Annotated in this window: 51 protein-coding genes and 1 pseudogene (1 of these 52 running past the window's edge); 28 read left to right on the forward strand and 24 right to left on the reverse strand. The window is 39.5% G+C overall.

The window, feature by feature from the left end:
* The 8 genes and pseudogenes from QMA12_RS17605 to QMA12_RS17640 form a co-directional block, all read right to left on the reverse strand.
* Positions 1 to 113 (reverse strand): annotated as a pseudogene (locus tag QMA12_RS17605) (ISAs1 family transposase); the annotation flags it as partial.
* A 52-nt stretch (positions 114 to 165) separates the two neighbouring features.
* The gene (locus tag QMA12_RS17610) at positions 166 to 786 is read right to left on the reverse strand and encodes a DsbA family protein (RefSeq protein WP_290210896.1); all 621 of its coding nucleotides are present in this window, start codon (positions 784 to 786) and stop codon (positions 166 to 168) included.
* Positions 770 to 1,876 carry a GGDEF domain-containing protein gene (locus tag QMA12_RS17615; RefSeq protein WP_290210897.1) on the reverse strand — a complete coding sequence of 369 codons (1,107 nt, stop codon included), beginning with the start codon at positions 1,874 to 1,876 and terminating at the stop codon, positions 770 to 772. The genes QMA12_RS17610 and QMA12_RS17615 overlap by 17 nt, the downstream gene beginning before the upstream one ends.
* A gap of 28 nt (positions 1,877 to 1,904) precedes the next feature.
* On the reverse strand, positions 1,905 to 3,794 hold the full coding sequence (locus QMA12_RS17620) for a methyl-accepting chemotaxis protein (RefSeq protein ID WP_290210898.1): 1,890 nt from the start codon (positions 3,792 to 3,794) through the stop codon (positions 1,905 to 1,907).
* 452 nt (positions 3,795 to 4,246) lie between these two features.
* Complete coding sequence (locus QMA12_RS17625) at positions 4,247 to 5,518, reverse strand: sugar MFS transporter (RefSeq protein WP_290210899.1); 1,272 nt, start codon at positions 5,516 to 5,518, stop codon at positions 4,247 to 4,249.
* A 274-nt stretch (positions 5,519 to 5,792) separates the two neighbouring features.
* The gene (locus QMA12_RS17630) at positions 5,793 to 6,305 is read right to left on the reverse strand and encodes an RNA methyltransferase (protein ID WP_290210900.1); all 513 of its coding nucleotides are present in this window, start codon (positions 6,303 to 6,305) and stop codon (positions 5,793 to 5,795) included.
* Positions 6,305 to 6,802 carry a YcgN family cysteine cluster protein gene (locus QMA12_RS17635; protein WP_290210901.1) on the reverse strand — a complete coding sequence of 166 codons (498 nt, stop codon included), beginning with the start codon at positions 6,800 to 6,802 and terminating at the stop codon, positions 6,305 to 6,307. Before QMA12_RS17635 ends, QMA12_RS17630 begins: the two co-directional genes overlap by 1 nt.
* Before the next feature lie 106 nt (positions 6,803 to 6,908).
* The gene (locus QMA12_RS17640) at positions 6,909 to 8,729 is read right to left on the reverse strand and encodes a DUF885 domain-containing protein (RefSeq protein WP_290210902.1); all 1,821 of its coding nucleotides are present in this window, start codon (positions 8,727 to 8,729) and stop codon (positions 6,909 to 6,911) included.
* 146 nt (positions 8,730 to 8,875) lie between these two features.
* Here QMA12_RS17640 and QMA12_RS17645 point away from each other — a divergent pair, with 146 nt between their 5' ends.
* On the forward strand, positions 8,876 to 10,141 hold the full coding sequence (locus QMA12_RS17645; protein WP_290210903.1) for an amidohydrolase family protein: 1,266 nt from the start codon (positions 8,876 to 8,878) through the stop codon (positions 10,139 to 10,141).
* 207 nt (positions 10,142 to 10,348) lie between these two features.
* Positions 10,349 to 12,760 (forward strand): TonB-dependent receptor, encoded by a 2,412-nt coding sequence (locus QMA12_RS17650; protein WP_290210904.1) that lies wholly within the window; start codon positions 10,349 to 10,351, stop codon positions 12,758 to 12,760.
* A gap of 54 nt (positions 12,761 to 12,814) precedes the next feature.
* On the opposite strand, the gene adhP is transcribed toward QMA12_RS17650, so the two are convergent.
* A complete protein-coding gene (adhP, locus tag QMA12_RS17655; protein ID WP_290210905.1) occupies positions 12,815 to 13,825 on the reverse strand; it encodes an alcohol dehydrogenase AdhP in 1,011 nt (336 codons plus the stop codon).
* 194 nt (positions 13,826 to 14,019) lie between these two features.
* On the opposite strand from adhP, the gene QMA12_RS17660 reads away from it, so the two are divergent.
* From QMA12_RS17660 to QMA12_RS17675, 4 genes are all read left to right on the forward strand, one after another.
* Positions 14,020 to 14,562, forward strand: coding sequence for a MarR family transcriptional regulator (locus QMA12_RS17660; RefSeq protein ID WP_290210906.1), 543 nt, complete (start codon positions 14,020 to 14,022; stop codon positions 14,560 to 14,562).
* A gap of 600 nt (positions 14,563 to 15,162) precedes the next feature.
* Positions 15,163 to 15,513, forward strand: coding sequence for a hypothetical protein (locus tag QMA12_RS17665; protein ID WP_149592397.1), 351 nt, complete (start codon positions 15,163 to 15,165; stop codon positions 15,511 to 15,513).
* A 155-nt stretch (positions 15,514 to 15,668) separates the two neighbouring features.
* Positions 15,669 to 15,878, forward strand: a complete 210-nt coding sequence (locus QMA12_RS17670; RefSeq protein WP_290210907.1) for a hypothetical protein — start codon at positions 15,669 to 15,671, stop codon at positions 15,876 to 15,878.
* Between the two features lie 388 nt (positions 15,879 to 16,266).
* Positions 16,267 to 16,809, forward strand: coding sequence for a PIN domain-containing protein (locus tag QMA12_RS17675; RefSeq protein ID WP_087531472.1), 543 nt, complete (start codon positions 16,267 to 16,269; stop codon positions 16,807 to 16,809).
* Positions 16,810 to 17,313: 504 nt separating this feature from the next.
* Here QMA12_RS17675 and QMA12_RS17680 read toward each other — a convergent pair.
* Entirely contained in the window at positions 17,314 to 18,330 is a 1,017-nt protein-coding gene (locus QMA12_RS17680; RefSeq protein ID WP_290210935.1) for a lytic murein transglycosylase, read from the reverse strand.
* A 4-nt stretch (positions 18,331 to 18,334) separates the two neighbouring features.
* On the reverse strand, positions 18,335 to 18,616 hold the full coding sequence (locus QMA12_RS17685; RefSeq protein WP_087531474.1) for a YcgL domain-containing protein: 282 nt from the start codon (positions 18,614 to 18,616) through the stop codon (positions 18,335 to 18,337).
* A gap of 169 nt (positions 18,617 to 18,785) precedes the next feature.
* Between QMA12_RS17685 and minC the strand changes: the two genes are divergently transcribed.
* The 3 genes from minC to minE are packed head-to-tail and all read left to right on the forward strand — an operon-like array spanning position 18,786 to position 20,570.
* Complete coding sequence (minC, locus tag QMA12_RS17690; RefSeq protein ID WP_087531475.1) at positions 18,786 to 19,490, forward strand: septum site-determining protein MinC; 705 nt, start codon at positions 18,786 to 18,788, stop codon at positions 19,488 to 19,490.
* Positions 19,491 to 19,495: 5 nt separating this feature from the next.
* A complete protein-coding gene (minD, locus tag QMA12_RS17695; protein ID WP_087531476.1) occupies positions 19,496 to 20,305 on the forward strand; it encodes a septum site-determining protein MinD in 810 nt (269 codons plus the stop codon).
* 1 nt (position 20,306) lies between these two features.
* Complete coding sequence (gene minE, locus QMA12_RS17700; protein ID WP_087531477.1) at positions 20,307 to 20,570, forward strand: cell division topological specificity factor MinE; 264 nt, start codon at positions 20,307 to 20,309, stop codon at positions 20,568 to 20,570.
* A 97-nt stretch (positions 20,571 to 20,667) separates the two neighbouring features.
* Here minE and QMA12_RS17705 read toward each other — a convergent pair whose 3' ends face one another.
* Together QMA12_RS17705 and zigA are read right to left on the reverse strand one after the other, a co-directional pair.
* Positions 20,668 to 21,336, reverse strand: a complete 669-nt coding sequence (locus QMA12_RS17705) for a DUF1826 domain-containing protein (protein WP_290210908.1) — start codon at positions 21,334 to 21,336, stop codon at positions 20,668 to 20,670.
* Complete coding sequence (zigA, locus tag QMA12_RS17710) at positions 21,333 to 22,535, reverse strand: zinc metallochaperone GTPase ZigA (RefSeq protein WP_087531479.1); 1,203 nt, start codon at positions 22,533 to 22,535, stop codon at positions 21,333 to 21,335. The genes QMA12_RS17705 and zigA overlap by 4 nt, the downstream gene beginning before the upstream one ends.
* A gap of 215 nt (positions 22,536 to 22,750) precedes the next feature.
* Between zigA and QMA12_RS17715 the strand changes: the two genes are divergently transcribed.
* Positions 22,751 to 23,410: an NAD(P)H-dependent oxidoreductase gene (locus tag QMA12_RS17715; RefSeq protein ID WP_290210909.1), complete on the forward strand. Its 660-nt coding sequence runs from the start codon at positions 22,751 to 22,753 to the stop codon at positions 23,408 to 23,410.
* A 74-nt stretch (positions 23,411 to 23,484) separates the two neighbouring features.
* Here the strand turns inward: QMA12_RS17715 and QMA12_RS17720 are convergent, their stop codons facing one another.
* The 3 genes from QMA12_RS17720 to QMA12_RS17730 all read right to left on the reverse strand — a co-directional run bounded on the left by QMA12_RS17720 (position 23,485) and on the right by QMA12_RS17730 (position 30,512).
* Positions 23,485 to 24,483 carry a N(4)-(beta-N-acetylglucosaminyl)-L-asparaginase gene (locus tag QMA12_RS17720; protein WP_290210910.1) on the reverse strand — a complete coding sequence of 333 codons (999 nt, stop codon included), beginning with the start codon at positions 24,481 to 24,483 and terminating at the stop codon, positions 23,485 to 23,487.
* A gap of 65 nt (positions 24,484 to 24,548) precedes the next feature.
* Positions 24,549 to 27,398 (reverse strand): discoidin domain-containing protein, encoded by a 2,850-nt coding sequence (locus tag QMA12_RS17725; RefSeq protein WP_087531482.1) that lies wholly within the window; start codon positions 27,396 to 27,398, stop codon positions 24,549 to 24,551.
* 126 nt (positions 27,399 to 27,524) lie between these two features.
* Positions 27,525 to 30,512 carry a TonB-dependent receptor gene (locus QMA12_RS17730; protein WP_290210911.1) on the reverse strand — a complete coding sequence of 996 codons (2,988 nt, stop codon included), beginning with the start codon at positions 30,510 to 30,512 and terminating at the stop codon, positions 27,525 to 27,527.
* A 387-nt stretch (positions 30,513 to 30,899) separates the two neighbouring features.
* Between QMA12_RS17730 and QMA12_RS17735 the strand changes: the two genes are divergently transcribed.
* Entirely contained in the window at positions 30,900 to 31,643 is a 744-nt protein-coding gene (locus QMA12_RS17735) for a copper homeostasis protein CutC (protein ID WP_290295290.1), read from the forward strand.
* Positions 31,636 to 32,511 carry a BadF/BadG/BcrA/BcrD ATPase family protein gene (locus QMA12_RS17740; protein ID WP_290210913.1) on the forward strand — a complete coding sequence of 292 codons (876 nt, stop codon included), beginning with the start codon at positions 31,636 to 31,638 and terminating at the stop codon, positions 32,509 to 32,511. Before QMA12_RS17735 ends, QMA12_RS17740 begins: the two co-directional genes overlap by 8 nt.
* Here the strand turns inward: QMA12_RS17740 and QMA12_RS17745 are convergent.
* The gene (locus QMA12_RS17745) at positions 32,508 to 33,233 is read right to left on the reverse strand and encodes an AraC family transcriptional regulator (RefSeq protein WP_087531608.1); all 726 of its coding nucleotides are present in this window, start codon (positions 33,231 to 33,233) and stop codon (positions 32,508 to 32,510) included. The two genes, QMA12_RS17740 and QMA12_RS17745, sit on opposite strands and share 4 nt — an antisense overlap.
* Positions 33,234 to 33,394: 161 nt before the next feature.
* On the opposite strand from QMA12_RS17745, the gene QMA12_RS17750 reads away from it, so the two are divergent.
* Genes QMA12_RS17750 through QMA12_RS17780 form a run of 7 tightly spaced genes read left to right on the forward strand, consistent with a single transcriptional unit; the run spans position 33,395 to position 40,941 of the window.
* The gene (locus tag QMA12_RS17750; protein ID WP_290210914.1) at positions 33,395 to 34,555 is read left to right on the forward strand and encodes a Gfo/Idh/MocA family oxidoreductase; all 1,161 of its coding nucleotides are present in this window, start codon (positions 33,395 to 33,397) and stop codon (positions 34,553 to 34,555) included.
* A gap of 6 nt (positions 34,556 to 34,561) precedes the next feature.
* Complete coding sequence (locus tag QMA12_RS17755) at positions 34,562 to 35,617, forward strand: sugar phosphate isomerase/epimerase (protein ID WP_290210915.1); 1,056 nt, start codon at positions 34,562 to 34,564, stop codon at positions 35,615 to 35,617.
* Between the two features lie 15 nt (positions 35,618 to 35,632).
* Positions 35,633 to 36,850, forward strand: coding sequence for an MFS transporter (locus QMA12_RS17760; protein WP_290210916.1), 1,218 nt, complete (start codon positions 35,633 to 35,635; stop codon positions 36,848 to 36,850).
* A 38-nt stretch (positions 36,851 to 36,888) separates the two neighbouring features.
* Positions 36,889 to 37,581 (forward strand): DUF1080 domain-containing protein, encoded by a 693-nt coding sequence (locus QMA12_RS17765; protein WP_087531609.1) that lies wholly within the window; start codon positions 36,889 to 36,891, stop codon positions 37,579 to 37,581.
* Between the two features lie 2 nt (positions 37,582 to 37,583).
* On the forward strand, positions 37,584 to 39,263 hold the full coding sequence (locus tag QMA12_RS17770) for a GMC family oxidoreductase (RefSeq protein ID WP_290210917.1): 1,680 nt from the start codon (positions 37,584 to 37,586) through the stop codon (positions 39,261 to 39,263).
* Between the two features lies 1 nt (position 39,264).
* A complete protein-coding gene (locus tag QMA12_RS17775) occupies positions 39,265 to 40,014 on the forward strand; it encodes a gluconate 2-dehydrogenase subunit 3 family protein (protein ID WP_290210918.1) in 750 nt (249 codons plus the stop codon).
* Positions 40,015 to 40,074: 60 nt separating this feature from the next.
* Positions 40,075 to 40,941 (forward strand): sugar phosphate isomerase/epimerase, encoded by an 867-nt coding sequence (locus QMA12_RS17780; protein WP_290210919.1) that lies wholly within the window; start codon positions 40,075 to 40,077, stop codon positions 40,939 to 40,941.
* A 60-nt stretch (positions 40,942 to 41,001) separates the two neighbouring features.
* Here the strand turns inward: QMA12_RS17780 and rnd are convergent, their stop codons facing one another.
* From rnd to QMA12_RS17795, 3 genes are all read right to left on the reverse strand, one after another.
* The gene (gene rnd, locus QMA12_RS17785) at positions 41,002 to 42,132 is read right to left on the reverse strand and encodes a ribonuclease D (RefSeq protein ID WP_290210921.1); all 1,131 of its coding nucleotides are present in this window, start codon (positions 42,130 to 42,132) and stop codon (positions 41,002 to 41,004) included.
* A gap of 50 nt (positions 42,133 to 42,182) precedes the next feature.
* On the reverse strand, positions 42,183 to 43,835 hold the full coding sequence (fadD, locus tag QMA12_RS17790) for a long-chain-fatty-acid--CoA ligase FadD (protein WP_290210922.1): 1,653 nt from the start codon (positions 43,833 to 43,835) through the stop codon (positions 42,183 to 42,185).
* A gap of 120 nt (positions 43,836 to 43,955) precedes the next feature.
* Positions 43,956 to 44,807, reverse strand: coding sequence for an alpha/beta hydrolase (locus QMA12_RS17795; RefSeq protein WP_290210923.1), 852 nt, complete (start codon positions 44,805 to 44,807; stop codon positions 43,956 to 43,958).
* Between the two features lie 100 nt (positions 44,808 to 44,907).
* On the opposite strand from QMA12_RS17795, the gene QMA12_RS17800 reads away from it, so the two are divergent.
* The gene (locus tag QMA12_RS17800) at positions 44,908 to 46,194 is read left to right on the forward strand and encodes an alkaline phosphatase (RefSeq protein ID WP_290210924.1); all 1,287 of its coding nucleotides are present in this window, start codon (positions 44,908 to 44,910) and stop codon (positions 46,192 to 46,194) included.
* Between the two features lie 188 nt (positions 46,195 to 46,382).
* Here the strand turns inward: QMA12_RS17800 and QMA12_RS17805 are convergent, their stop codons facing one another.
* From QMA12_RS17805 to QMA12_RS17815, 3 genes are all read right to left on the reverse strand, one after another.
* A complete protein-coding gene (locus QMA12_RS17805) occupies positions 46,383 to 46,715 on the reverse strand; it encodes a hypothetical protein (RefSeq protein WP_087531496.1) in 333 nt (110 codons plus the stop codon).
* A 72-nt stretch (positions 46,716 to 46,787) separates the two neighbouring features.
* A complete protein-coding gene (gene tsaB, locus QMA12_RS17810; protein WP_087531497.1) occupies positions 46,788 to 47,498 on the reverse strand; it encodes a tRNA (adenosine(37)-N6)-threonylcarbamoyltransferase complex dimerization subunit type 1 TsaB in 711 nt (236 codons plus the stop codon).
* 11 nt (positions 47,499 to 47,509) lie between these two features.
* Positions 47,510 to 49,426, reverse strand: a complete 1,917-nt coding sequence (locus QMA12_RS17815; protein WP_087531498.1) for an ATP-dependent DNA helicase — start codon at positions 49,424 to 49,426, stop codon at positions 47,510 to 47,512.
* Positions 49,427 to 49,728: 302 nt separating this feature from the next.
* On the opposite strand from QMA12_RS17815, the gene QMA12_RS17820 reads away from it, so the two are divergent.
* Entirely contained in the window at positions 49,729 to 51,009 is a 1,281-nt protein-coding gene (locus tag QMA12_RS17820) for a sodium:proton antiporter (protein ID WP_087531499.1), read from the forward strand.
* Between the two features lie 89 nt (positions 51,010 to 51,098).
* Here QMA12_RS17820 and QMA12_RS17825 read toward each other — a convergent pair whose 3' ends face one another.
* A complete protein-coding gene (locus QMA12_RS17825; RefSeq protein ID WP_087531500.1) occupies positions 51,099 to 51,332 on the reverse strand; it encodes a hypothetical protein in 234 nt (77 codons plus the stop codon).
* A gap of 357 nt (positions 51,333 to 51,689) precedes the next feature.
* On the opposite strand from QMA12_RS17825, the gene hisG reads away from it, so the two are divergent.
* The 7 genes in view from hisG to hisF are tightly spaced (at most 34 nt apart) and all read left to right on the forward strand, a layout consistent with a single transcriptional unit that may run on beyond the window.
* Positions 51,690 to 52,589, forward strand: coding sequence for an ATP phosphoribosyltransferase (gene hisG, locus QMA12_RS17830; protein ID WP_087531501.1), 900 nt, complete (start codon positions 51,690 to 51,692; stop codon positions 52,587 to 52,589).
* 4 nt (positions 52,590 to 52,593) lie between these two features.
* Positions 52,594 to 53,901 carry a histidinol dehydrogenase gene (gene hisD / locus QMA12_RS17835; RefSeq protein ID WP_087531502.1) on the forward strand — a complete coding sequence of 436 codons (1,308 nt, stop codon included), beginning with the start codon at positions 52,594 to 52,596 and terminating at the stop codon, positions 53,899 to 53,901.
* Entirely contained in the window at positions 53,898 to 54,983 is a 1,086-nt protein-coding gene (hisC, locus tag QMA12_RS17840; protein WP_290210925.1) for a histidinol-phosphate transaminase, read from the forward strand. Before hisD ends, hisC begins: the two co-directional genes overlap by 4 nt.
* Positions 54,980 to 56,041 (forward strand): bifunctional histidinol-phosphatase/imidazoleglycerol-phosphate dehydratase HisB, encoded by a 1,062-nt coding sequence (hisB, locus tag QMA12_RS17845; protein ID WP_290210926.1) that lies wholly within the window; start codon positions 54,980 to 54,982, stop codon positions 56,039 to 56,041. Before hisC ends, hisB begins: the two co-directional genes overlap by 4 nt.
* A complete protein-coding gene (gene hisH / locus QMA12_RS17850) occupies positions 56,038 to 56,628 on the forward strand; it encodes an imidazole glycerol phosphate synthase subunit HisH (protein WP_058559339.1) in 591 nt (196 codons plus the stop codon). Before hisB ends, hisH begins: the two co-directional genes overlap by 4 nt.
* A 34-nt stretch (positions 56,629 to 56,662) precedes the next feature.
* The gene (locus QMA12_RS17855) at positions 56,663 to 57,397 is read left to right on the forward strand and encodes a 1-(5-phosphoribosyl)-5-[(5-phosphoribosylamino)methylideneamino] imidazole-4-carboxamide isomerase (RefSeq protein ID WP_087531505.1); all 735 of its coding nucleotides are present in this window, start codon (positions 56,663 to 56,665) and stop codon (positions 57,395 to 57,397) included.
* Positions 57,379 to 57,671: the beginning of an imidazole glycerol phosphate synthase subunit HisF gene (gene hisF / locus QMA12_RS17860; protein WP_087531506.1), read on the forward strand. 487 nt of this gene lie beyond the right edge of the window; the window shows 293 of its 780 coding nt (coding positions 1-293); the start codon lies at positions 57,379 to 57,381; its stop codon lies off the right edge, out of view. The genes QMA12_RS17855 and hisF overlap by 19 nt, the downstream gene beginning before the upstream one ends.

Genomic DNA, 57,671 nt, shown 5'->3' on the forward strand with positions numbered 1-57,671 from the left:
CATCCAGATGTTACAGCACTAATAATAAGGAAAAGTACATCGACAAGGTTATGATGCTGGTTGATAGTTGAGCGGTTATCTTTTACAAGTTCTAAATGGGAGAATAAGGACATAAGAAATATAAAGTAATGAAATTTATAGTATTAGATCATAAATTATGAATGTTTACAAAGTATGATCCTGCCCTGGTGAATAGGTGGTATCTGCATCTGTGTAATTTATAGCAATAGGGTGTAATCTGTTATTATATTTTAATACCAAAGAAGGAAACCCTTGAATAGGCAAGCTTCGGATATAGTCTAATTCGCTGAGCAATTTGTCATTAACTAATACACTGTTCAATTGTAGTTTAAACTCCTCAGCGGTACACAAGTCAACTTGCTGTGCTAATTGACAAAGCACATCTTCATCAGAGGGATTTTTTGCTTCTAAATAATAAGCCTGTTGAATTGCTGCAACCATTACACTTTCTTTATTGGCATCACGCGCAATAATAGCAGCTCTACACGATGGGTAAGTCGAGCGTTTGGGTTTACATAATCGCCAAAAATCAAAATTAAACTCAGTACCCAACTTACTTTCTATATTTCGCCAAGTATTTTGTAGCATGGTTTGCATTTGTAAGGGCATAGGGCTATCTGAATCAGGTGCTAAACCACCTACCTTGTATACAATGTTTACATCATCATTTAAAAGGCTCTTCAATTTAGACCAAGTTGGAGCATAACCCCAACACCAACTACACATAGGATCATGAACATAAATAAGTTCAGCTTTGTTGTTCATTACATTCCTTGCTCAGTGATGAAACCACACAATTTCTACCAGCACTTTTAGCATCATAAAGATGATCATCAGCCACTTTAACTGCTTCATTAAATTCATGAATTTGACTCACTTGGGCAACACCAATACTGCACGTTATATTAATTTGAAACTCTGTGAAAACAATGGGGTTTAGCTCAATATGATTACGCAATTTATCAGCGACTCTTTGCGCTGCAATCAAACCTATTTGAGGTAAAACTATCATAAACTCTTCACCACCATAACGAACTTTTATATCGGATGCGCGTAATTGATTTTCTAACATCTGACTAAACTCAATTAACACCTGATCACCCACACCATGGCCATACATATCATTAATTGCTTTGAAGTGGTCAAGATCAACAAGTAACACACTAAGGGGTAAATATTGTTCAGGTCTAGATTTCACCAAAGGTAAATAATGGTTCGTAATGAAACGACGATTTGCAAGTCCAGTAAGTTGATCTGTGTGTGCATCTTGTTTTTGCAGCAAGGTCATTTGTGCAATGGTTAAATGGCTTTTATTGCGAAAATATTCACCAATTAAGCTAAATAAAAAGACCAGACTAAAAGCAAGCGTAAATCTGATATCTTCGGCATATTTATAATCAACTTGACCAATATTAGGCCCAAATAAAAGCAAAACAGTGAATACTAGTAATATTGAAACAACAACCAAACCCAAGCGAAAACCTAATGTTGAAAAAGCAACAATAGGGTAAAACATTAACCAATAGAGCGCGGTATTGTCTTTTCCTCCGGTATAAGCAAGTGCTAGACAAAGCACACAAATAATACTCATAACTATGAGCGCTACACCGGTCAATTTTCCTGTTTTAATAAAATAAAATGCGCACAATAAAAGCGTTATATCTGATAACAGCATCATTATCGTTAAAACTAGATCGTAATACTGATAATTTAAAAAAACTAATACAGTTATAAGCACAACAGCCACTAGAATCATCGTAAAAAATGTAAATGCTCTTCGCTGTATTTCTGCACTATTTACATTTTCAATATTAATTAAATTTAACCAATCCGGCTGGTTTAAAGATTTAGTCATATAATTTGGGCCCTCTTCAAAGTGACTATTAAACTTTAAACCGCAATACCATTTTTTCAAGCTCATCAAACTGTAACTTCAAGCGAGTACATTCATTTAAGGTACTGTTAAGATTGAGTTGCCCTTGTTGGGACAATTCGCTAATGGTGTGAATATCATTATCCAGTGTTTGTATCACCTGATTTTGCTCTGTTGTTGCATTGGCTACACTATGATTTACTTCATCAATTGATTCTATGGCTTTGGTTACATCTGCCATTTTTTCACCAGCGCCATGTGCTTGTTGAACACTGTTAGCACTTTCAATCAAGCTCGATTTCATTACCGCAACAGCGCTTTCAGATCCTTGTTGTAGCTGAGTTACTGTGTTCTCAATTTCTTGTGTTGATTGTTGTGTACGCTGTGCCAACTGCCTTACTTCATCAGCGACGACGGCAAACCCGCGACCAGCTTCACCAGCACGAGCAGCCTCAATCGCAGCATTTAAAGCCAGCAAGTTAGTTTGCTCACTTACCCCTTTAATGACCTCAAGTACTTGCTCAATACTTGCAGAGTGCTTAGCAACAGCATTAATGGTTTGTTGTGCTTGCTCCATGTTATTTGACAAAGAATTTATCGCTGCAATATTGTCATTTAATGAATGTTGGCTTTGCACCGACTGAGCGTTAGCCTGTGTTGCAAGTGACGAAGCATGGCTTGCACTATTTGAAATTTCTACTGCACTTGATGATAATTGGTTTATTGCCGTTGCTACATTGTCAGTGCGTTTTGTTTGATCGCTATACATAGTAAGGGTTGATTCTGTTTGCTCAACTAAACTTTCGACCGAACGCTCTAACTCAACAGTGGTGGTTTTCACTTGATCTATAGACGTGTGAATCTTATCTATAAAAGCATTAAAGTAGCCTGATAGTTCACCAAATTCATCATCATTTTCTATTTCCAACCGTCTAGTTAAATCCCCTTCACCTTGCGCAATGTCTTTTATTGCATCATTAAGTCGGTGCATTGGGCGCATTAAGTAGCGCAAAACATATTGCATCATCAGCACTATCGCAGCAATGCCTAAAACCATATACACCGTAGCCATGTTACGAAAAGACGCTACCGATGAATATGCAATTTCTTTATCAATAACAACACCTAAATACCAATTAACATTTTTAATCCCTTTGATTGGAGTAAAAGACACTAAATGCTCACTATCATCGATACTTATTTCAACAAACTCAGGATTAAGTGGCAGCTTTTTGGAAAATAGTTTATCCATGCCCTGATCGTTTAATTTAGTATTAGGGTGACTGAGAATGCGACCATCACTGTCGAGTAAAAAGCCATAGCCGAAACCTAAAAAATCGATCTCATTTACTATATTAGTAATTGTTTGCATATCAATGTCTGCACCAGCAACGCCAATAAATTCACCAGCAATAGTGATAGGTGCTACAGCAGAGATTGTCAGCTCATTAGTGGTCACATCTATATAAGGGTTCGTGAATGCTGTTGTGGTTTTGTTTTCAACTAATTTATACCATGGTCGAGTGGTGGCATCATAATCAGCTAGTAATACAATAGATTGATCGTTTAAAACAAACCTGCCATCGGGCTTTCCAATATAGGTATTTTTAAAATCCCCTGCCATTTCAGCGGTATTTAACTGGCTTAGAGTAAGTGCTTTACTGTCATTCTGTTGATGAGTTCTAGCAATTGCAACAACAATCGACAGTTTATTATTTAGCCAGTTAGCAATATTTTGAGAAACTGATTGAGAGCTTTCTTGTAGCACTGAAGAAAGCTGCTGCTGTGTTTGCGAGCGCATTGAGATAAAATTGTTAATTGTAAACAAGCCAAGAACCAACACCAGCACAATTGATGCCGCAATGGTAACTTTAGTAGTAAATTTTAACGAACCAAGCATAGTAAGCCTATATTAATTATTTTTGTTATCACCTTAGTTTTAGCAAATAAAGCTGGATTTGTCTCATTTTATCGATAGTTCTTACTATGTTATGAATGATTCTGATATTAAATATACAATATCCTCTACGCAAGCCAACATCGATGAACATACGCTGGTTTAATCTATTTAATAAAAGTACGCATTGAAAATTGCTCACCTACAATATAACCAGACACAACTTTTGATTACTCTTTTGAAAAAGTACATAATAATGAATGTGTATTAATTATAACGAACACCAAATAGGATCGTTCCACTAATTTAATCCTTTTAACTCAGTGAATACGTATTCAAATGATATTATATTTGATAATTGTAACTATAAAGAAGGGCTTTAGAACTGGGAAAATGTAGATAAAAATGCACTTACCGAAAGTAAGTGCATTCAAAAACAAGAATTAAATAACAAATTAATTAACTCTTTGCTGCCACTTAGTTGATAGCCTAACAACATTTAGTCCATACCAAGCAATAAAGGCATAGCAGATAACAGGGACGAAAAAGCTGTCCTGAATATTTACTGTGTCAGCAATATAGCCTTGCAGTAACGGTACAAGAGCACCACCTACGATTGCCAAACATAACCAACCTGAGCCTTTACTTGTTAAAGAACCAAGCCCTTCTATCGCAACAGAAAATATAGTTGGGAACATAATTGAATTGAATAATCCGATAGCTAAAACACTATAAAGGGCAATATTGCCTTGGGTAAATATCGTTACTAACAACAGTACAATAACCGCACACGCATTGAATGCTAACGCTTTTGAAGGTGCTATTTTTTGTAATAGTACAGAACCAATAAAACGGCCAACCATGGCCCCACCCCAATAGTAGGCTATTAACGCAGACGCAGCATGCTCTTCAAGTCCAGCAATATGCTCTTCACCAAAAAAGTTTACTAAAAAACTACCAATTGCGACCTCACCACCAACGTAACAAAAAATAGCAACCACACCCATTATTAAATGTGGCGCTTGCGTTAAAGAGTGGTCCTTTGCTTTACAGTCCAGCTCTTCTTTGTGGGCAGTAATTTCAGGTAACTTTAAAAATGCAAACACGACTGCGATTGTAAGTAATGCTGCCGCTAACATTAAATAAGGGATTTTTACAGACTCTGCTGTAGCAGCACCAGCCGTTAACGACCCTGCAGCACCAAAGAATAATATTCCACCTACGTATGGGCCAACGGTAGTGCCTAATGCATTTAATGCCTGAGCTAAATTTAACCGAGATGAAGCCGTTTTCTCAGGGCCAAGTGCAGCTACATAAGGATTTGCAGAAACTTGTAATACCGTCACCCCCCCTGCCAATACAAATAATGCCGTTAAAAATAGCCAATATTCATGGACAACAACCGCAGGGTAGAATAATAAACACCCAATAGAAGCAACAATTAACCCTGTCAGTACACCATTTTTATAGCCAAACTTCTTTACTAGCAACCCTGCTGGTAAAGACACAATAAAGTAAGCACCAAAGAAACAAAACTGAACCAGCATTGCTTCGGTGTAACTTAAATCAAAAACCCCCTTTAAACGTGGGATCAAGACATCATTTAAAACAGTAATAAAACCCCAAAGAAAAAACAGGGTTGTCATTGCCGTTAATGCTGGCAGGTAGTTTTTATTCGACTGCGGATCATTAGTGGCATAGCTTTGGTTTGTATTTATTTCACTCACGTGATTTTCACTCCATTAACAAGTTAGGAACGATTCTACACATTGAGAAAATAAGATCACAAACTTTTAATAGGAACGTTCCATATAAAAGTGCTTTAAATGGGCAATTCTCAGCTAACCCAGTACTAAATTGGTATGCTGATTTTTGAGAAAAAGAAGAAATCAATTATTAACTATATTGTTGAATGGCTCTATTTGTTAGTAGAATGAAAGGCGAATACAAAACTATAGCTCATAGGTCAATCACTCGCACATCGTAAAAATTTTAATAATATTACGCTTTTGACCATTTCATTTTATTATTTGTATCACGGCTTTTGATAATGGTTTCATCGCAACTGCTAACACCACCAAGCTTTGCTAATCGATCGTATAAAACCACATTACAAGTTGCTGCTAAATTCATACACCCAACTGTTGGAATATAAACGACCTCATCGCACCAATTTAATACCTCTTTACTAATTGAGCCATCTTCTGGGCCAAATATATAAAAGGCATTTTCTGGGTGGATAAACTCAGGTAACGGTGTAGCACCTTCGATTAATTCAATCACAACCGCTTTGGCCCCTTCAGGCTTTGCATGCTTTAGATCATCAACTGACGTAAGCGGGATACGCTCAATAACGTTTTTGGTATCGGTATGAAACTTTTTCGCATTTAAATAACGAGTACCGGTAAAAAACACATGCTTGGCGTTATAACAACCTGCGGCACGTAAAACACCACCTACATTGGTAGGGCTTTTCGGGTTTATTAAGCCAATTGTCGCCACTAAATTTGTCATTAATCAGCATCCTGCGTTGGCCAGTAAGCCACATATAAGTCAAAGTCATCTAGTTCTACGTCGCAATCTTTAACCGTTTTATCTCGCACGGAAATATCGAGATCATGCATTAGCTCTTTGCTACCACCATTATTTAATGGGTGCCAAGAAGCAAGACCACGACCTTCATGCAAACGACGATAGCTGCAACTTTGTGGCATAAAGAAAATGCTTTCGAGGTTTTCTTTGGTGAGTTTTACACATGATGGTACTAATACTTGACGGTTTTCATACTCGCTGCAGCCACACGTTTCGTTATCAAGGTATTGGCATACAATATTGGTGAAAATAAGCTCTTCACCTTCACGCAGTTGGTCTGTTGCAGTAAATTCGTCTTCATCTTCACTGTCAATAAATGTGTTTAAGCAGCATTTACCACAGCCGTCACAAATAGCTTCCCATTCAGGTTGTGACATTTGTTCAAGTGACTTTTTAAGCCAAAATTGATTTTCTAACATGTTAAAACTCAGCGCCCCTAAGAGCGCGCATTCTACCGCAAACAGCCATAGTGCGCAAAACTACTCACTTCACGCACTTAGGTGTTAATAAACGAACTAGTTAGTACTATTTCTGTATCTCTACCCAACGTTTAATTTTTGCTTCTAGAATTGGCATAGGCAATGCGCCATCTATTAATATTTGCGTATGAAACTCTTTAATATTAAATTTATTGCCTAATGCTTTTTTACAGTAATCACGTAATTCTTGGATTTTAAACTGCCCTAACTTATAAGAAAGCGCCTGTCCTGGCCAAGCAATGTAACGCTCTACTTCTGCAGTAACATCACTTAGCGCCATTGAAGAATTAGCTAGCATATAGTCAATGCCTTGCTGACGAGTCCACCCTTTGGCATGAAAACCAGTATCAAGTACTAAACGCATAGCACGAAGCTGCTCATCAGCTAAACGACCGTACCACATATATGGGTCGGTAAATAAGCCGAGTTCTTTTCCTAAGCTTTCTGCATATAGTGCCCAACCTTCGGCGAACACGGTGTAGCCCCCAAATTTACGAAAATCAGGTAATGACTGCACTTCTTGCTGTAATGCAATTTGAAAATGGTGTCCCGGTGCCGCTTCATGGATAGACAAAGTCTCAAGTAAAAACTTAGGCTGGGCTTTTAGGTTAAATGTATTAATGTAAAAAATGCCTGGTCGTGAACCATCCGGTGCAGGCGATTGATACGACGCCCCTGCCGCAGACTCAGCTCGAAAATCTTCTACCGCCTTAACGACATAATCAGCTTTAGGAGCAATATTAAATAATTTAGGTACTTGCGCATCAATTTTTAACTTAACGGCTTCATAAGCTGCAATTAATTGCTCAGGAGTGTCAAAATAAAATTCATCAGAATCTCGTAAGTGAGTAAAAAAATCGGCTAGACTCCCTTTAAAGCCAACCGTTTCTTTTACTGCTTTCATTTCATTAAGAATACGTGAGACTTCTTTTAAACCAATTTCATGGATTTCATCAGCTGATAAACTTAAGGTTGTATTTTTCTTAATTTGATATTCATACCAGGCTTTACCATTTGGTAAATCACTGTAACCGACCGTCTCACGGCTATTTGGAATATACGTATCAGCTAAAAAGTTACTCATTTTTGTATAAGCCGGCACTAATTCATTCATTATCAGTGCGCTGTATTGAGCCGTGAGTTGTTGCTTTTGAGCTGTAGTAAAATGTTCTGGTAGTTGTTTAATCGGACTGTAAAATAATGACTGCTCTGCGCCAGAAACTATATGGGCTTGAAATTGTGGCAATAATTTTTCAGCTAATGGTTTTGGTAATACAACCCCGGCACTGATCCCCTGCTCCATCGCAGATTGTACACTGCTTAACCATGTTACAAAACCTTGTGCACGCGCAATAAAATTTTCATAATCTTGATAAGTAACAAATGGCTGCGCACTTTGCCCAGAGCCAAATCCTGCGAAGGTATTATGCGCACCAGACATTTGGTTTATTGGTAATAAATAACTTGGAAAATTAAAGCCCTCAATCGTTAACGCTAAATCCCGTGCTAATATTTCGTAGCTCAATAAAGCTTGGCCGGTTAACTGGCTATCATCAATTGTAGCTAAACGCTGCTGGAAATCTTTATAAAATGCCAGTTTTTTACCACGGCTTTGCTCAGTACTCGGTGCTGTAAATTGATTATTATATTGGCTATAACCGATGTAAGTAGCACTTAGTGGGCTAAATTGTAATGAGTCTACAAAATACTCTGCTACGAGTGTATTTAATTGTTGTTCGGCAATGTTGGCCGTACCTGTTGCTGATACAGGTTGCTTGTTTTGTAAATTATTATTCTCAATATTGGCGCACGCCGTTAAAGCACTAAGCACACTAGCTACAAGCAATGTTAACTTAAAATTTTTCATAATTATCCCTGAGTGTAAGTATTAACGACAATTATGCGTCGTATGTTTAACTAAATAAAGAAAATAAGATACTTAACGCGTTTTGTTTACAGCTTAAATACTGCTTGCTACATTACTATATAAAATAATCTAAAATTAGAAAATAAATGAATAAATTATCTCTTGCCATTTCACTGAGCTTGTTGTGTGTTAGCGTATTTAATACTCAAGCAACCACTTATATTAGTGCCAAAGCAATGCTTGATGTTAATAATGGTAAATTAATCAAAGCCCCATTGATCCAAATTGATGATGGGATCATTACAAAAATCACGACCAAACAAGCTCCTAAGCTACAACAGGGTGATGAGCATATTGAGCTGCCTGAATTAACAATTCTGCCAGGGTTGATGGATATGCACGTTCATTTAACCAGTGATCCAACCGTGCCAAGAAGTGAGCGTATTGGTCAATCAGTACCACGCCAAGCGATTAAAGCGGCCTACTTTGCTAAAAAAACATTAAAAGCAGGCTTCACCACGCTACGTAATGTTGGCGCAGGTGGCTACAGCGTTATTGCTGTAAGAGATGGCATTAATGCAGGGGATATAGCCGGCCCCCGTATTTGGGCGGCAGGCCCCTCACTGGGTGTGACAGGCGGACACTGTGATAACAACCGACTACCACCAGAAATGAAGTATACCGCTGAAGGAGTGGCTGATGGCCCATGGGCAGCAAGAACAAAAGTGCGCGAAAACATAAAGTACGGTGCCAACGTAATTAAATTTTGCGCCACAGGAGGCGTATTCTCTAAAGGCACTAAAGTGGGCATTCAGCAATATAGTCAAGATGAAATGAATGCCATTGTCGCTGAAGCCCATATGCGCGGTGTGACCGTTGCAGCTCACGCTCATGGGACTAGTGGTATTAAAGCCGCCATAGTTGCCGGTGTAGACAGTGTAGAACATGTGAGTTACGTTGATGATGAAGCAATAAAACTGGCAAAAAAACATGGCACTTGGTTTTCTATGGATATTTATAACACGGAATATACCCTAACCTATGGCGAGGAAAATGGTGTTGCTGAAGAAAACTTGGCAAAAGAGCGTCTGGTTTCAAAAAGACAGCGGGAAAGTTTTTCTCGTGCGGTAAAAGCCGGTGTCAAAATGGTGTTTGGTACTGATGCAGCCATTTACCCACATGGCGATAACGCTAAACAATTTTCACGTATGGTTGAATTTGGTATGACACCGTTACAAGCCATTCAGTCAGCTACAATTAATAGCGCAAAATTATTAAAGGTTGATACCCAACTTGGTCAGCTAAAGCCTGGGTTTGCAGCAGATATTATAGCAGTAAAAGGCAACCCTCTTAGTGATATCAGTAAGCTTGAAAATGTTAAATTTGTAATGAAAGCAGGTAAAGCATACTAGCAAATAAATAATGCGGGGCTAAATGTTAGCCCTGTGATCAATTTTTACCCACCACTGATTTTTTTCTTCCAAGCCTATGTTAACCCGATAAATAAACAAAGTTACAATTTTGTTTACACGCTAAATAATTACCGATTTCCATATATTAATACTTGTAATACAAATACAACACATTATCATTGCGTAAAATTTCAATGGTAGCTATTTATGACAACACATAAACTTTCTTTAATTACCCTCGCTTGTTTGACATCTTTTAACGCAATATCTGCTGAACAGACAGATCTTGAACACATAACAGTTTACCAAAAGCAAAACCAAGTCGTACTTAACTCAGGACTGGCGACTAAATCTGATATGTCACTAATGGAAACCCCTGCCCCTATCGTAGTTGTAGATCAAGAATTAATAAATTCACAGGGTGTCGATAACCTGCAAGATTTAGCACGTAATATCAGCGGTGTAACTCAAGCAGGTAATAACTATGGTATTGGTGATAACCTAATTATTCGTGGCTTAGGGGCTAATTACACCTATGATGGTATGTACGGTGGTGCAGGTTTAGGTAACACCTTTAACCCAACTCGCTCGCTGACTAATGTTGAAGCAGTTGAGGTACTAAAAGGCCCTGCAACAGGTTTATACGGCATGGGAAGTGCTGGTGGTGTGATAAACCTAATTGAAAAGAAACCGCAGTTTGAAGCGCAGCACACAGTGCAAGCAGAAGTAGGCCAATGGAACACTTATTCACTATCGTTTGATAGCACAGATGCAATCACAGATAACCTTGCATACAGAGTAAATGCCAAAACAGCACGCAGTGATGGCTACCGTGACTTAAAAGATGATAGAGATGAAATTTACACTGCATTAAAATATGTATTCGATGACAAGCAAGATATTATGATATCTGCGGCCTATATCAAAGATTCCATAGCCGTTGACTCTATCGGCCACCCTATCCGTATTTATAATGCAGAGTCGGTTAATGGCAAAACAGCAGGCGAAGTCACTGGCGATGATTTAGTCAATGACCCTACAATGGCTGGTTTACAATTGACCGATGCACAACGTGATCAACTTGCCAACTCACTATCTGCTTCTGATGGTTTAACACCTTATTCGTTTGGTCATAACGGTATCATTTCACCCATGGCCAAAGACAATGAAGGTGAAGAATTACGCTTTAAATTAACGCATAACTATTACCTAACTGATGATTTGTTTTTAAACCAACAATTACAATACCGTAATTACGAATCAAGCTTTGCCCGTCAAACTGGCGCCTATAACTATGTTTATTGGAACCGTAAAGGTGTCATTAATGCAGACCCACGTGCACCACTCGTTGTAGATGACGTACTGTATCCATTTGCCGCACGCAGACAAGAGTTTCGCCAAGTGCAAGCCGATGAAAAGTCATGGCAATACTTTGCAGATTTACGTTATGACTTTAGTTTAGGTGATATTGATAACGAGTTATTAGTAAATGCCAATTACGAAGACCGTGATGTACGTTTCACACAATATTCGATTTGGGATAAAGACTATATTCTCAAAGATAAAAATGGCGATGTAACTTATCAGGGCTCATTACCATATATTTTAGATATACGCACACCAAACTGGGGCGAAGGTCAGTTTAGTGATTACGACCCACTGAAAACCAGTAACTACAATAAAAAAGTACAAGCGTGGGGCGTTGGCATACAACATGTAGCCTATATTCATGACACATTTACCACCCGTGTAGGTTTAGCCTATAACGAAATTACACAAAAATATGAACACTTTGGTGTAGACGCCCGTTATCGTGCAAGTGCAGCAGCCGCCACACCAGAGGCCAGCACCTCGGATAATGGTTTAACCTATAACTTAGGTGCAACTTATAAACCAAGCGATGATATATCAGTATTCATAAATCACTCAAAAGGCCGTACAGCGTACAGTGTTTTAGGCTCTGTTTCAGGTAATGAAGCTGACCGTGAAGACGCTGAGTCCCTTAGTACTGATTTGGGTATCAGAATGAAGGCCTTTGACGACCAATTACTGGCCTCATTAGTGGTGTTTGATACCGCACGTACTAACTTGGAATATGACAACCCAGCATTTGATGATATGAACCCAGATCCCTCAGTTCCTGAGAGCTTCTTCGATGGCGAAGAGAAAACCCGTGGTGTTGAATTTGACTTAAATGCATATTTAAATGAGCAGTGGAAAGTGAATATCAATGGTGTTTATCAAGATGCCCGTGATAAGAAAAACCCCAACTCAAGTACTTTTGATACCCGCCAAAAAGGCGTGCCTTATGTTACGGCCAGCACATGGTTAACCTATAGCGCACAGTGGTTTGAACTTTCACAGCCATTAAAAATAAGTGCCGGTGTTAAATATGTAGATGACCGCAGTACAAACTCAACATCATTCGGTATTCCCTATGGATATGTAGCAAGTTATACAATCTACGATGCAGCACTAAGTTATAACGCAGATAAATGGGGCGTACAGCTAAACTTAAATAATTTATTTAATAAAGTGTATTACTCAAAAGCGATGTTTTTGGGCGGTATGCCAGGTGAAGAGCGCAACGCTAAATTGACCTTGAGCTATAAACTGTAAGCTACTATGAGGCTAGTTTTTAGAGCGCACATTTTGTGCGCTCTACATACTTTTTTATATAGTAACGACTATCCGCCCGTTAATTTCACCCTTTAACATATCGTCAAAAATGTCATTAATATCATCAAGGCGTTTTTCTTCAATAATGGCTTTAACTTTACCCTGTGCAGCAAACTCTAAACATTCTTGTAAATCTTTACGCGTGCCAACAATTGAGCCAACCACTGAAACCCCGTTTAACACAGTATCAAAAATCGGCAGTGGCATTTCCTCTGGCGGCAGGCCAACTAGTACACATTTACCACCGCGTCGTACACTTTTATAGGCTTGCTCAAAACCAGGCTTTGAAACCGCTGTACATACAACTGCATGCGCGCCCCCTACTTTTTCAAAAATAGCTTCACTAGGTACGCACTGTTTAAAATCAAGTGTTATGTCTGCACCAAGCTCAGTAGCTAAATCAAGCTTCTCTTTTCCTGTATCAACCGCAATAACATTTAAGCCCATGGCCTTTGCATACTGCACTGCAAGGTGCCCCAATCCTCCAACACCAACAATAGCAACCCACTGCCCAGGTTTTGCTTCTGATACTTTTAATGCTTTATAAGTGGTCACACCCGCGCAAAATAGTGGGGCTGCTTCGGCAAAGCCTAAACCGTCAGGAATTTTAACCACATAATCACCATGGGCTAAACAATACTCAGCATAACCGCCATCAATTGAATACCCTGTATTATGCTGTGATAAACACAGTGTTTCTTTACCATCTAAACAAAATTCACAATGGCCGCAGGCATTGTAAAGCCAAGGTACACCCACTCTATCACCCACTTTTAAATGATGGATATTACTGCCCAATTGTTCTATAACCCCCACTCCTTCATGACCTGGCACTAACGGCATTTTAGGTTTAACAGGCCAATCGCCATGACATGCATGTAAATCGGTATGACAAACACCACACGCGGCAATTTTAACTAAAACATCATTTGCACCCACAGTAGGTGTTGGCAAGTCAGTGATTTCTAGGCGACCTTTGAATTCATTATTAACAGCAGCTTTCATCTGTTTAGTCCTTATCATTAGTAAGAGTTGGCGTGAACATTCACTGTACATAACTAAAATAGAAACAACCTTAATCTAGATCAAACTTTAGCGGACAAAATACACACAAAGTGCATCTGAGTTACGAGTAAATCTTGCCAACAAGTTTCAGCGTGCTAGCATTGTTTTCATTATTTATTGAAACTTGAAAAGCTATGACATTATCTGAGAAGAACTATGCATTTGTAATGCACTGTGGCGAGATGGGCAGCCGTTGGGGATTTAACCGTACTATTGGTCAAATGTGTGGGTTACTTATTATTACCAAAGAGCCTATGACAGCCAATGAAATTGCAGATGCACTGAGTATTTCTCGCGGTAATGTCAGTATGGGTATTAAAGAGCTGCAATCTTGGCGCTTAATTAAAGTGCAGCATATTCCCGGCGACCGCAAAGAATACTACGCACCAGCCGGTACAATTTGGGACATGGCCAATCGCGTATTTGAAGAGCGCAAAAAACGCGAGATAGACCCAACACTCAGTTTATTACGTGACAATATTTTAGAAGAAGCCCACAACGATGATGAACGTTTCGCACAGCAACAAATGCAAGAAATTCACGACTTGCTCGAAACAGTCACCAAATGGTCAGCAGAATTACAACGCCTAAGCCCAGAGCAACTGCAAAGCCTAATGAAACTCGGCTCAGGCATAGGTAAAGTACTCGACTTTAAAGATAAGATATTGAAGAAATGAAGAGTTAGCGAGGGACGAGAGTAAAGTTAGCAAGCTTTAAGGTACTAGGTACTAGGTTCTAGGTTCTAGGTTCTAGGTTCTAGGTTCTAGGTTCTAGGTTCTAGGTTCTAGGTTCTAGGTTCTAGGTTCTAAAAACTTTAACCACTGAGTTCACCGAGAAGTAAATAATAGTTCAGAATTTTTACTCTGTGCAGCGCGAAGCACCTAGGTGCTCTGTGGTGAATAAAAAGTAAGTTGTACCACATAAAAAGCGCAGATAAGTACTGTACTTTATACACATTCTGCTGACGGAGCTCTTTGAGAGAATTATAGTCATTGATATTGGCTAAGAGTAATAATTAATTGTTTGCTCACATATTCAAAGATATGAGCGACGCGCGTATATTGTTCCGCTTAGCTTTGTTTAAAAGATAATAGAAAACTTAGTGATGGCAATATCTTAGTTAATTTGTTAAAAATATATAAAGTATAAATATGAGTGTGGTCGGAGCAGAAATATCCGCCCTTCGCGCACTATAAAATTGTTATGAGTGAAAGTTAAATCTCAATCCATGTTTTCAAGAAATATAGTAATCAATAATAAAAGGTTGGAATTAAATAATGAAGTTAGCTGACAAGGTTGTTTGGGCAATAATAATCCCTGGAGCGATTTGGTTTTTTTCTATCGTAATAAGGATACTTATTACAGACAATCCACCTTGGGATGAATTTGGTCTCTACATCTTGTTTACCATAGTTCTGATTTCATTGATTAAGCCTCTGAACCTGCTATTTTACCCTGAATCTAGAGAAAAATATGCTGCTGAGAAATCCGAGAAAAAACTACAGAAACAAATTAAAAAAGAACGCTACGTAACTACTAAGTGCAGTTGGTGTAATCAAACCTTCACGCCAGCAGAGTCAGGATACCGATTTCATTGCAGTAGAAGATGCAATTCAGAAGATTCTTAATATTTATTTCAGCCTATCATCGAGATAAGTTGAGATGTCAACTCATAACAATGCAAATGCACTCGGACAGTTTAAAGCGCCGCTCCTCGTTCCTCGTCGCTTTGCTTCAAACTGCCGGTGATTTGCGGCGTTATGTGTACAAGGACAATTGAGCATTGGAAAACACTCCAGAATATCCTATTTGCATCGTTTATGAGGACGAAACCGAAAATGTTGTGTTAGCTAACACAATGGAGGTTATGACTCACCTCGAATGGTTTGACTCTGATGATCCTGAATTTTGTGCTCAAGTAACAGATGCAAAAAATAAAGCTGTTAGCCTTAAAGTTGAAGCTCTGGAAATTATAGAGCTAAAGTACACATAATCGGGTAGCCGGAGGTCTCTAACCTCCAGCCCCCACACCACCCATCAAGCGCTTTTTATTAACAGGAAGTGCAATGGGTGGTTCATCTCCCGTAATGAATATTGATCCAAATATCTCTTAATGACGCTAAACCTTGTGAAGCTAAGTAGTCATTGCCTATAGCGCAATGTTAATTCCTTTTTTGAGCCTTAAACTGCTCAAAAAAAACTTCTAAAACACCTGTAACAGATTGAAAAACAAAAACTATCGGTGAATCCTCTTTTCACATTTCACATTTCACATGAAACTCAGTTATGATTGAATCAAAATAACAACTCGGCTAAGGTTAATGCATCAATAAAAATAAATTAAGCTACAGGTTCATAAGCATTCAAGGAGCATTAATCACATGAAGTGGGCATTTATAGATTACGAAAATATTGGTTGCCTAAGCAAAGTCAATTTATCCATCTACGAAAAAGTCATTGTTTTTGTTGGTGCTAAGCAGCCAAAACTTGATTTTGGTGATAAAAAATACGAGTCACCGGTTAATATTGTTCTTATTCAAATTAAAGCTATACAATCTAATAACTTAGATTTTCACTTGTCTTATTATTTAGGTAAATATACACAAGAAGCAGCACCTAACGTGAGCTTTGAAGTAATAACCAATGACAATGGTTTTACCCCATTAATTTCTCATATTAATTCGAACGGTCGCTGTTGTAAGCAAATTAAAATGGTTAACACTTCAAGTGAATTAACTAAGTTAGTCCATAGCCTTAAATCCAAACCTAAAGAAAAACGGCCGCAGAAAGTGTCTAGTTTAAAAAATCATATAGCATCTCATATGCGTGTTAAAGGTAACGAAGTGGCAATTCAAAACCATATAAATCATCTTGTTAAGATGAATATACTCCTAATATCTGAAACTGGGGTGCAATACAAATGACAAGGTTAAAAACTTTTATGGGGAAGCTTGGTTTAATATTATTAGTATTAGTAACTGCATTTTACCTTACAGTTATTGTTATCTCTAAAAGCCAATTTTCATTAACTTTATTTTGGTTGTTAATCTTTTTAGGTATTATTTGTTTAGTAATGCTTGGCAAGTTTTATTTTTATCATTCAAAGCAAATAAATCACCATAAATAAATGAAAGCAAAAAGAGCTATGAAAGACTTGTTAATACAGAGCCGAGATGCAGACTGATAGGGTATTTTTTCGTTGGGTTTCGTTGCACTCTACCCAACCTACGAAGCCAAGTTTAACCACAAACTGAACACTGAAAGCTTTGCTGTCTTCTCTTAAGCGTAGCGTCTCATAACCTCTTTGTGAATAATTCACTTAAAGCTCTTTCACACTATTGTTTAACAAACAAAAGCGCGAGATATACTCGCGCTTTCTAAAAACACCCTAGCACCTAGTTACCTAGACCCTAGCATCTAATTATTTATTAAATCGCTGGATAACCAATGCGGTCTGATAAGTAACCTACGCTGGTGGCGAAGTAGTATGAACGGTTCCAATGCATAAGTGCTTTGTAGTTGTCATACGCAAGATACATACGCCCGCCCATGTCGTCTGGCATAACTAAAGCGGCAGTTACATCAACATTAGGTAAATCAGTGCCATCCATTTTACGCACGCCAAGGGCTTGCCAATCAGCAAGTGAACGCTCTGATTTAGCCCAGTATTCGAGCCATTGTTTGCGGGTTTTGGTGCCACGTTTAAGTACATAGTTTTTATCAAAGCCCTCTGGTAATTTAACTTGGCGACCCCATGTTAAATCATCATTCCAACCTGCTTGTTTTAAATAATTTGCAATTGAGGCGAAAGCATCAGCTTGGGTGGTCCAGATGTCTTTACGGCCGTCTTTATCGTAATCAACGGCGTAGGCATTAAATGAGGTTGGCATAAATTGCGTTTGCCCCATAGCCCCTGCCCAAGAGCCTTTGAATTTATCTAAGGTGATGTGCCCTGCTTTTAAAATATCGAGCGCGGCCCAAAGCTGGTTTTTGTACATAGTTTCACGGCGGCCGTCAAAGGCAAGAGTCACCACTGATGAAATTACGTTATGACCGCCTTGAATTTTGCCAAAGTTACTTTCAAGTCCCCATAGGGCAACAATAAAGCGTGCCTGTACACCAAACTCTTTAGCCACTTGCTCTAAAACGTCTTTATTCTCAGCGTATAATTTACGTGCGCGGTCTATTTTCCATTGTGGAACGCGTTTTGGTAAATACGTTTCAAGCGTTTCGACAACTTCTGGTTGGCTTTTGTCTGCTGAAATGACTTTTTTCTTAAACTTAGCAGTGGCAAATGCATCTTCAATCAACTGACTATCATAACCTTTTTGCGCCGCTTCTTGTTTAAGGTTGGCAACGTATTCATCGAATTTTTCTTGGGTATTGGCTAGTGCCGATGTACTAATACATACACTGCAAATAATAGCAGCCAATTTTGTTGTTATCTTTTTAGTCACTTTCAACTCCATTTTGTTTTTTGAACTCAGCAAGTAAGTTTTCCTTTGGTGGAGGAAGTTGCAAGTAAAAACCATCATCTGTTAACGCTTGCTTAACTGTATTTAAATCGGCTCCACCTAAGTGCTCACGCTTTGCTAAGTTAATAATCATTACATATTGAGGTTGACCAAACATGGTCATTAAAGGTTCCGGTACCTTACTGAAATCATCTCTTTTTTCTACAAAAAGAAAGGTATCCGCTTTTTTCTTACTTTTATATACCGCAGTGAGCATTATGACCCTATAAATTCTTGCGTAACAGTGCCGCACACTATAACATGAGAGTAATAATAAGTTAGAAAAATTAGATTAGAAATTTCACCTTATCCATATAAATTAAGGCCTTATTCAGCCTGTATTTATTTTAATTTTGTTTCTAGTCAAAAAATACAATTGAGTGTATATGTCGGACCAAATTTTTGAACTAAAGGGAAATCTTTTTACGTTATCAGTTTTACACTTGTACAGTACTGATATTAACCTTTTAGCAGAACAACTTTATATAAAAATATCACAAGCTCCTCGGTTCTTTGAAGGCGCACCCATTGTTGTTAATTTAGTTGAAGTTAAAAACGATGAAATAGATTTTGTTCATTTAAAGTCGTTGATTGAGCGCCTGAGCTTCAACCCTGTCGGTGTATGTAATGGTTCGGATGAGCAGCATAAACTTGCCAAGTCGGCAGGTCTTTCTGTATTAAACTATTCACAAGACGTTAAGAGTGAACCTGTTAAACAAGAGCCCAATACATCAATTGTAGAAAAGACAGTTCACTTACCTGCGCAAGTTATAAATGGCACGGTACGTTCTGGCCAGCAAGTTTATGCAAAAGATAGAGATCTTATAGTGCTCGGTGCAGTTAGTCACGGTGCTGAAGTTATTGCTGATGGTAATGTACATATATATGGCACTTTACGTGGGCGAGCTATTGCTGGCGCACAAGGTTTAAAAGAAGCGCATATTTTTTGCCAGAAATTAGAAGCAGAGCTTGTTTCAATTGATGGTAATTACTGGATCAGTGACTCATTACAGGGTGAACACTGGGGACAGGCCGCGCAAATACAACAAAAAAATGAATCATTAGAAATTTCAGCTTTGGTTAAAGGATAAATCTTATGGCAAAAGTAATTGTCGTTACATCTGGTAAAGGTGGTGTAGGTAAAACTACGTCAAGTGCTGCAATTGGCACAGGCTTAGCTCTTAAAGGCTATAAAACAGTTATTATCGATTTTGATATTGGCTTACGTAACCTTGATTTAATCATGGGCTGTGAGCGTCGTGTAGTTTATGACTTTGTTAATGTCATTAATGGCGAAGCAAACCTTAATCAAGCACTTATTAAAGATAAACGCGTTGAGAAGTTATTTTTACTACCGGCATCGCAAACTCGCGATAAAGATGCACTCACACGTGATGGTGTAGAGCGCGTGTTAAATGAGTTGAAAAAAGATTTTGATTATATTGTCTGTGACTCACCAGCAGGTATTGAAGCAGGTGCCATGATGGCAATGTACTTTGCAGATGAAGCAATTGTGACGACGAACCCTGAAGTTTCATCTGTACGAGATTCAGACCGTATTTTAGGTATTCTGCACAGTAAATCTAAGCGTGCGGAAGAAGGCCTTGAGAATATTAAAGAGCATCTTCTCCTCACGCGCTACAACGCAGAGCGTGTAGAAAAAGGTGAGATGCTTTCTGTTGAAGATGTTAAAGATATTTTATCAATTCCACTATTGGGTGTTATTCCAGAGTCTCAAGCCGTACTAAGTGCTTCAAATTCAGGCCAACCGGTTATTCTTGATTCTGAATCTGATGCAGGCCTTGCTTATGCTGACGCAATTGAGCGTTTGTTAGGCGAGACAGTCGATTTTCGCTTCTTAGATGTAGAGAAGAAAGGTTTATTCAAACGGATATTTGGAGGTTAATGTGTCTTTACTTGACTACTTCCGCTCAGAAAAGAAAAACACCGCATCACTGGCAAAAGAGCGATTGCAGATCATTGTTGCGCACGAGCGCTCACAACGTGGTACACCAGATTATTTACCACAACTAAAGCAAGACATTCTTGATGTGATACGCAAGTATGTAAATGTGAATACTGATGCAGTGCAAGTACAGTTTGATCAAAATGAAGATGATTTAGCCGTGCTTGAACTCAACGTTACATTACCTGATGAAGAAAAGAAGTAATTGGTAGCCACGTTATATAAAGTACTACTTTCTAATGTGGTTATAATTTACTCTAAAGGGCGCTTGATGCGCCCTTTTGCTGTTTTTGCAACTTGAACTAGATAAAATCCAACGTCAATAATACTCGCTGACTGTTTTGTCTGCCCAGTGGAGATCGGTGTACCAAGCCTGCACCTTGCGTATCTTGCCAGTTTTCTCCTTTTAATAATGCAACATCGCCTTGATTTAGGCTCTGTATACTTTTTGGGTTTTTAAATAAACCTGAGTCTTCATCTGCTTTGCCGTTATTGCCTGCACCTAACTTACTGCGGTCCACATGTTCATGCGCAAGCCACTGTGTTGCAACCCCCTGGTAAGTCGATACTAAACGGCAAGGTATTTTATCAACATGAAAACGTGGGCACATAGGTTTATCAAGCATAGTTAAACGCAAGCCTGCTCGCTTTAAACCAAACAAACAACAAAACATATCTACAATTAAAGCTATGTCTTCGCTCAAAATTGATGCAGCCTCTGAGCTACCTAAAATGTTAGTGAGCTCTGCAAATGTCTTTTCTGGTGCAACGGCTAATTCAAGCGATTTTAGTTGATTAGTATTTATAAGCTCACGTACCGCTTCAGATAGCGTGTCGGCAAGCTTTCGCTGCCATATAACTATATTGACATCGGGTTGATAAATATCAGTAAATATATTCGGACTTGTGTCTATTGCGGCACGTCGCGTGAGTGATTCTTGGGTTATGCTAGGTGTGGCGAGTAAAGTCATACACCTTCCTCCCAAATTGGAAATGGATCGTGCAAAGATGACCAGTGCTCTTTACCTTTAAGCAAAATATCATCACTGAGTAAACACGCATCAAGTGCACCTTTGATTGCATCTTGATTTAAAGATTGCCCAATAAAAACCAACTCTTGACGCATATCACCATACGGTTCTTGCCACTTATTATTGATTTCTTCCAATGACTCATCATCAGTCGGCCATTCACTTTTAGGCAAGGCTTTATAAAACATTCCTGCAAAACCATAATCGGCAATGCCACCTGCTTGATTCCACTGCCCACAAAAATCAGGCCGTGTGGCTAACCAAAAATAACCTTTTGAACGCAGCATTTTTCCATACTGTTCAGTAGTGTGTAGAAATTGATAAAACTTATTAGGGTCAAAAGGACGATGAGCAACATAATTAAAGCTGCTTATTCCATACTCTTGTGTTTCTGGGATTTGCTCACCTCGCATTTCTTTTAACCAGCCAGGTGCTTGCTGTGCCTTATCGAAATCAAATAAATTGGTATTAAGGATTTCATTTATTGCCACATTACCTGATGTGATAGGTATAATTTTGGCTTCAGTATTTAGCGTATGTAAAATTGCGGTGAGCTGAGATATTTGCTCTTTAGTAACTAGGTCTGTTTTGCTGATCAAAATAACATCAGCAAATTCCACTTGGTCAACCAGCAATTCAGTTATACTGCGCTCGTCATCTTCACCTAATGATTCACCAACATCATGCAAAAATTCAGCTTGTTCGTAATCATTTAAAAAATTAACGCCATCAACAACCGTCACCATTGTATCTAACCTTGCAACATCAGATAATGAACGACTGTTTTCATCGGCAAACGTGAATGTTTCAGCAACTGGCAGAGGCTCTGAAATACCCGTAGATTCAATAACTAAATAGTCAAACCTCCCTTCTTTGGCAAGTTTTGTTACTTCTATTAAAAGGTCTTCTCGTAACGTACAACAAATACAACCGTTACTCATCTCTACAAGTTTTTCATTGCTGTGGTTTAGTGACACTTCATTTTTAATAACAGCAGCGTCGATATTAAGATCACTCATATCATTTACGATGACAGCCACTTTTAAATTTTGCCGATTATTTAAAATATGGCTAAGAACGGTGGTTTTACCAGCACCGAGAAAGCCAGATAAAACTGTGACGGGCAGTTTTTTATTCATTTTTGAGCTCTTTAGTTAAATAATTTAGAGATGTTATATTATATCAATGAGATTTGCTAGTTCACTTATTTTTCAAAACATAAATTAGTTTAAAACGAAAGCAGCTAAAATGTTTATCCTGTATGAGGTAATTTACCGAATAAACGTTTAGACTGATTATTACTAAGCACTGAAAGCGCTTTAGAGTTTTAAAACAACGAATAGGAGTATAAAGGATGAAATTTCTTATTTTTTTGGGTACTGTTCGCGACAGCACTCCGCCAAGACCTGCAAGATTAGGTTTGCGCGTTGCGAAATCTATTCTTAGTTATTTGCAAAACACTTATTCAGATCATCAATTTGAATTAATTGATCCATTAGATTATCCATTAGAGCCTGTGTTCAAACCGCAATTCGCCTATGCCAAAGGTAAAGCTCCCGAGCCACTCAACATCCTTGCAGAAAAAATAGCCACAGCAGATGGTTATGTTATGGTGAGCCCCGAATACAACCACTCTATGAGCCCCGCTCTTGCGAATCTTTTAAATCATTTTGCCAGCTCATCATTTGCATACAAACCAAGCGCTATTGTTACCTATTCAGCAGGGCAATGGGGCGGAATGCGAGCAGCAGTTGGTATGCGTACGTTTTTAGCTGAACTTGGTTGTTTATCTGTCTCTGCAATGATCCATATCCCTAAAGCTCAGGAAGTATTTAACGAAGATGGTTCAGTGCAAGCAACTGAAGACGAAAATGCATGGATGAACTACTACAGTCGTACTTTTAATCAATTAATGTGGTGGGCGTCAGCAACTAATCACTATAAAGATGAAGTAAACCCACGTGAAATAGTGGGTGACTTTAAAACATCACCAACCCAACGAAATGCACCTTAGGCGATATATTCATACACAGTACCTGATTTAAAAAGCCGCTCTGCAGCTCACTTTTCAATACTGATTTTAGTGAGCTAAACCAAACTGCTCGCATTGATAAGCTTACTTTCATGTTCTGATTTAACTGCATAGTCAAAGCCAGGTTGAATACAATAAGAGCCATATTCACCGGCTTTATTTAGTGCTAAAAACCCGACCTGAAATTGCTTATAATCACCCAATTTACTTGCAATACGTTCAACAGCGGCCTTGCATGCGTCGGTAGGTGACATACCTTGGCGCATCATTTCAACTACAAGGTGGCAGCCTACAGTTTTCATCATTAACTCCCCCATACCTGTTGCAGTTGCAGCACCAATTTCATTGTCTACGTATAAGCCAGCGCCAATAATAGGAGAGTCGCCTACCCGCCCAGCCATTTTAAAAGCGGCACCACTGGTGGTACACGCACCAGATAAATTACCATCATAATCTAATGCTAGCATTCCTATTGTGTCGTGATTTTCAATATTGATCACAGGTGCGTATTTTGATTCCACCAGCCAATCTTGCCAGGCTTTCTCGGCTTTTGCTGTGAGTAAGTTTTCTTCTTCAAAACCATTTGCTTTGGCAAATTGTAGCGCGCCTTCACCAACCAACATAACATGCGGTGTTTTATCCATGACTAATCGGGCAACAGAAATTGGGTGTTTAATATTTTGTAAATACGCCACTGAGCCACAATTTTGATTCTCATCCATAATGCATGCATCAAGGGTGACGTGACCTTCTCTATCTGGGTAGCCACCGTATCCAACCGTCATTACATTAGGATCAGCTTCAGGTATGCGCACACCCGCCTCTACAGCATCAATCGCTTTCCCTTTTGCATTGAGTATTCGCCAAGCTTCTTGATTTGCAGCAACACCATGTTGCCATGTAGAAACAACAATCGGCTTAGTGCGTATTTTTGATTTACTTAATTTCGTTGAAAGTTGCTGAGGGTCTGCAATACTTTTGCTCGCTAAGGTTGAAGCACCCAGTGCAAGTAAAGTAGTTATGGATTGCTTTAAAAAAGTTCGTTTAGTATTCATTGGTTAACCTAGATTGGCATTAATAAAAAAGGTCAGAAATCATTCTGACCTTTGCTCTGTTAAACCTATTTATTTAGTCCAAGTAACTCAATTTCTGCTATTTGTACAAGGCCATCATTGTTTGCATTTTTACTAATATTTAAACGATAGCTCGAATAGCCAAAGCCATTAGTAAAATCAAAACTGCGGCGTTCAAAGCGTGTATCCCAGCTTTCACCGACCCATGCGGCAACTTCAATCCATGTTTCACCACCATCATTAGAGCCAAGTAGAGTGAAGTTTTCAGGGTCACGCTCTGGTGCATCATTTGCGCTCGTAATAGCAAGGCCACTAACAACTTGTTGTTGAGTAAAATCGACCTGAATCCATGCTGGATCTTCCGCTGTAGGGGCGCCTTGCCAATCATTATGGTCAAGCCATTTTGTATTAGTATCACCATCAAATGCTTTATCAGGACTTTCGCCATCACCAATACTATAACGGGCACTATAAACGGTGCCAGGTAAACGACTTAAATCTATAAACACGTAATCAGGGCCTATAGTTGCGATTTCAGCTATTTGTACCAAACCATCATTATTCGCATTTTTACTGACTGAAAGACGATAGTAGCTATAAGCTAAGGTATTACTAAACGATAGGTTTTTTTGTTCAAAACGTTCTTCAAATGTTTCACCTACCCATGATGCTAAGTTAGTCCAATCCTCTGCGTTATTAGACCCCAGGATGCTGAATGATTCAGGATCACGTTCTGGTGCGTCGCCTGCGCTTGTTATTGACAATGTATTAACGGCTTTTGCCTCTGGTAACTGAACTTGGATCCAAGCAGGGTCGTCAGCGGTTGGCGCCCCTTGCCAGTCATTATGATCAAGCCATTTAGTGTTAATGTCATTATCAAATGCCTGCGCAGCACTTTCACTATCACTTATACTAAAACGTGCACTATAACTAACTCCATCGGCTTTACTATGATCTAATCCTGGTTGCTCTGGACCAATTAAGTCTATGTTAGCGATTTGCAACAAGCCGTCATTATTCTTGTTTTTACTAATTTCTAATCGGTAGCTTGAAAAAGCCAATTGATTTTGTAATGAAAATGCTCTTGTTTGTCCTCGCTCCTCAAAGGTCTCTCCTACCCAACTTGCAAGCTTTTGCCATGTTGTTCCACCATCATTTGATGCGAGTAAAGAAAAGTTTTCAGGATCACGTTCAGGTGCATCATTTGCACTTGTTATAGCTAATGTGTCGACCGCAACAGCAGTGTCAAAGTCCATTTGGATCCAAGATGGTTCAGCTTCTGTCGGAGCTCCGAGCCAATCGTTATGATCGAGCCATTTTGTTGATGGGTCGTTATCAAATGCTTTATCTTGGTTTTCTGCATCACCAATACTATTTCTAGCTGTTGCTACACCGTTGACTATATTTGTATGATCAACACTGTTAAACACCGGTCCAACCATCTGAATATCAGTTAACTGAACCAAGCCATCATTATTTTTGTTTTTTGTAATATTAATACGATAACTTTTATATTTTTGACCGTTACTAAAGCTAAACTCTTGGCGCATAAGCCGCTCGTCAAATGATACACCGACAAAGCTTGCAAGGCTTGCCCATGTTTCTCCGCCATCATTTGAGCCTAAGATTGTGAAGTTTTCCGGATCTCGCTCAGGTGCATCATTAGCACTGGTAATAAAAAGACTATTCACTGCATGAGCATTAGTAAAATCAACCTGTATCCATGAAGGCGACTCTTGTGAAGGTGCCCCCAACCAATCGTTATGGTCTAGCCACTTTGTTTCTATGTTAGAATCAAATGCTTTTGCGGCATCCTCTGCATCACTTATAGCATTTCTTGCTGTATATACAGCACCAACTAAATTCTCCTGTGTTGTTACTTCTTGTAATGGGCCTGTCGATACAGGTGCATCAAATAAAGATAGTTTTAAGTCGACAATAGTATCAGCACTCAACCCTAGCTCTTCAGTTAAAGGGTGCATGGTGATTGCATCAAATGTTACTTGGCGTACAGCTTCCAGAGCAACGGTGTCTTCTAAAAGTGACGCGGTAATGTTCTGCTGCGCATCTTCCATCACCGATTGAAGGGTTTGAGTTTCACTAAACTGGGCAAATGCTGCGTTCAATAATGATAATTTAATTGTCATTTCATCAACATATTGGGTTGCACAAACTTGCTCACCTGACTCATCCTCTTCGCAGGTTTCACCTTGGATAAAGTTTTCAAGTTTATCAGCACCAACCACTGGTGTTGTAAATACATTACTGTTAGTTACCTGCATACCGAGTACCCGAAGTAATAAATCAGATACTTGGCTTTGTGCTAACTCCATTAACTCTGTGGTTGATACATTTTTCCCTTCTATAATTTGTTGCTCTAATAATTGCGTTGCCAATGTTGTCAGTGCATTTGCCTGTAAAGTAACATCTTCAACCCCATTGTTAGCATTGCCATAATCAACAGCTAATTGGCCCAAAGTGGTAAATGTATTACCTGCTAAGGCACCTGCCTGCGTTAACTGGGCAAAGTCTGTATCACCACATTGCAAGGCATCGCAAAGCATTGTTGAATCATCGTTTGTAACAACATTTATTTTTAGCGTTGTATTTATACCAAATCCGGGGGCGGAAGCTAATTCAATAAAAAATTTACCTTCATTATCTGTAAACTGAGCACCACTAATCGTAAGCTCAGTGCCATTTAATGTACTCACCGTAATGTCAGCATTAGCTATAGCACCTTTTATTACTGAGCCAGCGATTTCAGCATAGGTAACATCCGGTGTTACCGGTACATTTTCTTTTTGAGGATCATTACTGCCTCCTCCGCAACCACTTAATACTCCTACAGTAAGCATCCCAGTGCCTACAAGCTTTAATAATTTTAATTTATTCATGATAGTGCCTTAAATGTTCAGGTGTCGATTACACACTAGCCCGCCCAGTCATTATTTTATTTATCAGGGGTAAGTTATTTATTTACTTAATATTAGTGTGTTAAAACGTACTTATTAATATGGATATTAAAAACGATAAGTCATGCCAGCGTAGTATCTTCGCCCGCTATAACTACTACTTCGAAGGCGATTTTCACTATCGTCACCATAATATGTCCGTGACTCTTCTTTTGTTAAGTTAATAACTGAAACAGAAAGAACAAGGTTTTCCATAAGGTTATATGACGCATTTAAATCAACTTGTTGGTAAGGTTCTTGTGAGACAGTTAAGCCATCAGCTAGCCCTAACGCCATCTTTCCTCGACGGTTATAAGAAGCTCGAATACTGTAATCATGATTTTCAAAGTAGGCAGAGAAATTAAATTGATCATCAGCACTTCCAACTAAAGCAGACTCACCAACTTTTTCTCCGTCGACACTTACATCCGCCTGATTTGTATCATTTAGCGTGTAATTCGCATTGATCCCGAATCCATTTTCAAATGAATGTTGTGCGAAGATTTCAACGCCCTGAGAAGTAGCATTAGTGCCATTAGCCGTAGTCGTAAACGGAGTTACTGTAATATTGCCAGCAGGCACAATTTCTTCATCTGTGAATGGGTTTGTAAAACCTTCGAATGGTCGTTCTGAGGTAATTATCAACGGTACTATAAAGTTATCTACATCCTTTTTAAATAAGGCAACCCCAACCGCTGAGCCAATACCATAGTAATATTCAGCTGATAAATCTAATTGCACAGACTCAAATGGTTCAAGTGCTTTGTTACCACCCGACCCACTCCAGCCTTGGTCAACAGGGTTGCCCCTGAACTCAAGGCGGTCATCAGCCCATTCTTGTGAGATAAATGTTAGTTGCTCAGGTGCACCTAAATCATTAAAAGGAGCACGTGACATTGTTTTGGCAGCCGCAGCTCTAACTACCAATGAGTCGCTTGCTTCCCAAACTAAGTTTAAACTCGGTAAGAATCGGTCATCTTTTACGGTTCGTAATGTCGTTGTTTCAACATCGACCAAACGTTCATCACCTAAAATATCTTCACCAGTAACATCATCAATATCATCTAAGAAGTAATTTATTTTATCTGATGACATAATTTGGGTTTCTGTCTCAACGTACCTCACACCAAAATTACCGCGAAAGTCGCCAAAAGAAAAATCGGCTTGTAGGTATGCTGCAGTGATTTCTTCTTCTATATCAAATACAAAATCAGGCTCACGTCGTGTGTATTTGACATATTCGTTAGTAACAATGTCGCGATATTGCTGCCAGTTAATACTCGGCATGGTATTAACTTCAAAACCTCCGGCAATATTTTTTTCTGACTCCTGATTTAATACATCTTCTAAATTTGGCATACCGCCTATCCATTGATAGGCCACTTCATCAATTGCACCTTGACTAAATGGATCTAAATCACCACTGGCTATACGGTCAGCTCCATCTTGTGTAATGAAGAATGTATTATTTGTTTCACGATGAAGTGTGGCTTTGCGATGCTTAACACCCACTCGAATTGTATCGAGAATGCCATACGCAATATGGTATTCTAAATCTAATTGACCATAATCTTCTTTTAAATCACTGACAATAAAGCTTGAACCTGTAGAGCCTGGATCTGGATCTCCGGCAATACCTGCATGTAAATTACTCAATAAAGCAGGATCTGCATATAATGAAACACGATCCCCTAAACGCCAACCGGCAAACGAGGCTGCATTTTCATTTACCCCTGAGTCACTTCTACTTGCTGGCTGACCACTTTTGTAAGCTGCGCTAAACGACTCTGACGGCCCACCACTGGCCTCTGTACGCCCAAACTTTCCTCTTAAGTCAAACACATCTCCTGCATATTCAAACGCAAAATCATACGTATCAGAGGTGTCTTTTTCTTTTGTATAACTGCCAATAATCCACGGGAATTCTAAGTTTCCTTCACTACCGCTTGCACCACTGGTAAAATCCATACCCGTGACAATTGTGCCAGTTTCATCAAGTATTACGTCTGTTAAATAATCCGGGCTGTATTTCCACTCAGGTATCATTAATTGTGAAGTCGTTCTGTCTTGCCCTAATTCAAAATGGAAATGATTAAAAGTAAGTTCTAAATTATCTGTAGGACGCCATTGTATCGTTGCTTGGACTCCCACACGTTCACGTTTTTCTTCTGTGATCCCAACACCCGCGACTTGTGGAGCCCACACACCATCATAGCTATTTCCGTAAGCATCTTCTAATGCACTAAAGCGTCTTGTACTGTCAGTAATTTCATTACCATTAGTATCAGTTGCAGGCAAGTCACTACTTGTAGCCCAACGCCAGCCACCACCTGTTGACATATCACCACTTAATGTTCTATTTGTTCGCTCTTGATTTGTATAACCCAACAGAAAACCAAAGTCTTCATCTTCATTCTTCCAAGAATAAACACCACTAAAATTAGGTTCGTATTCTTTTGTCACATCTGCGTAGGTATACTCAACATTGAATGCGCCTGAATTTGCCTCCATGTCTAATGGGGTTCTACTATTAAGGATGACAGTACCACCCACTCCACCTTCATCTAGACGCGCTTCTGAAGATTTAAAAACTTCAACGGATTTAACCATTGTTGACGGCAGTAAAGAGTAGCTGAACGAACGTGAAGGTGAACCAGGTGACGATGCTATAAAATTACCATTAAGCTGAGTGAGGGTTAAATCTGATGAAAGTCCACGAATACTAACATTTTCACCTTCTCCACCACTACGAGATATCACGACACCAGGCACACGCTGTAATGAGTCAGCAACATTTTTATCTGGAAACTTACCAATATCCTCAGCTGTTATGGCATCTACAATAGAGTTTGATAACCGCTTAATCGCTAAATTTTCTGCCATAGATGAACGAATACCACGTACTTCTATCACTTCAAATTCATCACTTTGTTCTTTTTCTTGTTCTTCTTGTGCGATAACAATATTAGAGCTTGCAAGTATAGCTAGTAGCAAAGTTGATTTTTTAAATCGCCGTGAGAGACTCGTTAACTGTCGAGTTTCAGTATTATTGCTCATGTCTATCTCCAGTAAATTGTGTGTTCTTATGTTGTGTGAGTTGTAATCTAATTAACTTTTATACATAGCAGTATGGTTAAGGTGTGCTTTAAGTTAATTTGTTGTTAAACAACATACCCAGAATAGGGTTCTACAAAAAAAAGTGCTAATAAAAATTCGGTCACCAATAGGACAAAATCGGCGTTCACTTTATAAAAGGGTCCAATTAAATAAATATTAGTTTATAGTTTTGAGGCTAAAAAATAACTTTTAGCAGTACAAAACAATAAAAAAATCAATGTTTATTTATTTGAAAATACTTAAAATACAGATCGTTAAGTATATATTATTAAATAAGTGATTGTTCTCGATATTTTATTATTAAATTAACGATAGGTTTAGCAAAAAATGGCTATGGGTAAAAAACTAGAAATTTGTTTAAACTCTGATAATGAAACTCATTTGAATGATAATGTAAAAAATGCATTTATTGCAGGAGCAAGTAGGATCGAATTATGTAGCTCCATGCATCAAGATGGACTAACACCGTCAGACTCTGCAATTAGTAACTGTGCAAAAATAATTCCGAACAATGGTGAGTTATTAATAATGATAAGACCAATCGCAAATGATTTTAGTGTTGATGCACCCTTACTCAAGAAAATGCTGAACCAAATAGAAAAAGCAGCTGAATTAGGCGCTAACGGAGTTGTGTTTGGTGCCATAAAAGAGGCTGAGATCGATGTTGCAGCAACGAGGATCCTTGCCTCAACAGCACAAAAAAATAATTTAAAAACCACATTCCATCGTGCGTTTGACTGTATAGCTGAGCCATTAAATGCAATACCAACCCTAATCGATTTGGGGATAGATCGTGTTTTAACAAATGGTGCCCACTACAATGATGAGCAAAACATTTTACATGGTATTGAGTCATTACGACGTATTATAAAACGTGCTAACAATCAAATTGAGGTGGTTATTGGTGGTGGTGTTAACCCGCAAAATGCTGCAGAGTTATGGCCTATCTGTGAAGGAAAGTTAAGCTCACTTCATGCTTACTCTGCTGTTTTAAATGATCAAGGTAGAGTTATGCCACAGTACATAAGCCAACTTTTAAACCCATCTTTTGAGCAACTTACATATGACTAAACTTATCTCTTCACTGTATTTAGGTATCGACGGCGGTGGTACTAAATGTCGAGTGCGCCTTGAAGATGCCCAAGGAAAACTATTAGCAGAGGCTGTGAGTGGAGCCGCAAATATTGCCACGTCGGTAAATGTGGCTCAGCAATCAATTATTGATGCAGCCCAACAAGCATTAGCAGCTGCAAATTTACCACCTAGTTTGATGGCACATATACATGCCTATGCAGGGCTCGCAGGTGCAGGAATTGAAAGTTCAAAAAACGAAATGTCACAGTGGCAACACCCTTTTGCTTCATTTAATTTCTCTACTGATTTACACATAGCGTGCCACGGCGCACATGATGGTAACAATGGCGCTATTATTATTTTAGGCACCGGATTTTGTGCTGGTGCAATTGACAATACTTCTGTTATTGAGCTGGGCGGCCATGGTTTAATATTAAGTGACGGAGCAAGTGGTAGTTGGATGGGCCTTACGCTTTTTCGCTATGCACTAGAGGTTTTAGATGGCTTATCACCACCCACTGAACTAATAACCTTACTCTTAGCCGAATTAAATTGTGAAACCAGCAGCCAGTTAACTCAACTTGCGATTAATGAAAAGCCCGTTTTTTTCGCACGATTTGCACCATTGGTATTCCAGATGCAGTCTGATCCACTCGCAATTTCTATATTAAATCAGGCTACCTCCTTCACCTATCGATATATTAAGCACCTAGTGAATTTAGGCTTTAACAATATTTGTTTAATGGGCGGGATAGCAGATAAAATTAGTGCAAGGCTCCCTCATGATGCCAGGCAATATCTGTGCTCTGCGAAATATCCCCCTGAGCAAGCAGCGGTTGAACTTGCTAAACGATACACTAGTTAGTTATCAATGTTGTCGCGCATATGTGAAGGTATTTCACCAAATAAACGCCTAAATTGTTTACTAAAATAACTTGGCTCAGCAAAGCCACATTGATACGCTATTTGTGAAATAGGTAAGCTTGTTTCAACTAACAACCTACGTGCGTTTTCTAATCGAATTTCGTTGATAAATTGGTTGGGTGTTTTAGCTAAATGCTTCTTAAAGCGGCGCTCTAAAGCACTCACCGATAAATGTGCCATTTCGGCCAGCTCTTCGATGCTGATGTTACGATGGTAATGTTCTCGAATAAAATTAACCGGCTCTTCAATGGCTCTTACGTTTGATAAAGCTTTCGATGTTTTTTGTAAATGGCGTGTAACTCCATACGTCCCCAGTATTTCACCCTGATCTGAAAAAATCGCTTTTTTTGAGGTGGAAAACCAGGCTAATTCACCATTTGATGTTTTATTAAGCTCTAATCTGTCGGTAACAACATAGCCATTCATAACACGCTTATCATCATTTACATATTGAAAAGCTAAGTGTTTTGGCGAGAAGTCAAAATCAGTTTTGAGGGCTATTTGGTCAAATGACTTATATCCTTTATGTTCAATAAAATGTTGATTTGCATATAAAATACGACTTTCATCATCTTTAACCCAAAACAAAATATCATGTAATAAGTCAAATGCAGAGATTAATTGATTTACACCTGCTTTATCTATAATTTGATGTATATCCACAATAATATATTCCAAAACATACGCTAACATGAAATACATAAAACGCCGAATTTGTTGCATTGTCAACCGAATTTTTATTACCCCTACTGGTATTCATTGATTATTATCAATAACAAGATATTAACCAAATTCAATAGACGACTATTGAGATGGAGCGTGTGATGAATAACACAAAAGTCCGTATGGGAATGGTCGGTGGTGCTGAGGGTGCATTTATTGGTGCAATTCACCGAATTGCTGCACGTTTAGATGGCCTCATTGATTTAGTTGCAGGTTCATTCAGTTCAGACCCTATTCGTAGCAGAGCGACTGCAGATATGTTGGGAATTAACCCTTCAAGAAACTATGATAGTTACCAACAAATGTTTATTGAAGAGGCAAAACTTCCTGAAGATAAACGTATCGATTTTGTTGTTATAGTTACACCCAATCATTTGCATTTTTCTATCGCGAAACTCGCTATAGAGTCTGGTTTCCACGTCCTTTCAGACAAACCTGCAACACTCAATTTGCAAGAAGCACTGATTTTAGAGCAAACATTAAACCAAACTGAATGTTTATATGGCTTGACTCATACTTACACCGGCTACCCTATGATAAAGGAGGCTCGGCACAGAATTGCCCAAGGTGAGCTTGGCAACATTCGTAAAGTAGTTGTTGAATATAGTCAAGGTTGGCTTGCCAGCAATGAAGATGAACAAGGAAAACAGGCTAAATGGCGTTTAGATCCTGCAAAAGCAGGTATCAGCTGCTGTATCGCAGATATTGGTGTGCATGCAGCAAACTTAGCAGAATACGTAAGCGGCTTAGAAATATCCGCATTATGTGCTGATTTAAATCATGTCGTGCCAGGCAGAACTCTCGATGATGATGGCACCGTGTTACTACGATTTGATAACCAAGCTAAAGGTGTATTACTTGCCAGCCAAATAGCTCTTGGTGAGGAGAATAATTTAAATCTTCGCATTTATGGTGATAAAGCAAGCATCGAATGGAATCAAATGGAGCCCAATAGCTTATGGCTTAAAAGCCACAGTGCCCCGACCGTATTACTACGCTCTGGTATAGCACTAAAAAGCACAGCGGCACAAAATGCGCTTAGGGCCCCAGCAGGTCATCCAGAAGGTTACCTAGAAGCTTTCGCCAATATATATGTTAATTTTGCAAAACAGATTAAAGCAAAAAAACTAGCCGAAATAGCGACTAATGAACAATTTGATGTACCTGGTATTAAGCAAGCGATTAGAGGCATGGCATTTATCGAAAATGCAGTAGAAGCATCAAATAAAGACAGTAAATGGCACACATTTAAAATTGGATAATCATCGATGAAACAAATAAAAGGCCCAGCAATATTTTTAGCGCAATTCATAAGTGATGAAGCGCCATTTAACAAATTGGTAGACATTTGCCAATGGGCGTCAAACTTAGGCTACAAGGCAATTCAAATGCCTACGTCTAACCCTGAGATATTCGACTTAGAAAAAGCAGCTCAAAGCCAAGATTACTGCGATGAAGTAACTAGCATAATTGCACAAGCTGGGCTTACAATTTCAGAGCTTTCTACACACTTACAAGGTCAGCTCGTTGCCGTACACCCAGCATATGATGAAATGTTTGATAACTTTGCGCCAGAGCACCTTCGCGGCGACCCAACTAACCGCACGCAGTGGGCTAATGATCAGTTAATGCTCGCTGCTAAAGCAAGTCGTAACCTTGGCCTTAAAACACACGTTACATTTTCAGGTGCGTTGTTATGGCACACCTTTTACCCTTGGCCGCAGCGCCCTCAAGGCTTAGTTGAAGACGGGTTCAAGGAGCTTGCAGCACGTTGGATGCCTATTCTCGATTATTTTGATGAGATGGGGGTTGATGTGTGCTACGAGCTTCATCCTGGTGAAGATTTACATGACGGCGTGACTTTTGAACGGTTTTTAGCTGCTACTAATAATCACCCACGGGTAAATATTCTCTACGATCCAAGTCACTTTGTGTTACAGCAACTGGATTATCTTGCGTTTATTGATCTTTACCACTCGCGAATTAAAGCATTTCACGTTAAAGATGCTGAATTCAACGCAAACGGTAAAAGTGGTATTTATGGTGGCTATCAAAGCTGGCAGGACCGCCCTGGCCGCTTTCGTTCATTAGGTGATGGCCAAGTCGATTTCAACGGTATATTTAGTAAATTAACTCAGTATGGCTTTGATGGTTGGGCAGTATTGGAATGGGAGTGTTGTATCAAAGATTCTGAGCAAGGTGCTAAAGAAGGCGCGCCATTTATACAACAACACTTAATAACCCCGACAGCTAAAGCATTTGATGATTTTAGTGCAATGGCGAGCGATACCCAGCGAAATAAGCGGATATTAGGTATTAACTAAACAGGATCACACACAATGAATAACAATAAGAATCACAGCCTCATTTTTCGTTTATGTTGTATCGCGTTAATAGTCACATCAATGACATTTGCGATTCGTGCCGGTATTTTAGGCCAACTTGGCGCACAATTTGGCTTAACTAGTACACAGCTTGGCTGGGTCAACGCGATGGCATTTTTAGGCTTTCCGATTGCAACTATGCTAGGGGGCATCATTTATAATGCCATCGGCGCAAAAAAATTAGTGGCTCTGGCATTTTTCTGTCATCTAGCAGGGCTTTTATTAACTATCTCTGCTGAAGGTTTTTGGGCTTTACTTATATCTACATTTTTAATTGGGTTTGCTAATGGCTCTGTTGAAGCTGGGTGTAATCCTTTAATTGCACAAATGTACCCAAAAAACACCACCACCATGTTAAATCGTTTCCATGTATGGTTTCCTGGCGGTATTGTTATTGGCGCTTTAGCTTCAAATGCGATGACATCAGCCAGCTTTAATTGGCAATGGCAAGTGGCGTTAATTTTAATACCTACGGCTACCTATGGCGCAATGATGCTAACAGCTCAATTTCCTAAGTTTGATGCGCAGCAAAACTCCACCAGCAGTAACTTGAAAAACCTTCTGTCACCTTTGTATTTATTCTTGATCATTTGCATGACTTTAACAGCCGTAACAGAATTTGGCACTCAGCAATGGATTGAGCAAATTCTTGGGTCATCAGGTGCATCACCTATGGTTATTTTAGCGCTTATTACTGGCCTGATGGCGCTGGGCCGTTTCTTTGCAGGACCAATAGTTCATCGCTTTAGTCCTTCCGGTGTATTGCTTGGGTCAGCAATATTTTCAACGATTGGAATATATATGATGAGCCAAGCACAAGGCAGCGCTATTTACTTTGCAGCTGCAATGTTTGCAATCGGAGTTACCTATTTTTGGCCAACCATGATCGGGTGTGTTGCTGAATACACGCCTAAAACGGGTGCCTTGGGTATGTCATTAATCGGTGGTGCGGGCATGTTTGCCATGAGTTTATGGAATCCGGTAATTGGTAATTGGATTGATAGCGCAAAAACGCAAGCTCAAACGCAAAACATTACGCCAGAGCAAGTAGAAGTTGTTGCTGGGCAAGCTGTTTTACAAAACCTATTACTCTTCCCGGTTGTACTTATCGTCGTATTTATCGGTCTTCATTTATTTATAAGAAAAAATAAAAGCGTAGAACAGTACGTTTAATGCAACTAACACGTAGCACACAAAATAAGGGGTATTTTATGCTTAAAACAATTTCGGTTTTATCAATTGCACTGGCCTTTACCGGTACCGCATTTGCTAAAAGCATCGATAATCAACTTTCTCAAGAAGAAGAAAAAGCCGGATGGCAGTTACTATTTAACGGTCAAGATATGTCGCAATGGCGTAACTTTAAAAGTGATTCAATCAGCTCAAAATGGGTTATCGATGATGGGGCAATGCTCCTAACAAAAGGTGGTGGTGATATTTTAACTAAAAAATCATACCAAAATTTTGATTTAAAAATTGATTGGAAGATTAGTGAAGTCGGCAATAGTGGTATTTTTGTGCTTGCTGATGAATTAGGGAGCATGATTTATTCCCATGCACCTGAAATACAGATCATTGATAACGAACGCCACTCAGATACTGAAATTGACTCACATTTATCAGGCTCAATTTATGATTTATTAACTGCACCGAGTGCCGCACATAAACCTGCGATGCAATGGAATACTGTACGTATCAAAATGCTGAATAATCATTTACAGGTTTGGCAAAATGGCGTCAGTACCGTCAGCATGGTTGTGGGTAGCAGTTCGTGGAATACCCTAGTTAAAAACAGCAAATTTGCAACCTGGTCTAACTTTGCAACCTCTGAGCAAGGCCATATTGGCTTGCAAGATCATGGTGACAAAGTTTGGTTCAAAAATATAAAAATTAAGGAGCTATAACTATGTCTACTTTTGATCATAAAGTACTTGTTGTTGGGTCAGGTGCTGGCGGTGCAATGGCTGCATATACCTTAACAAAATTAGGGCACAAAGTACTTCTACTTGAAGCAGGCCGCGATTACGACCCGAAAAAAGAAAGCCCGATGTTTCGCCGTAACAGTGAAGCCCCATTAATGGGAGCTGGGAATAAAGATAAAAACTTTGGCTTTTACGATGCAACCGTTGATGGTGGTTGGCAAGTTCCTGACGAACCTTATACTAACGCAAAAGGAACCAATTTTTATTGGTGGCGAGCTCGTATGCTTGGTGGACGTACTAACCATTGGGGTCGTTACTCACTTAGGTTTAGTGAACATGATTTTAAAGGTAAAAGCCAAGACGGAAACGGAGCAGATTGGCCATTCGTCTATGAGGATATTGCGCCATGGTATGACATCACTGAAGAATTAGTAGGGATTTGTGGCACAAATACAGGCCTTGACGATATGCCTCCTTCAGCGCCAGGTGTGTTGCAACCACCTCCAACACCAAGAGTCCCCGAGCTACTTATTGCTGCAAGTGCAAAAAAGCTTGGTATTTCTGCCGTGCCAATGCACAGAGCCGTTTTAACACGTAATAAAGATGACAGAATGGCATGCTTTTATGCAACGCCATGTGGCCATGGTTGTTCTATTGGTGCAGCGTTTCAAACAACCACCTCGCTATTACCAATGGCAAAAGCAACAGGTAACCTAGAAATAATAACCGATGCAATGGTTAAATCTGTTGCCGTTGACGACAATGGTAAAGTTACTGGTGTGACGTATGTTGATAAAAAGACAGTTTCTGAACAGTCATTGTCAGCTGATATTGTTATCCTTGCAGCAAGTGCATGCGAGTCAGCGCGTATTCTTCTTAACTCTAAACATAAGAAACACCCTAAGGGATTAGCTAATTCAAGTGGTCAGGTGGGTCGTAATCTTATGGACTCTACCGGTGCTTGGCTTGGTGCTCAAATACCAGCATTAAAAGGTCGACCTCGTTATAACGAAGATGGTCATACCGGAAATCACCTATTTATCCCTTGGTGGGGACATAAAGCCCATGCTAAAGGTGAGCTGGACTTCCCACGTGGCTATCACTTTGAAATAAGCAGTGGCTTTAATCAACCAGGCTCTGGTGTATCGGGTGATAAAAAAGGCTACGGGGCTGAGTTAAAACAACAAGTACGCGATGCCTATGGCTCCTATGTAGGCTTTGCTCTGCGTGGTGAGATGCTTCCAAATGATGACACTTATATGGAAATTGATGAAAATACAAAAGATAAATGGGGTATTCCAGTTTCTAAGTTTCATTTTAAATGGTCTGATCGAGAACTTAAACAAATTAAACACGGTTTAAAAACAGCGAAGCAAATTTTAGAAAACATGGGTGCTAAGGTAGGTAAATTACCTCCAGCAGAGAAAGCAATTTCCAAAGGTGGTGAGATCATTCACGAAGTTGGTACAACGCGAATGGGCAGCGATCCTAAGGATTCTGTTACCAACCAATGGGGGCAAACATGGGATTGCAATAATTTATTTGTTATGGATGCGGGCGTATTCGCGTCTAACCCCCATAAGAACTGCACGCTCACAATAATGACTTTAGCAATGCGCAACTCAACCTGGATTTCAGAACAAATTGAACAAGGAGTGCTTTAACATGCATAACGAAGATCGTGTTGATTCATATAAATACATTTCTGGGATGACTCGCCGAGAGTCACTTAAGTGGCTCGGTTTACTCGCAGCAGGTTCAGCTGTGTCACTTTCTGCAGGTTGCAGCAAAGCACTAGAAGAAAAAATAAGTGATAAAGGCCATTGGCCCGAATTAGATTTAAAACCAATTACAGCTAAGGGCTATGGCACTGATCCTAACATGGTTATGCCACCAGAATCTCCATGGCCGCTCACCTTAACTCAGCATCAATTAAACCTAGTTGCTGTTTTAGCAGATTACATTGTGCCAAAAGAAGGTAATAACCCTAGCGCTACTGATGTCAATGTGCCCAGCGTCATTGATGAATGGGTAAGCTCTCCTTATAACGGACAACAAAAGGATCGGGTCACGATTCTCCATGGCCTTGCCTGGATTGATGACGAGTCTAATTTGCGTTTCAAAAAGCAATTTATCGCATTAAACAGCGATCAACAAACTGCTATTTTAAATGACATTGCCTATTTTGATGATACTACACCGGCTCAATTCCAACGAATTGGTAATGCCTTTTTAAGATTTAAAAATTTAGTATTGGGTGCTTATTTTTGTACTCCCCAAGGCTGTAAAGATATTGGTTATTTAGGCAATGTGCCAATTGCCGGCGATTACCCAGGTCCTTCCAGTGAAGCAAAAGCACATCTTGATAGCGTGTTAGCTGAGCTTGGATTAACTGAGTATGCATACCAAGATTAATTTTTAGTTAGCCCAGACCAAAGCAGGGAGCAATCCCTGCTTCTTTATAGGTGTTTTATAATGATTAATAACAAGATTTCGTTTTTTTATTACTGCAAAGCTTTATTGATAATAAGCCTTTTACTGTCGATGCCGTTACAGTCTAAAAAGTCATCGCTTCCCATCAGCGTTCAACTTTGGTCAGTTAAAAATGAATTAAAACAAGATTTTGATGGTACTTTAAACGCACTTGCAAATATGGGGTTTAACGGCGTTGAGTTTGCTGGAGAGTTTGGTAATTACAAGGAAAACCCAAGTGCACTTAGGGCTCGATTAGATAATTTAGGGCTTGTTGCAAGTAGCGCACACATTGGGTTTGACGCACTTACAAAAGATAAGTTAGAAAGTACACTACTGTTCTATAAATCGCTTGGTGTAAGTCTACTTTTTGTACCTTGGGATGAACGAGCATGGGATCCAAAGGGAATTAAATCATTAAATAAACAACTCAGTGAAGTGAATGAATTAGCGCAGAAATATGCTATGTCAATTGGCTTTCATAACCATAACAGGGAGTTTGAGCAATTTAAAAATGCGACATATTGGGACAATATTGCCAGCAATACTCCTAAAACAATGCCCTTACAGCTTGATATTGGCTGGGTACATTTCGCTAATAAAAACCCTATTTATTACATAAAAAAATACCCAGGCAGAACCTTAGCTACACATTTGAAAGTACGGACTCACGAAGGAGATAATTTAAGCCCAATATTTGGTGAAAATGATTATCCTTGGCAAAAAATAATCAAGTCTTTGCTGATTGATGGAGGGGTTGAGTGGCTCGTGATTGAACAAGAAGAGTACCCTCAAGGACTTACACCTTTGCAAAGTGTTGCAAAATCAAAAGCTAATTTAGATACTATTCTTGCTACTATGAATCAATAAAAAGCTAAGAACTCGCTTTAAACAAGCGAGTTCAAACTAATTAACCTGAACTCTGGTTAATTACACATCCCACTCTTGCAATACTTCTTTTACGTAGTCATACCGCCAAGAATTAAGTAAATCAGGCTTTATGTGTGTTGTGCGTTGCTCAGGTGTCAATTTCCAATTCCAGCTAATGAGTTGATTTATTTGTTTTTTAGATGCAAGAACATCTTCAGGGATCCCCTGCTCTTTGGCCACTTTAGTAATTTTTTGTTTAATTTCTTTAGCTACTTTTTTATAAGCAGGAAAATCAATTAATCGCTTAAGTTGTTCAGGGTACTGAGACACCTCTATTATTTTTGCTTGTTCTATACACTTCAATATTTCTACACCAGAGCGATTCACTTCAATATTTTCAACGTCTGGAATATTACGTAATGCATTTAAACTTGTTGGTTTACGCTTTGCTATCTCAACAAGGTTATGCTCTTTTACGACAAAATTAAGCGCTAAATTTTTACGTATTGCTTTATTTCTTCGCCAAGCAGCGAGTTCTTTTAAAATCACTAATTCTGATGGCTTTAATTGCCATGCATTTTTTATATCTTTATATAATAAATCATCTGGCACTTGATAAGCGCGCTTTTGCGCTACTAAATTAGTTTCATTGATAACTAACTGAAAATAGTCTGCTTCATTAATTTGCTCAATAATGATCTTAAAGCAAGGTAGTAAGTGATATACATCCGCTGCAGCATAATCGAGCTGCTTCTGAGTTAGTGGACGCTGTAACCAATTGGTTCTGGACTCACTTTTATCGATATCAATGTCAAGTAAAGCTTTAACCATGTGTGCAAAGCCCATGCAATTGCCACGGCCAAGTAACTGCAAAGCAAACTGGGTATCAAATAACGGTGTAGGAACAAATCCTGCGTACTTTTGAAATACCTCAATGTCTTCTGACGGTGAATGCAGCACTTTTAATACATTTTCATCACGTAATATCTCCCAGAACTCAAACAATGATAGTTCAGCTAAGGGGTCTATCAGCGCAAGATGCTCTCCATCATATACCTGAATTAACGCAACTTCCGGGTAAAGTGTTCTTCGACGCATGAACTCAGTATCAATTGCCAATAAAGGTTTATTACGAATTTGCTCTACAAACTCATTAAGTTGATTTTGGGTTTGGATCAATTGGTATTGCACTTTTGCTCCTACAATAAAAAAACCGGCAATTGCCGGTTTTTTTATAGTTGCTAATCTTTCAAAGCTCTTCTGAGTATTTTACCAACATTGGTTTTTGGTAACTCATCCCTAAACTCAACGAGTTTGGGCACTTTGTAATTAGTTAAATTATCACGACAGTGTTTTATTATATCTTTTTCAGTTAAAGATGGGTCTTTTTTAACAATAAAAACTTTAACTTGTTCACCACTGACATCGTGAGGAATACCGATAGCCGCACATTCAAGTACACCATCATGCATTGCAACCACTTCTTCAATCTCATTTGGGAACACATTAAAGCCAGATACAATGATCATGTCTTTTTTACGATCCACAATATAAAAGAAGCCTTCATCATCGTAAGTGGCAATATCACCCGTTGCAAACCAGCCGTCTTTTAAACATTCAGCGGTTGCATCTGGGCGGTTATAATAGCCAAGCATTACTTGAGGACCTTTAACCCACAACTCACCTGGCTCACCTTTTGCGGCCTCTTCGCCATTATCAAGCATAAGCTTAAGTTCTGTACTTGGAGCAGGTAAACCAATTGAACCGTTATATGCTTCTAAATCATACGGACTAATAGTAACAAGTGGTGCACACTCAGTTAAGCCGTAGCCTTCCATTAATTTAGTGTTAGTTACTGACTGCCATTTTTCAGCAACAGGACGCTGAACAGCCATACCACCACCTAATGACATTTTAAGATGGCTAAAATCAAGCTCAGCAAATCCAGGGGTATTTAATAACCCATTGAACAGCGTGTTTACCCCAGTAATAGCAGTAAATTTATGCTGGCCTAGCTCTTTTACAAACCCAGGCATATCACGCGGATTAGTGATTAATAGGTTAAGTCCACCGTACTTCATAAATGCAAGGCAGTTAGCCGTTAAAGCAAATATATGATAAAGCGGTAATGCGGTAACAACAACTTCTTTACCGCGTTCAAGCACTTTATCTAAACAACCAGATACTTGCTCAAGATTACCAACCATATTGCCATGGCTTAACATTGCACCTTTTGATACACCGGTTGTGCCACCTGTGTATTGCAAAAAAGCAAGGTCGTTTAAAGTAATTTCTGGCTTTACGTATCGATTCTCGTCACCGCCAAGTGCCTGCGAAAACTTAATTGGGTTTGGTAAATTATATGTAGGCACCATTTTTTTAATGTGTTTAACGACAAAGTTTACGATGTGTTTTTTAACACCACCTACCATATCGCCAACTTGTGTCACTACAATGTGTTTTACATTCGTTTTAGCCAATGCTTTTTCTAATGTGTCAGCAAAGTTAGCTAAGATAAAGATAGCCTCTGACTCAGAATCATTAAGCTGATGCTCAAGCTCGCGCACTGTATAAAGTGGGTTTACATTAACGACTACACAACCAGCACGTAGAATACCTAAAATTGTCACTGGTGTTTGCAACAGGTTTGGCATCATGACCGCAACCTTTGCACCCTTTTTTAGTCCCAAGTCATTTTGGATATAAGACGCAACACGTTTAGTTGCACTGTCCATCTCATTATAACTTAAGGTTTTGCCCATATTAGTAAAGGCTGGTAAATCTTTGTAATCAGCGAAGCTCTTCTCAAACACTTCTAATAATGAATTATAGTGTTCAGGGTCGATAGTTTCAGGCATACCTTCTGGGTAGCGCTTAAGCCAGATCTTTTCCACTCTTAGCTCCTGTTCTGTTTATAATTTATTTTTATTAAACCTTAAACTATGTAAGGCACTTTAACAATCGAGCAAATACTCTAATCGACAAATAATCCCACATTTGGGGCAATTATACAATTAACATGCACCAGTTTGCTGCATAAATGCATGAACTTGCAATAGGCATTGCTCATTACTTTGCATATGACAATGGTGCCCGCCATCCACTTCAACTACATTTAAATCTTTGAAATAACAACTATATTTAGCTAAATTCTCAACTACAAACGGATACCCTTCAGAACCTAATATCAGCTGACATGGCACATTTATTTCATTTATAATTGCTATACATTGTGGTTCATCAAATCTAAATCCTGAATGATTTTTGAGCTTAGGGTCTGTTGTCAACTGTATTCCTTGCTCTGTCGACACAAGATTTCTGTCCATTAATAGAGCAATTAATTCCATCGATAAATCGGTGGATAGCGCCCGCGCCTTGTAAACTTGCTCTTTCGAGTCATAAAATCGCGGTTTTCTATTGCGTATTTGGTGACGTTTTAGTATCGCTAAACGTAATTGTTTTACCACCTCATCACTAGGTGTAGTCATCACACCAAAACCTTCAATCATAGTGACAGAGAGAACCTTTTGGGGAAAACAACTGGCGAAAAGACCTGCGGCCATTGCCCCCATAGAATGGCCTACGAGGTGTACTTTATCTACTCCTAGTTCAAGTATTAAGTTATAAACATCATCAATATAATCAGCAAAGTAATAATGTGCATCGGCGCTGCGCCAATCTGACTTGCCATGTCCAGGAAAGTCAATACAGTACCAAGTCGCATAAAGTTGAGCACCATCAAGCATCGGAATAAAACTATGACAATTATCTAACCAACCATGTAACGCAATCACGACTTCTTTGCCTGAGCCAAAGGTTAGGCCATGAAGTGTTAATTCGCCACTTTGAATTGAAAATGATTGCACCTAGTTACTCCTCTATATTTTAGGGCTGTTCAACGAAAAATACATTTATTTATAATACATTGCATATACAATAACACCATACAATACACAGGGTACAAAAATGAAAAAACAATTAAGCCTATTGGCACTGCTATGTTCAAGCAGTCTCTATGCAGAGCAAGCACCAAAAAACATTATTTACATGATTGGCGATGGTATGGGCCCTGCGTATACCACTGCTTATCGTTATTATAAAGATGACGCTAAAACTAAGCAGATTGAAAATACAGTATTCGATACAATTTTAATGGGCATGGCACATACTTATCCTGACGATCATACTTATGTCACTGATAGCGCAGCCAGCGCAACAGCACTGAGCTCTGGCCATAAAAGTTATAATGGTGCAATTGCCGTTGATACCGATAAAAAGCCAGTTAAAACAATGCTTGAAATTGCCAAAGAAAAAGGCATGATCACTGCTTTAGTTGCTACATCGCAAATCAATCATGCAACACCTGCCAGTTTTGCCTCTCACAATGAATCTCGCCGTAACTATGACGAAATTGCCAATGATTATATAGATAACAAAATTGCGGGAAAACTGCCTGTTGATCTCATGTTAGGCGGTGGTACTAAGTACTTTATTCGCGAAGATCGTAATCTCGTCGAAGAATTTAAAGACGCGGGTTACCATTACAGCGATGAGTTTAGTTCATTAAGCGATATAAAACAGTTACCAGCACTAGGACTTTATGCCCCTGTGGGTATGCCATATGCGTTAGATGAAAATCCAACGCGATTAGCTAAAATGACTAATAAAGCCCTTACTCTACTCGATAAAAACAAAAAAGATGGCTTTTTTGTAATGATTGAAGGCAGCCAGATTGATTGGTGCGGGCATGCTAACGATATTGCATGTGCGATGGCTGAGATGGACGACTTTGCAAAATCTATTGAGCTTGCTAAAGCTTATATAGATCAAAACCCAGACACACTGCTAGTCGTCACGGCCGATCACTCAACTGGTGGTTTATCTATTGGTGCCCATAGCCAGTATAAATGGGAAACTGATGTCATTAAAGGCGTAAAAGCAACCGCTACAACCCTTACTGCACTGCTGCTTCAGAGCAGTGATATAAAAACAGTATGGCAAGAAAATACAAATATTGAATTTAGCCCGCAAAATAAAGTGAAATTAGAGCAAGCTAAAAAACTGGGTGAAAAAGCACTCAATTTAGTTGTTAAGAATATCATTAATAAAGCAAGCTTTACCGGATGGACAACGGGCGGTCACACAGCGGTAGACGTACAAGTTTTTGCCTACGGTACTGGTGCATCTGAGTTTACAGGTTCGATAGATAATGTTGAAATTGCAGATAAATTAATAAACTTTATAAATAATTAAGCTTTATTTTTTAACAGGTTCAACACCACGTTAAACGCTAATGCTTTATTATATAAAAAGCCCTGTATTGAATGTATTTGGGCTTTTTTTACTACTGATTCATGCAATTCATTTCTACTCTTTGAGCAACATTTGCGTTGCATTTACCAGCTAATCTAATTAGTGCTAGCGTCATTGTGAGGATTAATTTAAGCGTAAATATCCACACCAATTAAATTTTGTACTTCAGCCCGACGCTCAAGGTTGGCAAATTCAGTATAAGTGGAAATAGCTTTGCTTACTTTGGCTGAGGGTTGATCATAGATAGTTTGTTGATATTGTGTATTTGTTTTATTGCTGTTTAATTGAAGTTTCTGAGCAAGATCAAAGCCTTCTTGACTCGATTTAACATATTCGGGCTTTTTTTCATGGCCATTAGATTGCTCTAATAAACGTTGCGGTTTATTAGCTACATTCTGTTTAGAGGTAATCTTACCGGGAATATCACCCGTGTAAAAACCTGAGCCAATGGGTAAAGTCACATGCAGTTCTCATCAAAAAGGTCAATTGAATTATGTGCCATAATCAGTGACCTTGCAAGTTTGTGATTTATTCTATTCGCGACCAGGAAGTTTTTTCCAGGTTACGGTGTCACGTACATATTTAGGCTGTGCTTGAGCCGCTTCTACAGTTTGGTTATGGGTAAAGCCTTTAATAACTGATGCCGACATATACAAAGCATTTGGCAGCGTAATGTCATTATTAAGCGTCAAACCGGCAATACCTTGTAATGCTTCTGGGTAAGTTTGCCAGCCGGTGCCAACAGCCATCCCCTGCTTATTATTTAAATCAAGATTATCTGGCTTAAGTACTTGTTCTTCAGCCACTAATTCCATGGTGCTATCTGCTGCAAGCGTATATTGAGCGTAATAAATTTCCCCCATACGGGCATCAATGGCACTAAATACCTCTGTTGCACCGGTTTCTTGATATGCTTGCTGCGCCATCATTTGTAGTGTGGATACACCAACTAACGGTAAATTACAGGCATAAGCAAGACCCTGAGCTATGGCAACACTAATTCTTACACCAGTAAAACTACCCGGACCTTGTCCAAAGCCAATTACGTCTAAATCTTGCAAACGGCAATTTGCTTTTTCTAAAAGAGCATCAACTAAAGGAAGAATTTTTTGACTGTGTTGCTGAGGGCACTCTTCAAAATGCGAATATGTCTGACCATTTATAGTTAACACCAAAGAAAGTGCTTCTGTTGATGCATCAAGTGCTAAAAAATTTACGGCATGATTAGTTGCTGTATTACTCATGTTTGGTTTCTCTAATTTATCTGTTCTAAAAATTCACTCGCCACTTCAATGCTTCTGGTACGGCGCATTGGCGGTAAACTTTTCAAAAAAACTTGGCCATATTGGCGGGTAACTAAGCGATTGTCACAAATGACTAATACACCTTTATCTTTATTATCACGTATTAATCGCCCCACTCCTTGTTTTAATGCGATGACCGCTTGAGGCAATTGAATATAGGCAAATGGGTCGTGACCTTGCATTTGTGCATCTTGCATTTTAGCTTGTAGTAACGGGTCATCGGGGGCTGCAAATGGTAACTTATCTATAATAACACAACTTAACGTACTGCCTCTGACATCAACCCCTTCCCAGAACGAAGCTGTGCCTAATAATACAGCATTGCCGTGGCGGGTAAACTTTTCTAGAATGATGCGTTTAGACATTTGGCCTTGCATATAAATAGGATAGTCTATTTGTGTACTCAACCCTTCGGCAACTAAATGCATCATGCGATAGCTAGTAAATAAGACAAAACAGCGTCCCTTTGCAGCCTTTATCAATGCCAAAGTATGCTTAATAATCGCATGTGGCATATTAGCGGCATGTGTTTCAGGCAGATAGCGAGGTAAACATAACAATGCTTGCTCATAATAATCAAACGGACTATCTACCATCATGCTTTTTGCAGGCTTAAGACCCAGGCTTGCATTAAAATGTTCAAGGCCATTATCAACCGATAAAGTAGCCGAGGTAAATACAAAACCGGCGCCAGTCTCTTGCATCATTTGTGCAAACTTAACGGATACGTTCAATGGTGTAACATGTACGGTTAAGTAGCGACGTGTCGTTTCATACCAGTAACTGTAACCCGTTTGGCTAATATCAAATACTCGTTCTAATTGCCCTTTGAATGCAAGGGTTCGCTCAAAAGGGTGCTCTATTTTATCGCTTCTATCTAAACAATGCTTCAGCACTTGATATAGGAAATCTAAATCACTAATCACTCGGTGCAAGGCTGCACATACATCTTTATTGGCAAGTTTTTCTCGCCAATCCCCGCGGCTACTGTCTAATCCAAACTGTAAACGTAAATCAGCTACACTGGTCTCTAACTTATTAAGTGTTTTACCTAATTGCAGCATATCTGGAATTTCAGCACGATAAATAGCACGTAAATCATTAATTAAATCAATTAACTTTTTGCTACTAACACTCTCTCCAAAATAATCACTAGCAATTTCGCTAAGTTGATGAGCTTCATCAAAAATATACGCATCTGCAGTTGGGATAAGTTCAGCAAAACCTGTATCTTTCACAGCCATATCGGCAAAAAACAAATGATGATTGACGACTACAACGTCGGCTTCCATGGCAGTTAAGCGTGCTTTTCGGATATAACATTCTTGAAAATCAGGACATTCTTTGCCTAAGCAATTATCAGCCGTAGAGCTAACATAAGGAAGCACTTTGGCGTCTTCTTCAATGCCAATACAATCGGCTAAATCACCAGTATGAGTTTCACTGGCAAATTTAGCCACCATTGCGAGTTGATGCATAACATCAGAGTCATCTGTTGGCACATGAGCAACATGCTGATTCAATCGGTATGTACATAAGTAGTTGCTGCGCCCTTTTAATAAGGCCGTTTTTTTACTGGCACTAAGCGCTTTGACTAATTGCGGTAGATCACGGTGATAAAGCTGCTCTTGAAGAGCTTTTGTACCCGTAGAAATGATTGTTTTACCTTTAGATTTAAGCGCAGGCGCTAAATAAGCATAGGTTTTCCCCGTCCCGGTACCCGCCTCAACCACAAGTTGAGAACGGTTTTTCAGTGCTTCGCTTACCGCAACAGCCATATCAATTTGTGGTTGCCTAGGTGTGTATCCATCAAGGGAAAGCGCTAATGGGCCTGTTGCACTGAATAGCTGTTTGATAATAACGATCACTTTACTAAATATAATAGCGTGATTTTACGTAAGGTATCCCCCTAGAGCAAGTGAATGCAACATTCTAAAACTTTTTAGAGGTTAAGTTTCAAAAGTATATAAGAATAAACGGAATCGTATTATAAAAAATGTGTATTCACTGTGACTTATGAAAAGACAGGAGTACCATAGAGTTATGGTGAATCTCACCAGCTATAGTAAAAGCCGAATAACATCGCTTAAAACTGACAAATACGTTACAACACATAACTATTTTAATGGACTATGTGTAAGTACCGGTTCACATTATTGAAGGTTAATCTATGAATGCTTGGTATCTGATCTGTTTTTTATCTGCAATTGCAATTTTTATTGCTTTTGCCAACCAATATATACTGAAAATGCAAACCACCATTGCCATAACGACAGGCTCAGTTGTGATTTCATTATTGTTAATTTTAGCAGTAAAACTACAAGGCGATTCTACTGCACTTGAGATCACCCAAGTTGTTTCAAGTATTAATTTTAACCAATTATTACTCAAAGGGATGTTAGGGTTTCTACTATTTGCTGGTGCGTTAGAAATCAACCTAGCGGCGTTAAAAAAGCAACGCTGGGAAATCACTGCTTTGGTGCTATTTTCAACTTTAGCTTCAACATTCATCATTGGTTATTTAAGCTTTTACGCATTTGAGCTACTCGGTTGGCCTGTGCCCTTTATTTACTGTTTATTGTTTGGTGCACTGATCAGCCCAACCGACCCTATCGCTGTACTTGCTATTATCAAACAAATGCGTGCTCCAGAAGGAATATCTGTACAGGTTGAAGGCGAGTCACTGTTTAACGATGGTATTGGTTTAGTGATCTTCACCACCATTTTTGCAGTGGCGTTTTATGGCACTGAAGCAACGGTAGTTGATGTAGGCGAGTTATTCTTAGTTGATGCCATTGGTGGTATTGCGTTTGGTTTAGTTATTGCGCTAGTGGGACATTTTTTAATAATTAACAGCCGCGATGTCAACATTCGTTTATTACTTACTTTAACTATCCCAACAGCAGGATTTGCCGCTGCCAATATTTGGGAAATATCAGGTGCATTGGCCATGGTCACCAGCGGAATATTGCTTGGTAATATCACCCGTAGCAAGGCCACTGAGCGCACAGGGCCTGAAGACACTCGATACGTAAAAGATTTTTGGCACGCCACTGATAGTTTTCTAAATGCATTATTGTTTTTGATTATTGGTATGCTAATTGTCACTATGCCCATCAGCTTAGCTGAAATTGGCTTGGGTTTACTTATGGTACCCATGGTACTTTTTGCCCGTTTTATCAGTGTTGGCGCACCGTTTATCTTCTTTAAGAAATTTCGACACTATGACAAACACACAGTGAAAATTTTAACTTGGGGTGGCTTGCGTGGTGGTTTGGCACTGGCAATGGCCGCGGCAATCCCACGTGATGAGGTGTTTATTGGGCAATCAGATTTACACAACCTTATTGTTATAATCACTTATGTGGTCGTGATATTCTCTATTATTGTTCAGGGTCTAACTATTTCTCCTCTCATTCAAAGTAGTATCAGTGCCAACAAAGAAAAGTAAAATTGAACAGTTCTCGCCGCGATAAGCTTATCGCGGCTAAGTTAAAACTAATTAATTATCCTCTTGGGGTGAATAAACTACCACACCTTTTACGCCCATGTATCTAAGTGCTTGTCTTCTTCGCTGTTGTTTTCTTGCTGTTTTTTTCTTTCTTGCACAGTTTTTTCTGCCATTTTAGTTTGTCGAGACAACTCCCTTTTTTGCCGCTTTTCCCGTTCAATTCGCTGCGCGTTCGAGTCTTTTAGACCCGCAATATGAAAAGCACCTTTAGACTCAACCTGCAATCGAGTTATTTGCCCTATGTAAGGGATCATAATATCCATACGTTCCTCCTTTGGTCACTCTTATCATCGGCCGTTATAGCTTATTCTTTAATTTATGCAAAAAAAACTTGCCATCTGTAACAAAAATATGTTTTTCTATATGTGAAATTTACTTAAACAGATTAAACTCTTTTGTTTCGACACTGTAATACAAAACAAAAGTTATTTAGGAAATATTATAATGCGCTTGAACCTGACAACAGTACATCATCACCACCATTCACCGGAATAACCTGTCAGGTCTTTCGCTGAGAGGTTATTCCTAAAAGGAACCTCTGGCGAATCAACATACTAGATTCATTTTCGCCCTGAGGTTCCCTCGGGGTTTTTAGTTTTTAAATTAAAGGAAAATGAATAATGAGTAACAGCAACCGTCTACGTATCGCCATTCAAAAAGGTGGCCGCCTTTCTAAAGATTGCCAAGACTTACTTAAACAATTAGGTGTTAAACTTAATTTACGTGAGCAGCGCTTAATTGCACACTCTACCAATATGCCAATTGACGTACTGCGCGTACGCGATGACGATATCCCGGGCCTTGTGATGGACGGCGTGTGTGACTTAGGCATCGTAGGCGAAAATGTACTTGTAGAAGTACAAGCAGAACGCGAACGTCAAGGTGTGCCAAGTGAGATAAATAAACTAGCAAAACTTGATTTTGGTTTTTGCCGCCTAGCACTTGCATGGCCACAAGAGCTTGGTTCACAAGATAAAAGCTGGTTTGAAGGTAAGCGTATTGCCACCACTTACCCTGAAATTCTAACGCAATACTTAAAACGTGAAGGTATTAACGCCAGCACCGTTATGCTTACAGGCTCTGTTGAAGTAGCGCCTCGTGCTGGTCTTGCTGATGCCATTTGTGACTTAGTATCTACCGGTGCAACACTTGAAGCAAACGGCTTAATGCAAGGCGATACTATTTTAGAATCAAACGCCTGTTTAATTCAAAATAAAGACTTACAAGATGCTGATAAGCTAGCTCTAATCAATAAGCTAATGCCACGCTTACGTGGTGTTAAACAAGCTAAAGAAAGCAAGTACATCATGCTACACGCACCAAAAGATAAGCTTGATGAGATTTGTGACCTACTCCCTGGCACTGGCCAACCTACACTTCTTGCTTTAGCTGGCTCTGATGATTATGTTGCACTACACATGGTGAGCAGCGAAACACTATTTTGGGAAACGATGGAGCAACTTAAAGCGCTGGGCGCGAACTCTATCTTAGTTATGCCAATTGAAAAAATGATGGAGTAACTAGATGCTGCGCTGGAATGAGGTATCCGCAGACGCACAAGCAGCGGCGCTAATGCGCCCTGCTGTCAGTGCGAGTGCAAAGGTAGAAGAGATTTGTCAAAGCATTATGACAAATGTAAAAGAGCAAGGTGATGATGCCCTACTCGCCATGGCAAAAGAATTTGATAATCGCCCAACACCACGATTATTAGTGCCTATTGAAGAAATAAATAATGCAGTACAACAGCTAAGCCCTGAGCTTAAATATGCTATTGATACAGCATATGCAAATGTTAAACGCTTTCATCAAGCGCAATTGCCAAAAGATATTCAATTAATCACCCAACCGGGTGTGTTATGTGAATTAAAATATCAAGCAATTGAAGCAGTAGGTATCTATGTACCTGGTGGCAGCGCGCCATTGCCTTCTTCTGTGATCATGCAAGGTGTACTAGCCCAGTTAAGCGGCGCTAAGACTGTCGTTCTAGCAACACCAGTGCAAGGGGATGCGCAAATCAATCCAGCAATTTTATATGCAGCTAAATTATGCGGAATAAATACAATCGTAGAAAGTGGCGGCGCAGGTGCAATCGCCGCCATGGCTTATGGTACTGGCTCAGTACCAAAAGTGAATAAAATTTTCGGCCCAGGTAATAGCTTTGTCACTATGGCTAAGCAACTAGTAGCACAAACAATACCCGGTATGGCGATTGATATGCCAGCAGGTCCTTCAGAGGTTTTAGTTATTGCTGATGAACGTGCTAACCCTGAGTTTATTGCCGCTGATTTGTTATCTCAGGCTGAACACGGTGCTGATTCTCAAGTTATTCTACTCAGTAATAGTGAATTAATCATTGCGCGCACTCAGCAAGCAATAGAGCGCCAACTTGCTAAACTATCGCGTCAAGATATCGCCGCGCAAGCGCTGGCCAATTCATCATTAATATTGGTTGATTCAATTGACCAAGCATTTGATGTGTCTGCGCAATATGGCCCTGAACATTTAATCTTGCAATTAGCCGATGCTAACCCTTATTTAGCAAAAGTTAAAAATGCGGGCTCTGTGTTTGTTGGTGATTATACCCCTGAGTCAGCGGGTGATTATGCCTCTGGTACTAATCACGTATTGCCTACTTACGGATACAGTGCAACCTATTCAAGCTTAAATTTGCTCGACTTTTTTCGCACATATACAGTACAAACAATCACCGAAAATGGCTTAAAAACCTTATCAAAAGCAATTTTACCGCTGGCTGATGCTGAAGGACTCGACGCCCACGCAAATGCAGTAAAAGTACGTTTAGAGGCTATTAATAAAGGGACTGAATTATGAGTAATAATACTTTATTACCCGCTAATATTGATGCGTTAGCAGCGTACAGCTCAGCTAAAAGTGAAAAACTCACAGGCACCACCTGGCTTAATGCTAACGAAAGTCCGTATGTAAAAAACATTGATATTAATATTAGTGATTTAAATCGCTACCCTGATCCGCAACCGGCTAGCGTGATTAATCGCTATGCAGAGTATGCGCAGTTAAGCACCGAGCAAGTATTAATGACTCGTGGTGCAGATGAAGGCATCGAGCTACTTGTACGCACATACTGCGCACCAGCCAAAGACAGCATCGCGTTATTTTTACCCACTTACGGTATGTATAAAGTCACCGCTGATACCCATAATGTCGCTATTAACGGCTTAAACCAAACCCTGCTACTAGAAGGATCAGTGGATGATATCGTCAGCGCTGTGGGGAATTCTAAGTTAGTGTTTATTTGTAACCCAAATAACCCAACTGGCAGCCTAACCTCGCTTGATAAAATTAAAGCGATTGCAACGGCCCTTGAAGGTAAAGCACTGGTGATTGTTGATGAAGCCTATATTGAATTTTGCCCAGAGCAAAGCGCCAGTAGCCTTATTAATGAATTTGCTAACATAGTTGTACTGCGCACGCTTTCAAAAGCCTTTGCGCTGGCTGGTCTACGTACAGGCTTTACTCTGGCACAAGAGTCAGTTCTTGCGCCAATTCGTAAAGTGATTGCGCCGTATCCAGTATCAACCGTCGTCGCAAGCATTGCTGCTAATGCTCTAAGCCCTGATGCAATTACCTCAATGCGCCGCCAAGTCAGTATTTTAAATGCTTTAAAAGAAAAACTAAAACAGTGGCTTCAAACCTCGCCTGCGGTATTAAACGTGCTAAGCGGTGAAGGTAACTTTGTTACCTTAAAACTAGCTAATAAAAACAGCTTTAATATTGCCCTTAAACAAGGCTTAGTGATGCGAGCATTTACCTTGTATGGTGAAAACGATTGGCTGCGTATTTCTATCGGCAGCGAGCAAGAATTAGAACAAGTAAAAGTCTGGTTAGATGGCCTAAGCCAATCAACCGTGCAAAAAGAGCAGGAAGTATCATGAGTAACCCCTATTTATTTATCGACCGTGACGGCACTATCATTTCAGAGCCTGTTACCGACAAACAAGTCGATAGCCTTGAAAAACTAGAATTCTTACCGAATGTGATCCCTGCCCTGCTGCAATTGCAAGCTGCGGGCTACCGTTTGGTTATGGTGTCAAACCAAGATGGTCTGGGAACTGACAGTTTTCCTACGGCTGATTTTGATATCGCACAAGATAAAATGATGGATATTTTATCTAGCCAAGGTATTAAATTTGACGACGTATTAATTTGCCCACACTTTGATGAGCAAAACTGCGATTGCCGCAAGCCTAAAACAGGTTTGCTGACCGAGCTTATGCGCTCTGGTAAAGTAGATTTAGGTCGTTCATTCGTTATTGGTGACCGCCAAACTGATATTGGCCTGGCGCAAAACCTATGCTGCGAAGGTATTTTATACGACGGTGATTGGAACGCGATTGTTACCAAGCTCACTACAGCCGACCGCAAAGGCCGTGTTACTCGCAACACCAAAGAAACACAAATTGATGTCAAACTCAATTTAGATCAAAGTAAAAATGGTGAGATAAGCACTGGCCTTGGCTTTTTTGATCACATGTTGGATCAAATTCGTACTCACGCCAACATTGGCCTAGATATTCAAGCTAAAGGTGATTTACACATTGATGAGCACCACTTGGTTGAAGACATTGGTATTGCGCTGGGTCTTGCATTAAAAGAAGCACTTGGTACTAAATCGCAAATTGCTCGTTATGGTTTTGCGCTGCCAATGGATGAATGCAAAGCAGAAGCACAAATTGACTTATCAGGGCGTGCATCATTTGTATTAAATGCCAACTTTAGCCGTGAAAAAGCGGGGGATTTAGACGTACAAATGGTTGAGCACTTCTTTAAAAGCTTAAGTGATAACGCTGCGATTAGCTTAATCTTATCGGTAAGCGATGGTAATTGCCATCACCAAGTTGAAGGCTTATTTAAAGCATTCTCACGTGCATTACGTATGGCCATTGCCGCTGATGCTAGCCAACAAACAGCCAGTTCGAAGGGGTGTTTATGATTGCCATAATTAATACTGGTTGTGCCAATATAAACTCTGTACGTTTTGCCTTTGAACGCCTTGGCGAAACGCCAGAAGTTATCACCTCACCTGAGCAGCTTAAAAACTTTGAACGCGCTATTTTACCCGGTGTTGGTCATGCATCCGTTGCTATGAAGCGCTTAGTTGAAGGTGGTTGGCAACAAGCGATAAATGAATACCAACGCCCGCTTATGGGTATTTGTTTAGGTATGCAGCTTTTATGCGACAGCACTGAAGAAGGTAACGTTCAGTGTTTAGGTAAAATTCCTGGTCAAGTTAAAGCGCTGGACGTTGGCAATTTAACATCGCCCCATATGGGTTGGAACAACTTAACCCTTAACCGTGAACACGCACTGACCAAAGGCCTTGATGTAAACGACCAAGTGTATTTTGTGCACAGTTTTGCCCACACCGTTAACGATGCAACACTAGTTAGCGGCGAATACGGGCAAACATTTTCAGCCATTGTAGCCAACGACAATTACGCGGGCATGCAATTTCACCCTGAGCGAAGCGCAAAAGTCGGCACGCGGTTATTACAAAACTTTTTAGACTGGCAGCTTTAAGCTGCTGGCAAACAAAATTAAAAGAGAATTTAACGTGATTATTCCAGCATTAGATGTATTACAAAATCAAATCGTGCGTTTATATCAAGGTAAATACGATACTGCACAATTTTACCCGTTTGAGCTTGGCGCACGATTACAAGAGTATGCACAAAGCGGCGCAGGTAAATTGCATTTGGTTGATTTAGAAGGCGCACGGGATCCAAGTAAAAAGCAATGGCAGCACATTCAAGCCGCTACCAAAGCACTGAACGTACCGTACCAAGTAGGCGGCGGTATTCGCACTGAGCAAGATGTTAAAGATTGGCTAAACGCTGGTGCAAATCAGGTTGTTATTGGTTCAATGGCAGTTGAAAAGCGTGATGAAGTGAAAAGCTGGATTGAAAAATTTGGTGCTAAACACTTTGTAATTGCCCTTGATGTCAATAAAACTGACAGCGGCTGGGCACCAGCGACGCACGGCTGGTTAAGTGAATCAGAATTTGGCTTGTTTGAACTAGTCGATTTTTATGTTGCATTGGGTGTAATTGACTTTCTATGTACGGACATCAGTAAGGATGGCACCATGACCGGCCCTTCATTTTCACTGTACCAAGATTTAGCTAACCACAACAGCGACATTAAAGTGCAAGCGTCTGGTGGTGTAAGCTCACTTGATGACATTAAAAAGCTCAAAGAGCTGGGTGTGGGCGGCGTTATTTTAGGCAAGTCACTACTTGATGGTGCGTTTAATGTTGAGGAGGCGTTAGCATGTTATCAAAACGCATAATCCCATGCTTAGACGTAAAAGATGGCCAAGTAGTCAAAGGTGTTAAATTTAAAGGCCACGAAATTGTTGGCGATATTCTCACTCTTGCTCAAGCCTACAGTGAAGCAGGCGCAGACGAACTGGTTTTTTATGAAATTAGCGCAAGCGTTGAAAAACGTCTACTCGATGTAAATTGGGTTGAAAGCATTGCCCGCCACATTGATATTCCATTTTGTGTAGCCGGCGGTATTAAATCTGTCGCTGATGCAGCGCGTGTACTTGAACGTGGCGCCGA

Origin of the sequence: Pseudoalteromonas sp. APC 3893 (assembly GCF_030408095.1) — a bacterium.
Lineage (GTDB): Bacteria > Pseudomonadota > Gammaproteobacteria > Enterobacterales > Alteromonadaceae > Pseudoalteromonas.

What these genes read in the sequence shown, in the direction of transcription:
- adhP (WP_290210905.1), bottom strand. Translation starts at nt 13,825, where the DNA reads ATGAAAGCTGCTGTTAATAATGAATTCAAAGGTCGCCTAGAAATCACT.
- QMA12_RS17640 (WP_290210902.1), bottom strand. Translation starts at nt 8,729, where the DNA reads ATGAAAAATTTTAAGTTAACATTGCTTGTAGCTAGTGTGCTTAGTGCT.
- QMA12_RS17755 (WP_290210915.1), top strand. Translation starts at nt 34,562, where the DNA reads ATGAAACAAATAAAAGGCCCAGCAATATTTTTAGCGCAATTCATAAGT.
- QMA12_RS17705 (WP_290210908.1), bottom strand. Translation starts at nt 21,336, where the DNA reads ATGACTTTACTCGCCACACCTAGCATAACCCAAGAATCACTCACGCGA.
- QMA12_RS17650 (WP_290210904.1), top strand. Translation starts at nt 10,349, where the DNA reads ATGACAACACATAAACTTTCTTTAATTACCCTCGCTTGTTTGACATCT.
- QMA12_RS17820 (WP_087531499.1), top strand. Translation starts at nt 49,729, where the DNA reads ATGAATGCTTGGTATCTGATCTGTTTTTTATCTGCAATTGCAATTTTT.
- tsaB (WP_087531497.1), bottom strand. Translation starts at nt 47,498, where the DNA reads ATGAGTAATACAGCAACTAATCATGCCGTAAATTTTTTAGCACTTGAT.
- QMA12_RS17720 (WP_290210910.1), bottom strand. Translation starts at nt 24,483, where the DNA reads ATGAATACTAAACGAACTTTTTTAAAGCAATCCATAACTACTTTACTT.
- hisG (WP_087531501.1), top strand. Translation starts at nt 51,690, where the DNA reads ATGAGTAACAGCAACCGTCTACGTATCGCCATTCAAAAAGGTGGCCGC.
- QMA12_RS17675 (WP_087531472.1), top strand. Translation starts at nt 16,267, where the DNA reads ATGAAGTGGGCATTTATAGATTACGAAAATATTGGTTGCCTAAGCAAA.
- QMA12_RS17645 (WP_290210903.1), top strand. Translation starts at nt 8,876, where the DNA reads ATGAATAAATTATCTCTTGCCATTTCACTGAGCTTGTTGTGTGTTAGC.
- QMA12_RS17635 (WP_290210901.1), bottom strand. Translation starts at nt 6,802, where the DNA reads ATGTTAGAAAATCAATTTTGGCTTAAAAAGTCACTTGAACAAATGTCA.
- hisB (WP_290210926.1), top strand. Translation starts at nt 54,980, where the DNA reads ATGAGTAACCCCTATTTATTTATCGACCGTGACGGCACTATCATTTCA.
- QMA12_RS17750 (WP_290210914.1), top strand. Translation starts at nt 33,395, where the DNA reads ATGAATAACACAAAAGTCCGTATGGGAATGGTCGGTGGTGCTGAGGGT.
- zigA (WP_087531479.1), bottom strand. Translation starts at nt 22,535, where the DNA reads ATGAATAAAAAACTGCCCGTCACAGTTTTATCTGGCTTTCTCGGTGCT.
- QMA12_RS17735 (WP_290295290.1), top strand. Translation starts at nt 30,900, where the DNA reads ATGGCTATGGGTAAAAAACTAGAAATTTGTTTAAACTCTGATAATGAA.
- minD (WP_087531476.1), top strand. Translation starts at nt 19,496, where the DNA reads ATGGCAAAAGTAATTGTCGTTACATCTGGTAAAGGTGGTGTAGGTAAA.
- QMA12_RS17620 (WP_290210898.1), bottom strand. Translation starts at nt 3,794, where the DNA reads ATGCTTGGTTCGTTAAAATTTACTACTAAAGTTACCATTGCGGCATCA.
- QMA12_RS17825 (WP_087531500.1), bottom strand. Translation starts at nt 51,332, where the DNA reads ATGGATATTATGATCCCTTACATAGGGCAAATAACTCGATTGCAGGTT.
- QMA12_RS17660 (WP_290210906.1), top strand. Translation starts at nt 14,020, where the DNA reads ATGACATTATCTGAGAAGAACTATGCATTTGTAATGCACTGTGGCGAG.
- QMA12_RS17685 (WP_087531474.1), bottom strand. Translation starts at nt 18,616, where the DNA reads ATGCTCACTGCGGTATATAAAAGTAAGAAAAAAGCGGATACCTTTCTT.
- QMA12_RS17780 (WP_290210919.1), top strand. Translation starts at nt 40,075, where the DNA reads ATGATTAATAACAAGATTTCGTTTTTTTATTACTGCAAAGCTTTATTG.
- QMA12_RS17760 (WP_290210916.1), top strand. Translation starts at nt 35,633, where the DNA reads ATGAATAACAATAAGAATCACAGCCTCATTTTTCGTTTATGTTGTATC.
- QMA12_RS17630 (WP_290210900.1), bottom strand. Translation starts at nt 6,305, where the DNA reads ATGACAAATTTAGTGGCGACAATTGGCTTAATAAACCCGAAAAGCCCT.
- hisD (WP_087531502.1), top strand. Translation starts at nt 52,594, where the DNA reads ATGCTGCGCTGGAATGAGGTATCCGCAGACGCACAAGCAGCGGCGCTA.
- QMA12_RS17775 (WP_290210918.1), top strand. Translation starts at nt 39,265, where the DNA reads ATGCATAACGAAGATCGTGTTGATTCATATAAATACATTTCTGGGATG.
- hisH (WP_058559339.1), top strand. Translation starts at nt 56,038, where the DNA reads ATGATTGCCATAATTAATACTGGTTGTGCCAATATAAACTCTGTACGT.
- QMA12_RS17765 (WP_087531609.1), top strand. Translation starts at nt 36,889, where the DNA reads ATGCTTAAAACAATTTCGGTTTTATCAATTGCACTGGCCTTTACCGGT.
- QMA12_RS17730 (WP_290210911.1), bottom strand. Translation starts at nt 30,512, where the DNA reads ATGAGCAATAATACTGAAACTCGACAGTTAACGAGTCTCTCACGGCGA.
- QMA12_RS17800 (WP_290210924.1), top strand. Translation starts at nt 44,908, where the DNA reads ATGAAAAAACAATTAAGCCTATTGGCACTGCTATGTTCAAGCAGTCTC.
- hisC (WP_290210925.1), top strand. Translation starts at nt 53,898, where the DNA reads ATGAGTAATAATACTTTATTACCCGCTAATATTGATGCGTTAGCAGCG.
- QMA12_RS17665 (WP_149592397.1), top strand. Translation starts at nt 15,163, where the DNA reads ATGAAGTTAGCTGACAAGGTTGTTTGGGCAATAATAATCCCTGGAGCG.
- QMA12_RS17715 (WP_290210909.1), top strand. Translation starts at nt 22,751, where the DNA reads ATGAAATTTCTTATTTTTTTGGGTACTGTTCGCGACAGCACTCCGCCA.
- minC (WP_087531475.1), top strand. Translation starts at nt 18,786, where the DNA reads ATGTCGGACCAAATTTTTGAACTAAAGGGAAATCTTTTTACGTTATCA.
- QMA12_RS17740 (WP_290210913.1), top strand. Translation starts at nt 31,636, where the DNA reads ATGACTAAACTTATCTCTTCACTGTATTTAGGTATCGACGGCGGTGGT.
- QMA12_RS17610 (WP_290210896.1), bottom strand. Translation starts at nt 786, where the DNA reads ATGAACAACAAAGCTGAACTTATTTATGTTCATGATCCTATGTGTAGT.
- QMA12_RS17770 (WP_290210917.1), top strand. Translation starts at nt 37,584, where the DNA reads ATGTCTACTTTTGATCATAAAGTACTTGTTGTTGGGTCAGGTGCTGGC.
- QMA12_RS17615 (WP_290210897.1), bottom strand. Translation starts at nt 1,876, where the DNA reads ATGACTAAATCTTTAAACCAGCCGGATTGGTTAAATTTAATTAATATT.
- QMA12_RS17725 (WP_087531482.1), bottom strand. Translation starts at nt 27,398, where the DNA reads ATGAATAAATTAAAATTATTAAAGCTTGTAGGCACTGGGATGCTTACT.